General features: G+C 65.8%; 59 protein-coding genes (2 of these 59 running past the window's edge). 29 read left to right on the top strand and 30 right to left on the bottom strand.

What is annotated here, in order from left to right:
• Both J3E61_RS01340 and J3E61_RS01335 read right to left on the bottom strand, forming a co-directional pair.
• On the bottom strand, positions 1-411 hold the start of the coding sequence (locus tag J3E61_RS01340; protein WP_210082331.1) for a DUF1214 domain-containing protein. It extends 693 nt beyond the left edge of the window; 411 of the gene's 1,104 nt are visible here — the first part of the coding sequence; the start codon lies at positions 409-411; its stop codon lies beyond the left edge, outside the window.
• Complete coding sequence (locus J3E61_RS01335) at positions 408-980, bottom strand: TetR/AcrR family transcriptional regulator (protein WP_210082330.1); 573 nt, start codon at positions 978-980, stop codon at positions 408-410. Before J3E61_RS01335 ends, J3E61_RS01340 begins: the two co-directional genes overlap by 4 nt.
• A gap of 109 nt (positions 981-1,089) precedes the next feature.
• Here J3E61_RS01335 and J3E61_RS01330 point away from each other — a divergent pair, with 109 nt between their 5' ends.
• On the top strand, positions 1,090-2,253 hold the full coding sequence (locus tag J3E61_RS01330) for a sulfotransferase (RefSeq protein WP_210085381.1): 1,164 nt from the start codon (positions 1,090-1,092) through the stop codon (positions 2,251-2,253).
• On the opposite strand, the gene J3E61_RS01325 is transcribed toward J3E61_RS01330, so the two are convergent.
• From J3E61_RS01325 to J3E61_RS01315, 3 genes are read right to left on the bottom strand one after another with little or no spacing between them, the layout of a single operon-like run.
• A complete protein-coding gene (locus tag J3E61_RS01325) occupies positions 2,234-3,430 on the bottom strand; it encodes an MFS transporter (RefSeq protein WP_192726749.1) in 1,197 nt (398 codons plus the stop codon). The genes J3E61_RS01330 and J3E61_RS01325 overlap by 20 nt on opposite strands.
• Positions 3,431-3,472: 42 nt before the next feature.
• Entirely contained in the window at positions 3,473-5,116 is a 1,644-nt protein-coding gene (locus J3E61_RS01320; RefSeq protein ID WP_210082329.1) for a cation acetate symporter, read from the bottom strand.
• Positions 5,113-5,496, bottom strand: coding sequence for a DUF485 domain-containing protein (locus J3E61_RS01315; RefSeq protein WP_192726747.1), 384 nt, complete (start codon positions 5,494-5,496; stop codon positions 5,113-5,115). Before J3E61_RS01315 ends, J3E61_RS01320 begins: the two co-directional genes overlap by 4 nt.
• A gap of 82 nt (positions 5,497-5,578) precedes the next feature.
• On the opposite strand from J3E61_RS01315, the gene J3E61_RS01310 reads away from it, so the two are divergent.
• Entirely contained in the window at positions 5,579-6,157 is a 579-nt protein-coding gene (locus J3E61_RS01310; protein ID WP_192726746.1) for a Fe-S cluster assembly protein HesB, read from the top strand.
• Positions 6,158-6,178: 21 nt separating this feature from the next.
• On the opposite strand, the gene J3E61_RS01305 is transcribed toward J3E61_RS01310, so the two are convergent.
• Complete coding sequence (locus J3E61_RS01305) at positions 6,179-6,568, bottom strand: recombinase family protein (protein ID WP_210082328.1); 390 nt, start codon at positions 6,566-6,568, stop codon at positions 6,179-6,181.
• Between the two features lie 113 nt (positions 6,569-6,681).
• On the bottom strand, positions 6,682-7,347 hold the full coding sequence (locus J3E61_RS01300; protein WP_210082327.1) for a nitroreductase family protein: 666 nt from the start codon (positions 7,345-7,347) through the stop codon (positions 6,682-6,684).
• A gap of 35 nt (positions 7,348-7,382) precedes the next feature.
• On the opposite strand from J3E61_RS01300, the gene J3E61_RS01295 reads away from it, so the two are divergent.
• Positions 7,383-7,529 carry a DUF1059 domain-containing protein gene (locus J3E61_RS01295; protein ID WP_192726743.1) on the top strand — a complete coding sequence of 49 codons (147 nt, stop codon included), beginning with the start codon at positions 7,383-7,385 and terminating at the stop codon, positions 7,527-7,529.
• Here the strand turns inward: J3E61_RS01295 and J3E61_RS01290 are convergent.
• A complete protein-coding gene (locus tag J3E61_RS01290) occupies positions 7,526-9,718 on the bottom strand; it encodes a hypothetical protein (RefSeq protein ID WP_210082326.1) in 2,193 nt (730 codons plus the stop codon). The two genes, J3E61_RS01295 and J3E61_RS01290, sit on opposite strands and share 4 nt — an antisense overlap.
• Before the next feature lie 19 nt (positions 9,719-9,737).
• Between J3E61_RS01290 and J3E61_RS01285 the strand changes: the two genes are divergently transcribed.
• Entirely contained in the window at positions 9,738-9,953 is a 216-nt protein-coding gene (locus J3E61_RS01285; RefSeq protein ID WP_210082325.1) for a hypothetical protein, read from the top strand.
• Between the two features lie 336 nt (positions 9,954-10,289).
• On the opposite strand, the gene J3E61_RS01280 is transcribed toward J3E61_RS01285, so the two are convergent.
• Together J3E61_RS01280 and J3E61_RS01275 are read right to left on the bottom strand one after the other, a co-directional pair.
• Complete coding sequence (locus J3E61_RS01280) at positions 10,290-11,219, bottom strand: hypothetical protein (RefSeq protein WP_210082324.1); 930 nt, start codon at positions 11,217-11,219, stop codon at positions 10,290-10,292.
• A gap of 56 nt (positions 11,220-11,275) precedes the next feature.
• On the bottom strand, positions 11,276-11,818 hold the full coding sequence (locus J3E61_RS01275; RefSeq protein WP_210082323.1) for a hypothetical protein: 543 nt from the start codon (positions 11,816-11,818) through the stop codon (positions 11,276-11,278).
• Here J3E61_RS01275 and J3E61_RS01270 point away from each other — a divergent pair.
• The gene (locus J3E61_RS01270) at positions 11,817-13,190 is read left to right on the top strand and encodes a mannosyltransferase (protein WP_210082322.1); all 1,374 of its coding nucleotides are present in this window, start codon (positions 11,817-11,819) and stop codon (positions 13,188-13,190) included. The genes J3E61_RS01275 and J3E61_RS01270 overlap by 2 nt on opposite strands.
• On the opposite strand, the gene J3E61_RS01265 is transcribed toward J3E61_RS01270, so the two are convergent.
• Positions 13,132-13,419 (bottom strand): 4a-hydroxytetrahydrobiopterin dehydratase, encoded by a 288-nt coding sequence (locus tag J3E61_RS01265; protein ID WP_210082321.1) that lies wholly within the window; start codon positions 13,417-13,419, stop codon positions 13,132-13,134. The two genes, J3E61_RS01270 and J3E61_RS01265, sit on opposite strands and share 59 nt — an antisense overlap.
• A 410-nt stretch (positions 13,420-13,829) precedes the next feature.
• Between J3E61_RS01265 and J3E61_RS01260 the strand changes: the two genes are divergently transcribed.
• Positions 13,830-14,237, top strand: a complete 408-nt coding sequence (locus J3E61_RS01260) for an NUDIX domain-containing protein (protein ID WP_192726737.1) — start codon at positions 13,830-13,832, stop codon at positions 14,235-14,237.
• Positions 14,238-14,292: 55 nt separating this feature from the next.
• Positions 14,293-15,354 (top strand): hypothetical protein, encoded by a 1,062-nt coding sequence (locus J3E61_RS01255; protein WP_210082320.1) that lies wholly within the window; start codon positions 14,293-14,295, stop codon positions 15,352-15,354.
• Between the two features lie 4 nt (positions 15,355-15,358).
• Here J3E61_RS01255 and J3E61_RS01250 read toward each other — a convergent pair whose 3' ends face one another.
• Positions 15,359-15,616 (bottom strand): hypothetical protein, encoded by a 258-nt coding sequence (locus tag J3E61_RS01250; protein ID WP_192726735.1) that lies wholly within the window; start codon positions 15,614-15,616, stop codon positions 15,359-15,361.
• Between the two features lie 164 nt (positions 15,617-15,780).
• Between J3E61_RS01250 and typA the strand changes: the two genes are divergently transcribed.
• Both typA and J3E61_RS01240 read left to right on the top strand, forming a co-directional pair.
• A complete protein-coding gene (typA, locus tag J3E61_RS01245; protein WP_210082319.1) occupies positions 15,781-17,670 on the top strand; it encodes a translational GTPase TypA in 1,890 nt (629 codons plus the stop codon).
• A gap of 23 nt (positions 17,671-17,693) precedes the next feature.
• Positions 17,694-19,583, top strand: a complete 1,890-nt coding sequence (locus tag J3E61_RS01240) for an ABC transporter family substrate-binding protein (RefSeq protein ID WP_210082318.1) — start codon at positions 17,694-17,696, stop codon at positions 19,581-19,583.
• Here J3E61_RS01240 and J3E61_RS01235 read toward each other — a convergent pair whose 3' ends face one another.
• From J3E61_RS01235 to J3E61_RS01220, 4 genes are all read right to left on the bottom strand, one after another.
• Positions 19,584-21,161 (bottom strand): LCP family protein, encoded by a 1,578-nt coding sequence (locus J3E61_RS01235; protein ID WP_210082317.1) that lies wholly within the window; start codon positions 21,159-21,161, stop codon positions 19,584-19,586.
• A gap of 115 nt (positions 21,162-21,276) precedes the next feature.
• Positions 21,277-22,566, bottom strand: a complete 1,290-nt coding sequence (locus J3E61_RS01230; protein ID WP_210082316.1) for a hypothetical protein — start codon at positions 22,564-22,566, stop codon at positions 21,277-21,279.
• A gap of 442 nt (positions 22,567-23,008) precedes the next feature.
• A complete protein-coding gene (locus J3E61_RS01225) occupies positions 23,009-24,244 on the bottom strand; it encodes a chloride channel protein (protein ID WP_210082315.1) in 1,236 nt (411 codons plus the stop codon).
• 106 nt (positions 24,245-24,350) lie between these two features.
• Positions 24,351-25,955, bottom strand: coding sequence for a hypothetical protein (locus J3E61_RS01220; protein WP_210082314.1), 1,605 nt, complete (start codon positions 25,953-25,955; stop codon positions 24,351-24,353).
• A gap of 736 nt (positions 25,956-26,691) precedes the next feature.
• On the opposite strand from J3E61_RS01220, the gene mshB reads away from it, so the two are divergent.
• Both mshB and J3E61_RS01210 read left to right on the top strand, forming a co-directional pair.
• Positions 26,692-27,576, top strand: coding sequence for an N-acetyl-1-D-myo-inositol-2-amino-2-deoxy-alpha-D-glucopyranoside deacetylase (gene mshB, locus J3E61_RS01215; RefSeq protein WP_210082313.1), 885 nt, complete (start codon positions 26,692-26,694; stop codon positions 27,574-27,576).
• Positions 27,577-27,739: 163 nt separating this feature from the next.
• A complete protein-coding gene (locus J3E61_RS01210; RefSeq protein WP_210085380.1) occupies positions 27,740-28,105 on the top strand; it encodes a hypothetical protein in 366 nt (121 codons plus the stop codon).
• Positions 28,106-28,108: 3 nt separating this feature from the next.
• On the opposite strand, the gene J3E61_RS01205 is transcribed toward J3E61_RS01210, so the two are convergent.
• Entirely contained in the window at positions 28,109-29,092 is a 984-nt protein-coding gene (locus J3E61_RS01205; protein ID WP_210082312.1) for a hypothetical protein, read from the bottom strand.
• A 208-nt stretch (positions 29,093-29,300) separates the two neighbouring features.
• On the opposite strand from J3E61_RS01205, the gene J3E61_RS01200 reads away from it, so the two are divergent.
• Positions 29,301-31,880: a bifunctional FO biosynthesis protein CofGH gene (locus J3E61_RS01200; protein WP_210082311.1), complete on the top strand. Its 2,580-nt coding sequence runs from the start codon at positions 29,301-29,303 to the stop codon at positions 31,878-31,880.
• 2 nt (positions 31,881-31,882) lie between these two features.
• On the opposite strand, the gene J3E61_RS01195 is transcribed toward J3E61_RS01200, so the two are convergent.
• Positions 31,883-32,278: a hypothetical protein gene (locus tag J3E61_RS01195; RefSeq protein WP_210082310.1), complete on the bottom strand. Its 396-nt coding sequence runs from the start codon at positions 32,276-32,278 to the stop codon at positions 31,883-31,885.
• A 158-nt stretch (positions 32,279-32,436) separates the two neighbouring features.
• Between J3E61_RS01195 and J3E61_RS01190 the strand changes: the two genes are divergently transcribed.
• Positions 32,437-32,898 carry a hypothetical protein gene (locus tag J3E61_RS01190; protein ID WP_210082309.1) on the top strand — a complete coding sequence of 154 codons (462 nt, stop codon included), beginning with the start codon at positions 32,437-32,439 and terminating at the stop codon, positions 32,896-32,898.
• A gap of 22 nt (positions 32,899-32,920) precedes the next feature.
• On the opposite strand, the gene J3E61_RS01185 is transcribed toward J3E61_RS01190, so the two are convergent.
• The 5 genes from J3E61_RS01185 to J3E61_RS01165 form a co-directional block, all read right to left on the bottom strand.
• Entirely contained in the window at positions 32,921-33,484 is a 564-nt protein-coding gene (locus tag J3E61_RS01185) for a YceI family protein (protein WP_210082308.1), read from the bottom strand.
• 102 nt (positions 33,485-33,586) lie between these two features.
• On the bottom strand, positions 33,587-33,988 hold the full coding sequence (locus J3E61_RS01180) for a type II toxin-antitoxin system VapC family toxin (protein ID WP_210082307.1): 402 nt from the start codon (positions 33,986-33,988) through the stop codon (positions 33,587-33,589).
• Between the two features lie 9 nt (positions 33,989-33,997).
• Positions 33,998-36,007, bottom strand: coding sequence for an NADPH-dependent 2,4-dienoyl-CoA reductase (locus tag J3E61_RS01175; RefSeq protein ID WP_210082306.1), 2,010 nt, complete (start codon positions 36,005-36,007; stop codon positions 33,998-34,000).
• Positions 36,004-36,564, bottom strand: a complete 561-nt coding sequence (locus J3E61_RS01170; protein WP_192726719.1) for a helix-turn-helix transcriptional regulator — start codon at positions 36,562-36,564, stop codon at positions 36,004-36,006. Before J3E61_RS01170 ends, J3E61_RS01175 begins: the two co-directional genes overlap by 4 nt.
• Positions 36,565-36,644: 80 nt before the next feature.
• Complete coding sequence (locus tag J3E61_RS01165) at positions 36,645-36,857, bottom strand: hypothetical protein (protein ID WP_210082305.1); 213 nt, start codon at positions 36,855-36,857, stop codon at positions 36,645-36,647.
• A gap of 366 nt (positions 36,858-37,223) precedes the next feature.
• On the opposite strand from J3E61_RS01165, the gene J3E61_RS01160 reads away from it, so the two are divergent.
• Positions 37,224-37,550 carry a 4Fe-4S binding protein gene (locus tag J3E61_RS01160; protein ID WP_192726717.1) on the top strand — a complete coding sequence of 109 codons (327 nt, stop codon included), beginning with the start codon at positions 37,224-37,226 and terminating at the stop codon, positions 37,548-37,550.
• A 38-nt stretch (positions 37,551-37,588) separates the two neighbouring features.
• Positions 37,589-38,665: a succinyldiaminopimelate transaminase gene (locus J3E61_RS01155; RefSeq protein WP_210085379.1), complete on the top strand. Its 1,077-nt coding sequence runs from the start codon at positions 37,589-37,591 to the stop codon at positions 38,663-38,665.
• Between the two features lies 1 nt (position 38,666).
• On the opposite strand, the gene J3E61_RS01150 is transcribed toward J3E61_RS01155, so the two are convergent.
• Positions 38,667-39,134 carry an N-acetyltransferase gene (locus J3E61_RS01150; protein ID WP_192726716.1) on the bottom strand — a complete coding sequence of 156 codons (468 nt, stop codon included), beginning with the start codon at positions 39,132-39,134 and terminating at the stop codon, positions 38,667-38,669.
• A 204-nt stretch (positions 39,135-39,338) separates the two neighbouring features.
• Between J3E61_RS01150 and J3E61_RS01145 the strand changes: the two genes are divergently transcribed.
• Genes J3E61_RS01145 through J3E61_RS01100 form a run of 10 tightly spaced genes read left to right on the top strand, consistent with a single transcriptional unit; the run spans position 39,339 to position 47,405 of the window.
• Complete coding sequence (locus J3E61_RS01145; protein ID WP_210082304.1) at positions 39,339-40,451, top strand: polyprenyl synthetase family protein; 1,113 nt, start codon at positions 39,339-39,341, stop codon at positions 40,449-40,451.
• 5 nt (positions 40,452-40,456) lie between these two features.
• The gene (gene crtI, locus J3E61_RS01140; RefSeq protein WP_210085378.1) at positions 40,457-41,974 is read left to right on the top strand and encodes a phytoene desaturase; all 1,518 of its coding nucleotides are present in this window, start codon (positions 40,457-40,459) and stop codon (positions 41,972-41,974) included.
• A complete protein-coding gene (locus tag J3E61_RS01135) occupies positions 41,971-42,921 on the top strand; it encodes a phytoene/squalene synthase family protein (RefSeq protein WP_210082303.1) in 951 nt (316 codons plus the stop codon). Before crtI ends, J3E61_RS01135 begins: the two co-directional genes overlap by 4 nt.
• Before the next feature lie 2 nt (positions 42,922-42,923).
• Complete coding sequence (locus tag J3E61_RS01130; protein WP_210082302.1) at positions 42,924-43,268, top strand: lycopene cyclase domain-containing protein; 345 nt, start codon at positions 42,924-42,926, stop codon at positions 43,266-43,268.
• On the top strand, positions 43,265-43,594 hold the full coding sequence (locus tag J3E61_RS01125) for a lycopene cyclase domain-containing protein (protein WP_210082301.1): 330 nt from the start codon (positions 43,265-43,267) through the stop codon (positions 43,592-43,594). Before J3E61_RS01130 ends, J3E61_RS01125 begins: the two co-directional genes overlap by 4 nt.
• Positions 43,591-44,301, top strand: coding sequence for a class I SAM-dependent methyltransferase (locus J3E61_RS01120; RefSeq protein ID WP_210082300.1), 711 nt, complete (start codon positions 43,591-43,593; stop codon positions 44,299-44,301). Before J3E61_RS01125 ends, J3E61_RS01120 begins: the two co-directional genes overlap by 4 nt.
• Complete coding sequence (locus J3E61_RS01115; RefSeq protein ID WP_210082299.1) at positions 44,298-45,821, top strand: FAD-dependent oxidoreductase; 1,524 nt, start codon at positions 44,298-44,300, stop codon at positions 45,819-45,821. Before J3E61_RS01120 ends, J3E61_RS01115 begins: the two co-directional genes overlap by 4 nt.
• Positions 45,818-46,822 (top strand): Rieske 2Fe-2S domain-containing protein, encoded by a 1,005-nt coding sequence (locus tag J3E61_RS01110; protein WP_210082298.1) that lies wholly within the window; start codon positions 45,818-45,820, stop codon positions 46,820-46,822. The genes J3E61_RS01115 and J3E61_RS01110 overlap by 4 nt, the downstream gene beginning before the upstream one ends.
• A gap of 37 nt (positions 46,823-46,859) precedes the next feature.
• Positions 46,860-47,072, top strand: coding sequence for a DUF2945 domain-containing protein (locus tag J3E61_RS01105; protein WP_210082297.1), 213 nt, complete (start codon positions 46,860-46,862; stop codon positions 47,070-47,072).
• Positions 47,073-47,405 (top strand): DUF3140 domain-containing protein, encoded by a 333-nt coding sequence (locus J3E61_RS01100; protein WP_210082296.1) that lies wholly within the window; start codon positions 47,073-47,075, stop codon positions 47,403-47,405.
• Here J3E61_RS01100 and idi read toward each other — a convergent pair.
• Together idi and J3E61_RS01090 are read right to left on the bottom strand one after the other, a co-directional pair.
• Positions 47,347-47,937, bottom strand: coding sequence for an isopentenyl-diphosphate Delta-isomerase (gene idi, locus J3E61_RS01095; RefSeq protein ID WP_210082295.1), 591 nt, complete (start codon positions 47,935-47,937; stop codon positions 47,347-47,349). The genes J3E61_RS01100 and idi overlap by 59 nt on opposite strands.
• A 52-nt stretch (positions 47,938-47,989) precedes the next feature.
• Positions 47,990-48,856, bottom strand: a complete 867-nt coding sequence (locus J3E61_RS01090; protein ID WP_210082294.1) for a MerR family transcriptional regulator — start codon at positions 48,854-48,856, stop codon at positions 47,990-47,992.
• 99 nt (positions 48,857-48,955) lie between these two features.
• Between J3E61_RS01090 and J3E61_RS01085 the strand changes: the two genes are divergently transcribed.
• On the top strand, positions 48,956-49,384 hold the full coding sequence (locus J3E61_RS01085) for a hypothetical protein (RefSeq protein WP_210082293.1): 429 nt from the start codon (positions 48,956-48,958) through the stop codon (positions 49,382-49,384).
• A gap of 8 nt (positions 49,385-49,392) precedes the next feature.
• Here J3E61_RS01085 and J3E61_RS01080 read toward each other — a convergent pair whose 3' ends face one another.
• Positions 49,393-50,973, bottom strand: a complete 1,581-nt coding sequence (locus J3E61_RS01080; protein WP_210082292.1) for a helix-turn-helix domain-containing protein — start codon at positions 50,971-50,973, stop codon at positions 49,393-49,395.
• A gap of 92 nt (positions 50,974-51,065) precedes the next feature.
• Here J3E61_RS01080 and pruA point away from each other — a divergent pair, with 92 nt between their 5' ends.
• Both pruA and J3E61_RS01070 read left to right on the top strand, forming a co-directional pair.
• Positions 51,066-52,706: an L-glutamate gamma-semialdehyde dehydrogenase gene (pruA, locus tag J3E61_RS01075; protein WP_210082291.1), complete on the top strand. Its 1,641-nt coding sequence runs from the start codon at positions 51,066-51,068 to the stop codon at positions 52,704-52,706.
• A complete protein-coding gene (locus J3E61_RS01070) occupies positions 52,706-53,665 on the top strand; it encodes a proline dehydrogenase family protein (RefSeq protein WP_210085377.1) in 960 nt (319 codons plus the stop codon). The genes pruA and J3E61_RS01070 overlap by 1 nt, the downstream gene beginning before the upstream one ends.
• Here the strand turns inward: J3E61_RS01070 and J3E61_RS01065 are convergent.
• The 3 genes from J3E61_RS01065 to J3E61_RS01055 all read right to left on the bottom strand — a co-directional run bounded on the left by J3E61_RS01065 (position 53,662) and on the right by J3E61_RS01055 (position 55,679).
• Positions 53,662-54,057 carry an SgcJ/EcaC family oxidoreductase gene (locus J3E61_RS01065; protein WP_192726702.1) on the bottom strand — a complete coding sequence of 132 codons (396 nt, stop codon included), beginning with the start codon at positions 54,055-54,057 and terminating at the stop codon, positions 53,662-53,664. The genes J3E61_RS01070 and J3E61_RS01065 overlap by 4 nt on opposite strands.
• A gap of 173 nt (positions 54,058-54,230) precedes the next feature.
• Positions 54,231-54,773 carry a pyridoxamine 5'-phosphate oxidase family protein gene (locus J3E61_RS01060; protein ID WP_192726701.1) on the bottom strand — a complete coding sequence of 181 codons (543 nt, stop codon included), beginning with the start codon at positions 54,771-54,773 and terminating at the stop codon, positions 54,231-54,233.
• A 27-nt stretch (positions 54,774-54,800) separates the two neighbouring features.
• Positions 54,801-55,679: a helix-turn-helix domain-containing protein gene (locus J3E61_RS01055; RefSeq protein WP_210082290.1), complete on the bottom strand. Its 879-nt coding sequence runs from the start codon at positions 55,677-55,679 to the stop codon at positions 54,801-54,803.
• Positions 55,680-55,807: 128 nt separating this feature from the next.
• Here J3E61_RS01055 and J3E61_RS01050 point away from each other — a divergent pair, with 128 nt between their 5' ends.
• Positions 55,808-55,990: the beginning of a zinc-dependent alcohol dehydrogenase family protein gene (locus J3E61_RS01050; protein ID WP_210082289.1), read on the top strand. Its footprint extends 843 nt past the window's final position; the window shows 183 of its 1,026 coding nt (coding positions 1-183); it begins with the start codon at positions 55,808-55,810; the stop codon falls past the right edge of the window.

The raw sequence follows: 55,990 nt of genomic DNA, 5'->3' as shown, positions 1-55,990 counted from the left end.
GATGTCGAGGTCGTCGTCGCGCATGAGCGCCACGATCCGGTCAGACCACGCACCCGGCGACGGTTCGTTGTACGCCGTCACCGAAAAGTACACGCTGTCACCCTTGTTGCCGCTGATGCGATAGCGGCGCTTCGGGTCGACCGGGCACATGTGGTAGTAGGCGTCGGTGTTGTCGCCGCCCCACCGACGGTCGCGGCGAAATGGTGTGTTCACCTCCACGAACTGAGGTCGGCTCGGCTCGGAGAACAGATAGGTATCGAGCGCGACGCCCAATGTCGTCGCCAGCATCCGGTAACCGTCGGCGATGTGCCGGTCGTCGGTGACCGCGCGATCACCTTCGAGGAACGAGCGATCAAGCCCGCCAAGGGTTTCCAATAGCTCATGCCACGCGGCAGTGGACTCGTGCGTCATGCAGAGATTCCTCTCAAAATCAGGTTGGCGGTTCGCTCGACCCAGGTGTCGTCGAGCGCACCGCGCGTGAGCAGCGCCAGGAAGGTGATGCCCGCGAGGGCTTCGGTGACTTCTGCCGCGGTGACATCGGGCCGAATCTCGTTGCGTGCCATGGCGTTATCCAGTCGCGCGGTCATGTCACGAGACAGGATGCCGCCGAACCGCTCGAGAAGCGCCGCGTGCAACGTCAAGTCCGCGGCCATCTCGCCGACCAGTCCCGGCAGCGCGGCGCGTGCCGCGGGCGTGGTCAACACCGCGACCGTGCGGCGCACCATTTCGCGCACATCGTCGGCCAGCGAGCCCGTGTCGGGCAGCTCGGTTCCACTGTTGATCGGGAACACCGCCTCGTGCACGAGGTGCGCCTTGCTGGCCCAACGCCGGTAGATCGCGGGCTTGCTGGTGCCGGCACGGCGCGCGATCGCATCCACGGACAGCGCGGCGTATCCGGTCTCGCCGAGCAGTTCGACCGTCGACTCCAGCACCGCGCTGTCGATGCGCGGATCGCGGGGCCGGCCAAGGTCTGTTGTCATTACGAAACTCAGAGTAACATAAGTAGGCGTGACCCACGCCACACCCCTGGTCCACCTTGATGACCTCGCCGAGCCGCGGTTCAGCCCCGAGGCCAAGCAGATCTTCGACATGATGGCCGCGTTGGCGCCCGAGTGCCCGCTGGATGCGGATGCGTTGCACGCCAGGGCGAGCGCGGACACCGGCCTCGACGACTTCGGGCCCGACGACTACCGGGAGCGCCTCGCCGTCTACCTCGCCGCGCTGCACGAAATCGATGGCATGCATGGCCCGGGCATCGTGAACTTCTTCGGCCAATTGTCACAGTGGCTCAAGAACCGCCTGCTGCTGACGGACCTGCTCACGCGTCACCCCGAGATCCACGACATCGAACTGCTGCCACCGGTGGTCATCGCCGGACTGCCGCGCACCGGCACCACGCATCTGCACAATCTGTTGGCTGCGGGACCGACGTTCCGCACGCTGCCCTACTGGGAGAGCTTCGAGCCCTTCCCGCTACCCGCCGAGGAAGGCATCGAGCCCGACCCTCGTGCGGCGCGCATGGACCTCGCCGTCACGGTGATGAACACCCTGATGCCGCACTTCGCGCTGATGCACGAGATGACCACCGAACATGTGCACGAGGAAATCCAGTTGCTCGCAAACGATTTCTCGACGATGTTCATGGAAACGCTGGCGCACGTGCCGCGGTGGGCCGACTACTACCTGGCCCACGACCAGACGTCGACCTACGAGTACCTGGCCACCCAACTCAAGGCGCTGCAATTCCTTCGGGGCGGTAGGCGCTGGCTGCTGAAGTCACCCCAGCACCTCGAGCAGCTTGTAGTGCTGGACAAGGTCTTTCCCGGCGTTGCCGTCGTGTGCACGCATCGGGACCCTGTGCCCGTGGCGATTTCGATGGTCGCGATGCTCACGTACTCCGCACGCATGCACCGGTCGCCGGTGCCGGTGGAGGAGATCGCGGCCGGCTGGATCGACCGATTGGAGTTGATGCTCAATGCGCTGATCCGCGACCGCGATGTCATTGCGCCGCAACGCTCTATCGATGTGACCTTCGACGACTTCATGGCCGACGAACTCGGCGTGGCAGAACGGGTCTACGGCCTTGTCGGTGAACCGGTGACCGACGAGGCGCGCGGTGCGCTGGCAGAGTATCTGGCCGGCCACCAACGCGGCAGGCTTGGCAAGGTCGTCACGTCGTGCGAGATGTTCGGACTCGACGAGGACGAGTTGCGCAGGCGCTTCGCGCCCTACGTCAGCCGATTCCTGTCGTAACGAGGCTGCGGGACTGGCGCGCCTCGAGCACGAGAATGCCGACCAGGCAGATGGCTGACAGGGCTGCCACGGCAATCGCGAAAGTGACACCGGCCGTTTGCAATCCCCAATGCTGGGCCGCCACACCTTCGCCAACAACCGGCAGCGAGATCGCCACATAGGCGACGACGAAATACGTCGAGCTGACTTCCGCGCGGCGGTCGGCAGGTGTGCGCTCCGCGACCGCGGCCAGACCGCGGCTGAAGCTGATGCCCTGCCCGACACCTGCCACCACCGCGGCGGCGACAAGTCCGATGAGCGACGAAAGCTGAAGTGCTACAGCTAGAATCACCATGCCGGCGACCAGGATTCCACAGCCGATGGCTACGGCGCGTTGTGAATTGAGGTTGCGGGCGGCGATCTGCGCTGCCGCTGACGCGAAGAAGATCGAGCTGGCAATGAGTCCGGCGATCGCGTGGTTGTCGATGCCGACGACGCCCGAGACGAACGACGGCGCCACCGCGGCGAACAGCCCCGTCACCGCGAAACCTGCAAACGCCGCCAACGAGGCCACGACGAACACGGCGCGCACCTCGGCTGGCACCGAAAGGCGCTGCACACCGATCTTGCCGGTGCGCGCGGAAGTTTCCGGCACGATCAGCACCGCCGCGCCGGCCAGCGCCGCCAGCACAATGTGCACGATGAAGCTGAGCTGCAGTGGCGCAGGTGCGTATTGGACAAGCACACCGGCCAACAGCGGCCCGATGCCCAGCCCGCCCATGTTGGCGACCGTCGCCACCGCCGCGGCCCTGGTGCGCCAGTGTTCCGGGGCAGCCTCGATGACCGCTGCGGTCGCCGTGCCGGTGAAGATGCCGGCCGAAAGCCCCGACAAGACACGTCCGACCAACAACAGCGAAACCGAGTCTGCGACCAGGAAGACGGCGGCGCTGGCCAGCGCGGCCACCACACCTGCCAGCAGCACCGGCCGCCTGCCGATCGCGTCGGACCATCGCCCGAATACCAGCAGCGCGAAAAGCACGCCGGCTGCGTAGGTCGCGTAGATCACGGTGGTGGTCAGCACCGCAAAGTGCATCTGCTGGCCGTACAGCGCATACATCGGTGTTGGCAACGTGGTGCCGACCATGATGGCCGCGAAGGCGTACGCCAGCAGTCCGAAGGCGAATCGTCGAGCGGTCACGCGTGAAGATAACCCATGCGGCCGCCCGAGTAATCCCGCGAGCTAGTGGCCGACCGCCTTTTCCGCGCCGACGCCGGTCAGCGTCCGCACCTCGAATTCGGCGTTGAGCTCGGCGTCACCGCGATCAGGTGACGTGAGGGTGCCGACGATGCCGAGGATGAACGCCAGCGGAATCGACACGATGCCGGGATTGGCCAACGGGAACCAGGCGAAGTCGACGCTTGGCAGCATCGCGGTCTTCGCACCTGACACCGCGGGGGAGAAGATGATCAACACGATCGTCGAGATCAGGCCCCCGTACATGCTCCACAGCGCGCCGCGGGTATTGAACCGCGACCAGTACAGCGAGTACAGGATCGTCGGTAGGTTGGCCGCCGCGGCCACCGCGAAGGCGAGCGCGACGAGGAACGCGATGTTCTGACCGTTGGCGAGAATGCCGAGGCCGATCGCGATGATGCCGATCACCACGACCGTGATGCGGGACACGCGCACCTGTTCTGCCTCGGTCACCGGTGCTTTTCCATGGCCGCTTCGCAACACGCTCGCATAGATGTCGTGCGCGAATGACGTTGCCGCCGTGATGGTCAGGCCCGCGACCACCGCGAGGATCGTCGCGAACGCGACTGCCGAGATGACACCGAGCAGCACGACGCCGCCGAGTTTGAACGCCAGCAACGGCGCGGCCGAATTCTGCGCGCCGGGCGCCGCGAGGATGGCGTCGGGCCCGACCAAGGCCGCGGCGCCGTAACCCAGCGCCAACGTGAACAGGTAGAAGGCGCCGATCAGCCAGATCGCCCACACGACCGAGCGGCGGGCCTCCTTCGCGGTCGGCACGGTGTAGAAGCGCATCAGGACGTGCGGCAGGCCGGCAGTGCCGAGCACCAGGGCCAGCGCCAGCGAGATGAAGTTGATCTGCGATGTCAGCGAGGTGCCGTACTGCGCGCCGGGCGCCAGCACGTCACGGGCGGCGACCGCCTTGCTCGACGAACCCGACACCGCGGACTGTGCCCCGCCGAGCATCTCGGAGAAGTTCAGGCCGAACTTCGCAAGCACCCACACGGTCATCAATGCGGCGCCACCGATCAGCAAGACGGCCTTGATGATCTGCACCCAGGTGGTGCCCTTCATTCCGCCGATGAGCACGTAGAGGATCATCAGCAGCCCGACGACAGCGATGACGAGGGCCTGACCGAGATCGCTCTTGACGTTGAGCAACAGCGCGACCAGACCGCCGGCGCCTGCCATCTGAGCCAGCAGGTAGAACAGACAGACGGCGAGGGTGGTGGTCGCGGCGGCGAGTCGCACGGGGCGTTGCCTCAGCCGAAAGCTCAGAACGTCGGCCATCGTGAATTTGCCTGCGTTGCGCAGTAATTCGGCAACAAGCAGCAGAGCAACGAGCCATGCGACGAGGAAGCCTATCGAATACAGGAAGCCGTCGTAGCCGTACACCGCGATGGCACCCGCGATGCCGAGGAAGCTGGCGGCCGACAGGTAGTCACCGGAGATCGCGATGCCGTTCTGCGGGCCGGTGAATGCGCGTCCGGCAGTGAAGAACTCGGCGGCCGTTGTGTTCTTCTTGCTGGCGCGAATCACGATGTAGAGCGTGATCGCGACGAACAACGCGAAGATCCCGATGTTCGCGGCGGGATTGCCGACGGTGGCGGCGGCAAGCACGTTGACGGTCATGCCGCACCGCCTTCGAGTTCGGCGCGGATGGCTTCGGCCCGCGGGTCGAGTTCACGGTTGGCGAACCGGACGTAGATGGCCGTGATCGCGAATGTCGACACGAACTGGCCGAGGCCGATGAGCAGGCCGACGTTGATGTTGCCCCACACTTTGATCGCCATGAAGTCGTGCGCGAACGCGCCAAGCAGCACGTAGGCGAAGTACCACACCAGGAACAGCGCGCTCATCGGAAAAACGAAGCGGCGCAGCCTATTTCGTAACTCTTGAAACTCCGGGCTGGCCTGAACGGCCAAATACTTCTCACCGCTGACGGCGGTTTCGTGGGGCGGATGTTGGGTCTCGGGCACGGTGACTCCTGACCTCCATGTGTAGTTGCGCATGCGACAGCCTCGTGAGACCTGCGTCACAATAAGCTAGTTCCCAGGGAACTCCAAGGTGAAACACGCGTTCTAGACTGGCCGCGTGGCGAAACTGCAGCTAGTTCAAGATCCGGCGGCCGACGCGCTGCTGGAGTCCAATCCCTTCGCGCTGCTGGTGGGGATGCTGCTGGATCAGCAGTACCCCATGGAAGCCGCGTTCGCAGGACCGAAGAAGATCGCCGATCGCATCGGCGGAGTGGACGCCCGCGAAATCGCCGACTACAACCCCGAGGAATTCGCGGCTCTGTGTTCGAAAACGCCTGCGATTCACCGCTTTCCGGGATCGATGGCCAAGCGGATCCAGGCACTGGCGCAAATCGTCGTCGACCAGTACGGCGGCGAGGCGTCGGCGCTGTGGACGGCAGGTGATCCGGACGGAGCCGAGGTGCTGCGTCGGATCAAGTCATTGCCCGGATTCGGCGAACAGAAGGCGAAGATCTTCCTGGCGCTGCTCGGCAAGCAGTACGGCGTGACGCCGAAGGGCTGGCGTGAGGCAGCAGGGGACTACGGCAAGGCCGGGTCGTTCATGTCGATCGCCGACGTCAAGGATGCGGGTTCGCTCGAGAAGGTGCGGTCGTACAAGAAGCAGGCGAAGGCAGCAGCGAAGGCGGCGAAGGCCTGAGCCGTTCAACCCGGCGAAGGCCTAGCTCGCGCGGTGCTGCTCGTGCTCGACATCGAGGTGCGCCAGCGACGTCAGGATGTGGGCGACTACGCGTCCGGTCGCGGTACCTGTGTCGAGTCCCTCTTTCAGTGTGCGCAGCCGGATTCCGCGGTCGGTGAGGTCGGCGATGGTCCGCGTCACCTCGGCGGCGGACCGGCCGAGCCGGTCGATTGCCACGACGATGACCGTGTCACCGGAACGCGCGTAGCTCAGCATCGCGTGCAGGCCGGCGCGCACGCGCTCGGCGGAGTCGGACAACTTGTCGGTGAACACGCGCCTAGGGTCGACGCCTGCAGCGTTCAGTTCCGCGAGCTGTCCCTCAAGGTTGTGCTCGACGGTGCTGGCTGTTGCGTAGCCCAGCGTGCAGGTCACGAACCCAAGGTCTCATGAGACCGCGGTCAGCGGAAGAGAGAACGCCGCTTCGAGTCTGGTTCGAGTCTGCTTTGAGTCTGGCTAACTGCCGAACTGTTATCGCGCTGCGACTCCTAGGCGCCAAACGGCTCGCCGTCGAAACGCTCGCGGGTCGCGAGTTCGTTGACCGGCTTACGGGTGAGCTTGCTGACCTGCTTGACCGGCTTGCCGATCGGAAGGATGGCCGCGATCGCATAGTCGTCCGGGATGCCGAGCAAATCCTTGACAGCAGGCTCCTCAGCGACGGCCATCGTGGTCAGCACGCCGCCGTATCCTTCATTTCGCGCGGACAGCAGGATGCTCCAGACGAACGGATAGACCGACGCGCCTGCGATGAGGCCGATGCGGTCGAGGTTCTGGTCGAACGCCGCACAGACATTGAGATCGACCGTGACGACGAGCACGGCGCCTGCGCCAAGGACCGGCGCGCCTAGGTAGGGCGGCACTTCGGTGGCAGCCACCTCTTCGGGCGAAACCTTCATGGGGTGCACGGGATTCCACGGCCCCTCACCGTTTTTGGTTTGCGCGATATACCGTCGCGCACCCGTGACGCTCAGCTCGACGATCGCCTCACGGGTCGCGCGGTCCCGGACGACGATCACACGCACGCCTTGACGGTTGCCACCGCTCGGCGCGAATCGGGCATTGTCGAGGATGCGCTCGAGCACCTCGTCGGGCAGCGGGTCGTCGGCGAACCGGCGGGTGGCGCCCGTTGTGCGGATGACGTCGGAGAAGTCCATGACCGCCATCTTGGCCGATATGCGATTGTGAACACATGAAGACTCATTTGAACTGCCCCTGCGGTGAGGCGATCACCGGCAAGGACGAGGACGATCTCGTCGAAAAGGCCCAGGCTCACTTGACCGAGGCGCATCCCGGCCGCGAGTACGACCGGGACGCGATCCTCTTCATGGCGTACTAGCAAGCATCCGGTTCGCAGACCGATTGGCCGGGGCCGGCGGTGACGTCCCATCCCGAGTACGGGTCGCCGGTACCGTACGAGCCTGCGGACGCGAAGCTGTCGACGCCCGTGGCGGTGGCGTTGTTGTCGTCGGCATCTACGCTGGCCGTCCCCGCCCTCGCAAATCCGCCGTCGCTGGCGGTGGCTACATTGCCGTCGCTGCTGGATGACCCGTATGCGGCCTCAGCCGCACTGCCGTTGGTCGCGGTGCCGACGTTGCCGGTGTTGCCTTCGCCTGGCAGGAAACTCCCGAAGCTGGCCACCTGCGCGCCGCTGTCGGTTTCGGCAGTGGCGGTGTTGTTGAGGTTGTTGCTGCCCCAGATGCCCGCGCTCGCATAGCTGTTGTCGGTGGACTTGGCGTAATTGTTGACGTTGAAATCGCCCACCTCCGCGGCGTACGCCTCGCTGCCGTTCACCGCTTCGGCGTGGTTGTTGGTGTTGGAGTCTCCTTGGATTCCCGCGGTGGCGAAGCTGATGCCGTCCGCCCCGCCTTCTGCGGAGGCGTAGTTGTCGACGTTGGAGTTACCGCCCTCGCCGGCCGACGCCATGCTGCCGTCGAAGGCGTAGGCCTGATTGGTGTCGTTGCCGTTGCCGTAGGAGCCCGCGGTCGCCTGGCTGGAGAAGGTGCCGTCGGCGGAGGTGCCGGTGGCGATGGCCCAGTTGCTGTTGTTGCCGTTGCCGTTGGAGCCCGCCGTTGCCGTGCCGCCATCGGTGGCGATGGCGAAGTTGCCGTCGTTTCCGGCATTCCCCGTGGTGTCATCGAAGCCGCCGTTGTATCCGGCATAGGCGGTTCCGCCGGTGCTTGCCCCGGCGTTGTTGCCGTCGTTGTAACTTCCGGCGGCGCCCGCATAGGCCGTGCCCCCGCTGTCGGTGTACGCGTGGTTGTCGGTGTTGTGATCACCCGGCGCCGCGGAGCTACCGAGCAGATCCCCGCCGCCTGCGACCGCCAAGCCCGTGTTGGCCTCCGCAGTGTTCAGGTTGTTGTCACTGCCGAATGCACCGGCGGAAGCAAAGCCGCCATCGGTGGCCACCGCATCGTTGTCGTGGTTGTCGTTGCCTAGCGTGCCGGCGAGCGCCACGCCATTGGTGGTCTCGGCTTTGTTGTTTTGGTTGCCGGTGCCATCCGAACCCGCTACAGCCATGCCGTCCGTGGCGACGGCCGTGTTGTTGTCGTTGGACGTGGACTCACCGGAGAACGATCCGAAGGACCCGGCGCTGGCCATGGCTTCCGAGCCGTCAACGACGGTGTCTGTAGCGATCGCTTTGTTGTCGTCATTGCCGCTGCCGAACGAGCCGGCAAAGGCCTGCGTCACGGTGAACGTCTCGTCGTCGGGATTGCCGGACGCCGTTGCGACGTTTCCCGTGTTTTCGGATCCCTGAGCCCCGGCGAGAGCCACGGCACCGTTGGAGGCTGTCGCCTTGTTGCTGTAGTTGTTGCTTCCGTCGGTGCCTGCGTCGGCGGCGCCGCCAGTGCTGGCGGTGGCGTGGTTGTCGTAGTTTCCGTCGCCGGAAGCACCAGCGCCTGCGATGCCGCCGTTCGTGGCGTCGGCGGTGTTGAGGTAGTTGTTGTTTCCGGTGGAGAAGTCGTGAGCCAGAACTGCACCGCCGCCGGCCACAGCGTTGCTGCCGTCACTGGCGGTCGCCGTGTTGCTGAGGTTGCCGTCGCCGAGAGAACCGGCGGAGGCCGTGCTTCCGTTGGTGGCCTCCGCGATGTTGCCGACGTTGTTGCTACCAGCGACCACAACGATCCCAGGATCGTTGGGGTCTTCCGGCAGTTGCACGCCACTGCCTGCATAGGCCGTGCTGCCGCCCGTGGCGTTGGCGGTGTTGCCAACGTTGCCGCCACCGAACGAGCCGGCGTAAGCGGTACTGCCGTCCGTCGCGGTTGCGGTGTTTCCAATGTTGTTGCTGCCGTTGGCTCCTGCCAAAGCGGTGCTGCCCGCGCCGGTGGCGGTGGCATTGTTACCGCTTCCGGGATTGGCGGGATCGCTGCCGGCGGTGCTCGCCGTCGCGTTAGTGCCTGTGGCGGTGGCCGAACAGCCGATGCAGTTGCTCGCATCTGCAATCGTGTTGGCGCCCTTGGCAACTGCCGTCGAGCCCTGCCCGTAAGTTGTGGTCGCCTGAGCGTCACCGTGGTCGACTCGCTGCACCCCGTCGACGGAAATACTGATGTTGCCCTTGACGCCCTTCGTGGAGCCTGGGGTGGACGGCTTCTTTGTCGTCGGCGACGTGTTCGTCGTCGATGCCGAGGACGGCGATGAGGTGGACGATGCCGAGTCCGATGACTTGTCTGACGGCGGTTTCGCCGACGCCACCCACGGCGCCGCGGCCATCCCGACGCCGATGCCCAGCGCTACCGCTAATCCCCCGATTCGACCGACATAACGTCCGTACCCCATGATTGACCTCCCCCGAGTAGTCCCGCGGACGCGGGAATGCTGTCGAAAGGGAGATTAAGTTCGGCCCGGGTGAACGAGTCGAGTATTCGAGTACTCGAAAATTCGGGCGGCGCCGCCTAGGTTACGCATTTCCTATTTCAAATATCAGGGGTGCTGACCTGGCTGTATGTCCGCTAACGAAGGTATGTGTTTACTTCCGAATTCAATGAGGCAGCACGGAATAATTACCACTTCCGTCAAAAATAGCGCCGGTCCCGCGAAACAGAATTCCCGGTCGTTAATCGCGACGGATAACGACCGGGAATTCTATTTCGACGCGGGGCTAAGGGACGACCGTCGAGCCGATGGTCGGCATGAATTGACACTGCTTCTCGACGGTGGTGACCTGTCCGAAAATCGTCGAGATGATGCTGCCCGAGCCGGTGTCCACGATTGCCGACAGCGTCGTCGGGCCATTCGGGTTGATGTCCGGCCGGGGCTTCAGTGTCGCGCTGCCCGACTTGCCCGTCGTCAGATTGACCCAGGTGACGTTCAGCGGCAGTTTCTGCTCGGCAGCCGGCGCCGGCGTCCCGATCGCGGTGAACACGTATGCCGTCTGACCCGCTGCGGGCCCAGGTGCGGGGATCTTGGCCGGGCCCGCAACCGAGATCGCGGTCGCGAACACATTGCTGCCGTCGGCCAGGCACCCGTTACTGATCGACGGGTACATGAAGTCCTGCGTCGGCGGAGCGTCGGGACCGAACGCGGGCGCAGCGGCCGGAGCCGCCGCATCGGGCGCAGGAAGCGGGGCAGGAGCGGGCGCCGGGACAGGGGCCGGTGCCGGTGCGACGTCGGGAATCGGCGCGGCGACCGGGGCGGCCTGCGGCGCGGGGCCGACGGCATGCGCAGGGTCGACACCCGCAGGCAGATGCGCCTCGGTACCCGGGACGGCGCCGGGCGCGGGGACGTGGGCGACGAACTGATTCACCGCCGTCGCCACGTTCCGCGAATCCGAAGGCAACGCCGAATTGCCCGCGAATGCCGCCGCGGCAGCCATCAACTCCGAAGCCGCATTAGTCGGATCTGCAGCGGCGCGCTGGATCACCGGACCGATGCCCTGCACCGCCGAAAGACCCGGCGCCTGCACCGCATCGATCGGCAGCGGCGGCACCGGGTCGGCGTTGGCCACCGGTGTCATTCCACCCAGCAGTAGTGCTACCGAAGAGCCGACAGCGGCGCTGATGCCGGCGAACGTCGTCCTGATCGATGACATGGTTTCCCCGATTCCTGGTTGCCTGGTTTGTATTCAGTGACGCGAGTCGACCGCCGTCACGGCAGTGCCGACAACGGCATCAGCAGCGGCGCGATGGCTTGGCTCGCCGGCGCCGCTGGTGCGGCGGCCACCGGAGCGGCGGCGGCTGCGGGCGCGGCCGCGGCGGGCGCCGTCGGTGCGGACGGCAGGAGACCGGCAAACGGTGTGCCTGCCGGCATCAACGACGCCAAGGCACCCGGCACCGACGTCAGCAGGTTCTGCGGCGCGGCCAGCGGTGCCGCGGGGGCGGGAGCCGCCGCCGGAGCCTGAGGAAGCGTGAGCGACGCGGTTGCAGTTGACGGCCCCGCGGCGGGTGCCGCGGCAGGTGCGGCGGCGGTTTGCGCGGTGCCGAGGAACGACGTGAGGCCCTGCATGAGGGTCGTTGCCGTCGCCGGGTTGGTGGCGAGCTGCTGGAGGAACGGCAGGCCCGGCACGCCGGGAGTCGGGGCGGGGGCCGCCGCGGGATCAGCTGCAGCCGTTGCGCTGAGCCCCAGCGCAAGCCCGGCTGCGCTCGCAGCGGTGATCATGCTGGTGGCAAGCATTTTCCTGGTGAATTTCATGGTTCTCCCAATCGTTGAAGGCACGCCTGGGCCCGACAGTCGTCCAGTTACTGGTGTTACTCAAGTGACACGTGTGGCGGTTATTCAACCGTTACGGATACGAAGGGCTTCGGTGACCGTGGATAGAGTCGGGCGGATAAACACCACCTCGACAGCCGCCGCCCCGCGCCTGCCCGCCCGCCTGGCCGCCGCGGCGCCAGTGCTGTTGGTGCTGAGCATCGCCGCGCGCCTGGCATGGACCTACCTGGTGCCCAACGGCGCCAACTTCGTCGACCTGCACGTGTACGTCGGCGGTGCCGGCGCGCTCGACCATCGCGGCACGCTGTACGACTACGTCTACGCCGACCAGACGCCCGACTTCCCGCTGCCGTTCACCTACCCGCCGTTCGCGGCCGTCGTGTTCTATCCGTTGCATCTGATTCCGTTCGGAATCCTCGCGTTCGCTTGGCAACTCGGCACCATCGCGGCGCTCTACGGAGTCGTGCGTGTCAGCCAGCGACTGCTGCCCGGGCCCGCCGGCGACCGGCGCATCGCGATGTTGTGGACCGCGGTCGGCATCTGGCTCGAACCGCTGCGAAGCAATTTCGACTACGGGCAGATCAACGTGCTGCTGGTGCTCGCCGTGCTGTACGCGGTCTACAGCACACGATGGTGGCTGTCGGGGCTGCTCGTCGGGCTGGCCGCGGGAGTGAAACTGACGCCTGCGGTATCGGGCCTCTACTTCGTCGGCGCCCGACGTTGGGGCGCTGCGCTGTTCTCGGCGGTGGTGTTCTTCGGCACGATCGCCGTCTCGGCCATCGTCGTCGGCGACCAAACCCGTTACTACTTCACGGAATTGCTTGGCGACGCGTCCCGGGTGGGCCCGATCGGAACGTCGTTCAACCAGTCGTGGCGCGGCGGCATCTCGCGGATTCTCGGGCACGACGCCGGTTATGGGCCACTGGTGCTGGCAGGGATCGCGATCACCACCGTGCTCGCCGTGTTGGCGTGGCGCGCGGTCGGCGGCGCATCCGACCGGCTGGGCGCGATCGTCGTCGTGCAACTGTTCGGCCTACTGCTGTCGCCGATCTCGTGGACGCATCACTGGGTGTGGCTGATTCCGCTGATGATCTGGCTGCTGCACGGCCCGCTCCGTGAGCGGACGGGCGCGCGGGTGCTGGGCTGGGGCTGGTTGATCCTGACCGTCGTCGGGGTGCCGTGGCTGCTGAGCTTCGCGCAGCCGACGATCTGGGTCATCCCCCGCCCGTGGTACCTGGCCTGGGCGGGGCTGATCTACATCGTCGCGACGGTGGCGACGCTGGCGTGGGTCGCGACTACGGGTTCCCGACGATCGCGTTTATCTCCCGAGCCATCTGCAGATCGTTCTCGGTGATACCGCCGGCGGAGTGCGTCACCAAGACGAAAGTGACTGTCCGCCAACGGATATCGATATCGGGGTGATGGTCTTTTTCCTCCGCCTTCTCGCCGACTCGACGCACGGCGTCGATGCCGTCGAGGAAGGCGGGAAATTTGATCGAGCGGCGCAGCGCGCCGTCGGTGCGCTCCCAGCCGGGAAGGTCGGGCAGTGCGGCGTCTACTTGGTCATCCGTTAACACAGCCATCTCTTCAACGTAGCGCGCTCGTGGGTGTACTGACAGGTGCCTGACAGAGTTGTGCAGAACAATCGAGCAGTGCAACGGCGGTCCGGATACGTGGTTGCCGGGGGCGGTCTCGTACTCCTTCTCGGCATGCTCGTCGCTTCTGTCATCTGGATGTCGGACAGTTCGAAACGACCTGTGGTCCAACCCAATTCAGCTCCATCGACCTCCAGCCCGGTGGCCGCCGAGCCGCAGCCGCTTCCGGCGACTACGACTGAGCTGCCGCCGCCCACCACGCCACCGGCCGTAGCGATATCGCCCTCGCAGTTGACGGCCGAGACGATGGCGCCCGCTCCGCCGCGCCACCGACGACTGCACGAGTTGTTCCCAAACCTGTTCCCGAACTGATTGGCGGGCGTATACCGTCGCGGGCAGTGTCTGCTCATGCGTCGAACCAGATCGTCGTTGCCGGTGCGCTGATATCGGATTCCCTGCTGCTGGTGGCGCAACGGGCCCGGCCGCCGGAACTCGCCGGCCTTTGGGAACTTCCCGGCGGCAAGGTCGTGGCGGGGGAGAGCGACGCTGCCGCGTTGGCCCGCGAACTTCACGAGGAACTCGGCGTCGCCGTCACCGTCGGCCCACGCATCGGCGCCGATGTCGCGCTCACCGACACCATGACGTTGCGCGCCTACCGCGTCACCCAGACCGGTGGCGCATTGCACCCCAACGATCACCGCGCGCTGCGCTGGGTCGGCGCCGACGAACTCGACGACCTGCCGTGGGTACCCGCCGACCGCGCCTGGGTAAGCGAGCTGGCCCTTCTTCTGCGCGACGCCGGCTAGGCCGACGCCTTTTGTTCGCCCCGCCAGCCGCTGGCGCACACTATTCTCCCCACCCATGCGCGTGCTCCGGTTCATCTGGCGGGGTGTGCTGGCGTTCGACCGCGTCGGTAGCCGCATTCCACAGCTGATTCAGATTTGGCTTGTCGAACTGTTCTTCGTCATGCCACTGGCGTTCTTCATCGGCAAAGTGATCGACATCCACGGTGCCCTTGGGGTTCCGGGCACCGGCGGGTCGATCCCCGCCGTTTTCTGGGGAGCCTTGGTGCTGGCCCTCGTTACCGGCTTCCTCTTCGTGCGCGGGCTGCTTCGGCCCCGCGTCGTCGAGGGCTCCTGGGCGCCGATGGTCCACGTTCCCACCGGTACCGACGTCGAGGTCCTTGTCGCCAACCGCCGAGCCAGGGTCGATTACGAATACCTGACCAGCCATCCGTCCTACGCATTGCTCTCGTTACTGACAGTGCCCATCCCGCTGTCGATGTGGTACTTCAGCCGCAACGAGGGCGACAGCACCTTCTATTGGCGCATCACCGGCATCGTCGGCCTGATCGTGATTGCCGCAATGGCTTTCGCACGCGTATTGGCTTGGTACGTCTTCCGGTTCGGCAGAAGCCGACTGGAACGTGTGACGGCGCGGACCGCATGGGAGGTCGCGTGGAAGCCCGTGCTGATGCTGACCGTGATGTGCTACGCGATCGTGTGCATCCCGCTGGCGGTGATGTTCTGGCAAGACGACCGGCGCGTGGCCGCACTGCCCGTGATCACTGCCGCGGATGCGAACGGCCATGGGGGACAGATGTTTCGGGTGGAAGGTCGACTCGCATCAACGCCGGTGTACTGGGCGCCCAACGGCACCGGGCGCGGCGGAAACAACTACGCGGGCGCAGGCGTTCTCGTCGACCTGACGTCTGGCGGTCAGGCGCTGCTGCTGGCCGAATCAATGGTGGTGAGCGATTTCATCGTCGCGATACGCGAAGCCGACGGCAATCTGATCAAGACGCAGGGCGAGGTGATCGACGAGATCACCGACAACCAGCGCAGGTACTACGGCTTCAACGAAACCGATTTCCCGCCGCGTCCGGACGGCGGTCGCGTTCTGGTGCGCCTGACGACGCCGTAGTCGCTCAGTAGTGCAGTCGGTCGTTGACCACCACACCGGCGTGGCGCAGCGAGTGGATCGGATGCATCAAACCCGGATGCCTGCAGTGCGGGCAGGACTCTCGCGACTGGTTCGCCGACGAGAACGTCAGATGCCTGCAGGCCGCGCACCGCACCACATAGAACGCGCCGATCCAATTGAGCAGCCCGAGGTAGATCGCCGCGGTCGCGGCGGTCGCCAGCACGGCAATGACTGCGATGGTGAATACCTCTTCAGCAGGCATTTTCGTCAACCTCCTACCGACTATTGACGGGCGAATTCGACGCTACGCCCGGACGCTGTGAGTGCGGTGTGTGATGACATTGCCGCTCACAGGTGCGCCGTACGGCACGTGACCGGCGTCTCTCGTTTTCGTGTTTGGCCGACCACACTGGGAGAATCACCAGCGTGGATTTTCGGAACGTCGCGATCGTGGCACACGTCGACCATGGGAAGACGACCCTCGTCGACGCCATGCTGCGCCAATCGGGTGCCCTGCACCATCGCGGCGACGACGCCGTCGAACGCTTGATGGACTCCGGTGACCTGGAGAAGGAAAAGGGCATCACGATCCTGGCGAAGAACACCGCGGTGCACCGCAAGCACGCCGATGGCTCCATGACGGTGATCAACGTGATCGACACCCCCGGCCACGCGGACTTCGGCGGCGAGGTCGAGCGCGGCCTTTCGATGGTCGACGGCGTGCTGTTACTGGTCGACGCATCGGAAGGGCCGCTCCCGCAGACCCGATTCGTGCTGCGCAAGGCGCTCGCGGCGCACCTGCCCGTGATCGTCGTCGTCAACAAGACCGACCGGCCCGACGCCCGGATCGCCGAGGTCGTCTCCGAAAGTCACGACCTGTTGCTCGACGTCGCCTCCGACCTCGACGAGGAGGCGCAGAAGGCCGCCGAGAACGCGCTTGGACTGCCGACGCTGTACGCCTCGGGGCGCGCAGGGATCGCCAGCACCACCGAGCCGGCCAACGGTGAGAATCCCGAGGGGACCAACCTCGACCCGCTGTTCGACGTGCTGCTCGAGCACATCCCGCCACCGCAGGGTGATCCCGAGGCGCCGTTGCAGGCGTTGGTGACCAACCTCGACGCCTCGGCCTTCCTCGGCCGCCTCGCACTGATCCGCATCTACAAGGGGCGCATCCGCAAGGGCCAGCAGGTCGCCTGGATGCGCGAGGTCGACGGCCATCCGGTCATCACGAACGCCAAGATCACCGAACTCCTGGTCACCGAGGGCGTCGAGCGGACCGCTACCGACGAGGCCATCGCAGGCGACATCGTCGCCGTCGCAGGCATCCCCGAGATCATGATCGGCGACACGCTGGCCGATCCGGACCACGCGCACGCGCTGCCGCGGATCACCGTCGACGAGCCCGCCATCTCGGTCACCATCGGCACCAACACCTCGCCGCTGGCTGGCAAGGTGTCCGGCCACAAGCTGACCGCCAGGATGGTGAAGTCGCGGCTCGACCAGGAGCTGGTCGGCAACGTGTCGATCAAGGTCGTCGATATCGACCGGCCCGACGCCTGGGAGGTGCAGGGCCGCGGCGAGCTGGCGCTGGCCGTGCTGGTCGAGCAGATGCGGCGGGAGGGCTTCGAGCTGACGGTCGGCAAGCCACAGGTGGTCACGCAGACGATCGACGGCAAGCTGCACGAACCGTTTGAGGCGATGACGATCGACTGCCCCGAGGAGTTCGTCGGCGCGATCACGCAGCTGATGGCAGGCCGCAAGGGCCGCATGGAGGAGATGACCAACCACGCAGCGGGCTGGGTGCGGATGGACTTCATCGTGCCCAGCCGCGGGCTGATCGGCTTCCGGACCGACTTCCTGACGCTGACGCGCGGCACCGGCATCGCCAACGCGGTGTTCGACGGCTACCGGCCGTGGGCGGGCGAGATCCGCTCGCGGCACACCGGCTCGCTGGTGTCGGACCGCTCGGGGACGATCACGCCGTTCGCGATGATCCAACTCTCCGACCGCGGCCAGTTCTTCGTCGAGCCCGGCCAGGACACCTACGAGGGTCAGGTCGTCGGCATCAACCCGCGCGCCGAGGACCTCGACGTCAACGTGACCCGCGAGAAGAAGCTGACGAACATGCGCAGCTCGACCGCCGACGTCATGGAGACGCTGGCCCGGCCGCTGGAGCTGGACCTCGAGCAGGCCATGGAGTTCTGCGCGGAGGACGAGTGCGTCGAGGTGACGCCGGAGGTGGTCCGGGTGCGCAAGGTGGAGCTGACGGCCAGCCTGCGCGCGCGGGCAAAGGCTCGAGCCAAGGCGCGCTCTTAATCGCTCCCGATAACCTGTGTGACGTGCCGGGCCCGCTACGCGTCATCGTTGCGCTATCTGCGCTGGTGACGTTGGTCGGGGGCTGCACGGTCAGCCCGCCGCCCGCGCCGCAGAGCACCGACACCAGTGAGTCGACGCCGCCTCCTCCGATGAAGGCCACGCAGATCATCATGGCCATCGATTCCATCGGCCCGGGCTTCAATGCGCACCTGCTGTCCGACCAGTCGCCGGTGAACGCGGCGATCAGCTCGCTGGTACTGCCCAGTTCGTTTCGGCCTGTGCCGGATCCCAACTCGCCCACCGGGTCTCGTTGGGAGCTCGACACCACGCTCCTGCAGTCGGCCGAGGTCACCAATCAGAACCCGTTCACCGTCACGTACAAGATCCGTCCCGAGGCGTCGTGGACGGACAACGCGCCGATCGCCGCCGACGACTACTGGTACCTGTGGCGTCAGATGGTCAGCCAGCCGGGAGTCGTGGACCCCGCGGGCTATGACCTGATCACCGGCGTGCAATCGGTCGAGGGCGGCAAGACCGCGGTGGTGACGTTCTCGCAGCCCTATCCCGCGTGGCGCGAGCTGTTCAACAACATCCTGCCCGCCCACATCGTCAAGGATGTGCCTGGCGGATTCGCGGCAGGCCTGGCGCGTGCGCTGCCGGTCACCGGTGGCCAGTTCCGCGTGGAAAGCATTGACCCACAGCGCGATGAGATCCTGCTCGCCCGCAACGACCGCTATTGGAGTGCGCCTGCGAAGCCGGACCAGGTGCTGTTCCGTCGCGGCGGTTCGTCGGCGGCGCTGGCCGACTCGATCCGCAACGGCGACACCCAGGTCGCACAGGTGCACGGCGGGGCGGCGGCGTTCGCACAACTGTCGGCGATTCCCGACGTTCGGACCGCCCGCATCGTCACCCCGCGGGTCATGCAGCTGACCCTACGGGCACAGCAACCCGCGCTCACGGATTCCCAAGTGCGCAAAGCGATTCTGGGTCTGCTCGACGTCGACCTGCTGGCGTCGGTCGGAGCCGGCGACGACAACACCGTCACACTGGCGCAGGCTCAAGTGCGATCCCCGTCCGACCCGGGTTATGTCCCGACGGCGCCCCCCGCGATGACAAAGGAGGCAGCGCTCGCGCTGCTGGCCAACGCGGGCTATCAGGTTGAGCCGATCGAGACGACGCCGCCTGCGACGCCGGGCACACCGGTGCCCGAGAACAACCGCGGGCGCATCACCAAAGACGGTGTGCCCCTGACGCTTGTCCTCGGCGTCTCCGCCAACGATCCGACGGCTGTCGCGGTGGCCAACACCGCCGCAGACCAACTGCGCAACGTCGGCATCGCGGCATCGGTGTCGGCGCTGGATCCCGTGGCGCTCTACGGCGACGCGCTGATCAACAACCGGGTCGACGCGGTCGTGGGCTGGCATCAGGCCGGCGGCGATCTCGCGACGTCGCTGGCGTCGCGATACGGTTGCCCGGCGCTGGAGGCAACCGCGGTTTCGACGACCACCGTCGGAACCACGCCGTCGACTCCGTCCACCACCAATTCGACTGCGCCGACGGGTAATTCGCCGCCACCGCCGCCACCGCCGCGGCCGACCACGACGCCGACGCAGACCACCGCGAGCCCGGCGCCGGAAGCCGGCCAGCTCGTCCAGGCGCCCAGCAATATCACCGGCATCTGCGACCACAGCATCCAGCCGAAAATCGACGCGGCACTCGACGGCACCGAGGACATCGGCGAGGTGATCAACGCGGTCGAACCCCGGCTGTGGAACATGTCGACCGTGCTGCCGATCCTTCAGGACACCACGATCGTCGCGGCCGGCCCGAGCGTGCAGAACGTCAGCCTGTCCGGCGCGGTACCGGTGGGCATCGTCGGCGACGCCGGAATGTGGGTCAAACCGCGGCAGTGATCACTTCACACACGGAGTGTTCTTCCCTGCCATCTCGGTGAGGTCAGTCGGCGCAGGTGCTTGCGCACCGGCGGCTGTCGCGTCGACGGTGGTAACCGGCGTCGCAGCAGTGGTGGTCGGGTTGTCGGTCAAGTACTGATCGGCGGGGAAGTCGGCGCCGACGGTCAACAGCACGGTGTCCGGGGCGACGGTGTCGGAGGCGGTCGCGGCGAGCTGAAGGCGGTCAGCCAACGTGCGCGCGGCGTCGGCGGCGCCGACCCCGTAGGAAATCGTGCTGGTTTCGGCTAGACGATCGGCGGTCGTCACCGTGCCGACGATCATTCCGTCGTCGCCGAACGAATGCTCGATCGCCGAGCCGAGGCCGGCGTGATCGGTGGCATTGATGACATCGAGTGTCGTTGGGGCAGAGGGCTTCTGAGTGGACGTGGGAGTTGCAGGGGTGGACCCGTCGGTGAAGAGGTTGTGCACGATGGACCGAATCCCTTGGACGTCGACGATGTTGACGTCCTCACCCGCGGTGTTCTGGCCGAACTCTTTGATCGGCAGCGTGTAGAGGGTCAGCGCACTGTCGGTCAACGCGGCGGCGTGGTCGACGAAATCGGCGAGGTCGAAGCCGTCGTCGACAGCGATGTTCTGCTGGGCGACGCTCAACAGGTTTCGCAGGTCAGCAGCGTTGGACAACGCGCCGCCGTGGCGCAACGCGGTCACCAGCGACACGATGAACGCCTGCTGGCGGCGCGTGCGGTCCATGTCGGTGAACATCTGGTCGTTCTCATCGCGGCGTTGCCGGACGAACGCCATCGCCTGCGAGGCATTGATCTGTTGGGTGCCGCGGTGAAAGTCCGCACCGGAATAGCTGTCTGAGGTGTCATCGTTCAGGCACACCGTGATCGGCTGGACCACCTGTGCGATCTGAAAGAACGCCCCGAGCGTGACTTCGATGAAGTGATCGATCGGCACGCCCAACAGCCTTCGCACAGTGGCGATCTCGGCCTTGCGGCCGGCCTCACGCGCCGTTTGTTCGCGTGCGGACGCAGCGATGCTATCGCTCAACGAGTCCAGCTGCTGCTGGTATGCCAAACCGTAGGCCTGCTTCACCTTGCCCTTGCACACCCCGCTGGGACAGCCCGGCATGTCGACGTAGTCGTCACGCGGCACCGAAACGGCGCTGACCGGACCGTTGCCGCCCGGCAGGTGCAGAAGGATAAGGACATTGGAGTTGTAGCCGCCGACCGTTTCGTCGCCGGCATGCAGCGCGTCGTAGATGTCCTGGGGGAGCGGCTGGCCATGCTGGTCCAACCGGCTGTCCAAACCCATGATGAGGATGTTCTGCGAACCGCCGACTGATTCGGGGCCACCGGCCAACGCTTGGGACGTGGTGATGCCACCGGACAGATTGCGGTAGCCACTCCACCCGGCGGCCGTGGCGGCCAGCACCGCGACGGCAACGAGCGCGCCGATAGCGCGGCCGGCGGCGAGGATGCGGTTTCGATTGCGGCGGCGGGGCAGCCGATGTCGCGGACCGTTCGCCCGCGGTAACGGCTGCGTGTCCAACTCCGAAACGGCCCGTCGACTCATGACAGCCGGATTATCCCGACACGGCCTGAGAACGCCTTGGCGAGTTTCTCAGGATCGGAGGAACAGGTGTCGGCCCCCTCCAAGAGCGGAGGGGGCCGAGCGCTTTCCTGGTTGCCTACTCGCTGCCTGCCTTGGCCGAGTTGGTGTCCTTCTTGCCGTCGGCGTCCTTCTTGCCGTCGGTTTTCTTGTCGCCGCTGTCTGCCTTGGTGGCCGAGGTGTCGCTCTTCGACGTGGTGTCTTTTGAGCTCGCATCACCCTTGTCCGCGCTGCTGCCGGCTTCGGTTTTGGCGTCGCCACTGCTTGCCGCGGTGTCCTTCGGCGCGGACGCGTCGGCCTTGCCGCCTGTGGCGTCGGCCTTGCCGCCTGTGGCGTCGGCCTCCGCACCGGCGGGGTCCGCCGGCGTCGTCGATGCGTCTTTGCCCGTGGTGCTGTCGGCGGTGCCGGAACTCGTCGCGCCGTTGTTGGCGTCGGCCCCCGGAGGTGTTGTCGCCTCCGCCGACTTCTTCGGGGCGGTCGTGGCCGGGGTAGTGGACAGGGTCACCGTGGTTGCCGCCGACGTGGTGGTGGAGTTCGCCGCAGCGAGGCTCGTCGAAGTCGTCACGGTCACAGGCTTGAGCGCATTCGCGATGACGTCACGGATCTGCAGCAGTGCTCCAGCCAAGCCAAGCCCGGGGCTCAGGACACCGCCGTCGAACCCGAATCCGTTGAGAAGGCCGTTCGCAACGATGGCCGGAACCGCAACGATCGCGCTGACCGCGCCGACGGGATCCAACCCCTTGGCGGCATCGACGATGTTCTGAATGGCCTGCGCCGTGGCGTTTACGGTGCTCACCAGCGGCTCCAGAAGACCGATGCCACCCAACGCCGCGATCGTCGTGAACTGCTGCGTCACGGCCAGCAGGTTGGCGACGGGCTGCTCGAGGAACGTCTGGATCGCGGGCAGCAGGGTGAGGGCGGGAAAGAGCACCGGTTGCGTGATGATGTTCACCACGTTCTGTCCGACGCCGACGATGTTGCCTGCCGCCAAGTTGGCGAGCGCCTCCTGAAGCTGCTGCGGAACGATCGTGCTGACGTTGTCCAGCAACTGACCGCCCGCTTGTTGCAGCGCCGACAGCAGCTCACCTGCACTCGAGAACTGGTTGGTGAGGATCTGCCGCAGGATCGGTGCAGGGTCTTGGAGGATCGTCTGCCCCACGCTGGACAGGTTCTTGACGGTGTTGTTGACGAGGTCGAGGTAGGCCTGGATCGGGTTGACCGCCGCGGCAAGCTCAACGGGAATCGACACTTCAACCGGCGGCAGGGGCATGTCCCGGGGAACTACCGGTGAGACGGGCGAGAGCACGATCGCGCTGGCTCCCACGGTCGCGATCCCGGCGGCGAGATATGACCTAACAGCGACTTGCATAGAAACCCCTTTTAACGTGGTTGTGATCTGGACGCCGGGGAATTTACTCGCAAGTAAGGTGCAGCGCCAGGAATTTTGGGAACAATTGTTATCGCAGCTAGAACGGCCTTTCGATCATGAACTGCTGAATATTGTCAACGCACTAATAGCTGACCTAAAGGTGCGAATTACCGAGTGGCAAACAGCGATATCCGAAGCCTCTTGGCATGGTTGTCCTCGACAAAGTAAATGCACTTATTGCCGTCGTTAATTAGCTGCACTCGGCACGGAACTGACAATCTCGTCAATATCCATGGCGAGCCGACGCCCGCGGGATTTGCCTCCACCGAATCGGGAGCTAGCTGCGGATTCGGTATGCCGACAGGGCGGGCGAGTCAGGTGGCAACGGCCGTTGTCGGTCACGATCGGAACGGTCGCGTTTGCCGCCGCAGCGACGGTCAAATCAGTTGGCGCGTTGGGCCTGCCGTCGCTCGCGGAGCACACGCAGGCCATGCGAGGCGAAAGCAGCGACCGCGAACACGGCAAGGAGCCAGTAGGGCGGGCGGGCGAGTTCCCAGACGAACAGTGCCGCGAAGAGCGGCGCCCGCTGCGTGATCGCCAGCACGCCTGCGGCACATGTCAACGACACGGCGGACACGTGAATGCCGGTGCCGGCCAAGTGGTTCAAGGCCAGCGCGGCCAGTGATCCCGCCGCGGCGCCGGTGGCCATGGCGGGTGTGAGCAATCCGCCGACGGCGCCGGCGCGCAGGAACAGTGCCGTCAGTAGCGGTTTCAACAACAGGATGATCGTGGCCGCACCGAGGGTCAGTCCGCTGTTGAGGCTCACGGCCAGGATGCTCCTGCCGTTACCGGGTAACTCCGGCCACCAGATCGAGCAGATTCCGGTCAGCAGTCCCGCGGCGGCGACCGACGGGATCAGCACCCACGACTTGAACTGCACCTTGGGTTTTGCGATCGCCATCACCCGGTTGAACGCGAGGCCGATCGCCGCCGCCAAAGGTGCGATGGCCAGGGCGAGAAAACCGAACAGGTAGGAGAGTTTCGTGTCCGGCCACGTCAACGCGTGCTCGAGATGCGTGACGGGAGACGCCACCGCAACGGCCAGGCTCGACGTGATCAGCGCGGCGCCGAGCACCCTTGGATGCCAGGTACCCATGACGATGCGTGCGGCGAACAACGCGCCGCCGAGTGGGACGCTGTAAACCGCCCCAAGGCCCGCCCCCGCCGCGCATGCCAGCAGGATTTCGCGGTCGCGGGGCGTCAGCGCCAACCGCGTGGTGCCGAAATCGCCTAGCGCCGCGGCGAGTTGGCGCGGCGCGCCTTCGCGGCCAAGCGAGGCGCCGGATCCGACGATCAGTACCTGCAACCCGGCGTCGATCGACAACGGCCATCGGGGCACCGACCGATGGCTTTTGATGGTCTCGGTCAGGCCGGGAATCTCGGTGCGCCGTCGCAGAATCCACCACCCCCAACCGGCCAGCGCGGCACCGATCATCGGACCGACCGCTCGCCGGACCGGGCTGCTGCCGCCGACGCCGGCCAGCAGGGAGCCGAATGTGTAGTGATAGGTGAGGTGTTCGATCCCGTGCAGCAACAGCGTCGTTGCCGCGCCGGCGACACCCGCCAGCAGGCCGATGATGACGATCGCGCAGCCGAACTCAACGGTGCGCCGCGTCACCAGCTGAATCTATACGGGCCCGACCCGAATCGGCCCCCCTTACGAGGGGGGCCGACCCGGGCGGGGCGTTGCGGGGCGACGCGTACTGGGCGCCGCCGTCACATGGTCATCCGCCGAGCGCGCTCTTCACTGCGCCGGCGAAGCTCTTCGCCACAGAGCTGATCGCGGCACCGACCGGATTCGAGCCGTTGCCCTTGTTGGTGCCGGCTTCGTGGGCCGTCTTCTCGGGAATGAACTTCGCGCCGTCGGTCGTATCGAGGCTGTCGGTGTCGCTGCGCGGCCCCGCGGGCGGGGTGTGCGCCGTGTCGGGCTTGGCAACCTCGGATACGGTCTTGCCGAGGTCGGGTCCCGGCTTGGTGTTCTCGATGGTCGACGTGATCGCTTCGGCCTTCTTCGGGAGTTCCACATCAGCCGGCACGTTTGCCGTCAGATCAGCATTGGGTGCCGCCTGCTTTCCGCCGAGAACTGGCGCCACGTCGAGTGTGACGAGCTTTTTATCCGACGTATCGACACTGTTGATGCTCAGCGTCTGTGCCGGCGCGGCGGTCTTCAGAGGCGTCAAAGCTGAGGCCCCTGGCAGCAACCCGAGGATCTGGGTCACCAGCCCCTGCAGCGTGGGGAAGGTGCCGGGCAGTTTCCACGGGGGGAGGCTCAACAACGGAAGCTTTCCCTCGTTGATGAGTCCGCCCGCCCGGAATGGGTACGGCAAGGGCACCGGGCTGACGAGCGGTCCCAAGTCAGGTCCATACCCTCCGTTGATGAAGCCGTCGATGACGGTGGCCGGGGCGCCGATCAGGGAGCTGAGCACGCCCGCGATGTCGCCGGAGCCCAGCGAGTCCACGACGTCTTGGGTGGCGGCACCGATCGCTCCTGGGCCGCTGATCAAGGGACCGAAAAGGCCCAGCGCGGCAAGGGGCAGCAACGCCGCCTGTTCCTCACCGAGTACTGGCGCCAGCACCTGCCCCAACAGCCCGGCAATGGTGACGATGGGGCTCGCAACGAGGTTGTAGAGCAGCGCATTGACGGCACCCTCGATTTGTCCCTCAGTCTGCACCGGCGCAGCCAATGGCGTTGCAGCCGCGGCCAGCATGCCGCCGCCTCCCAGCGCGCCCAACAGTTCTGTGATCAGCGTCTGCACGGTGGGTATAGCGCCGGGAAGGGTGATTCCACCCAGACCGAGGCCGCCCGGATTGATCAGCCCCCCGACCAGAACAGTCACGATCGCCGGGATACCCAGCAGGGGACCCACGTTGGGGCCGAAGTCTCCGTTGACAACTCCGTCGATGAGTGTCGCCGGCGCACCGATCAGCGCATTGATGAGGGCAGCGAGATCACCTGAGCCGAGTTGGTCAACAACCTGTTGGACTGCGGCGCCGCCCGCGCCTAAGCCACCGATCAGTGGACCGGACAATCCTAAAGCGCCGCCGGCGAGCAGGGCTTCTGCCACGGCTGGCTGCACGCCCAGAATTTGTGCCACCACAGGGGCCGGCAACTTTGCCAGCGAAACCAGTACCTGAGCACCGACGTATGCCAGTTGGTTGACTGCGTCCTCGATCTCGTTGGCGGTGAGTTGAACCGCTCGATCAACCGCCGTCACCGGGTTCGCTATATGTATGTCGGTCGGTGTCGGCACGATCGGAGCGACAGCGATGACGCTGGCTCCGACGATTGCTATTCCGGTTGTGACGTATGGGCGTAGCGCGAGTTGCATGAGTTCCTCCAAAACCTGAGCCGTAGTTAGCCGCACACAGGAACCTATGCGACAAATTCCGTTAAATTTCCAGCTTCAGATGGTTGACGATCGAGCCGGTTGCAAACACAAACGGTGCGCTGCAGGGATAAAAATAGCTGGTTATTGCCGCTCAGGGCGGAGTCTGGCAAACGCCGAATAGCGCGGCTAATAAGCCCTCGTCCCACCCTCTTGGCGACCACGACGGGCCGAGGTTCAGTTAGCTGATATTTAATTGCTGTGCTAGTTAATTACCTGCGCCAAGGCCCCTGGCGGCGTTTGCTGGCTAACACCCGTATCGGGGGCGTGGCGGGTCCCTGGAGTTCGCGTTCTGGCTAGGCACCCCAGGACCGGAATTGAACCACCTGCCCCACGTGCATCAGCCTGGCAACGGCGCTACGAGGGTCACGGATGCTTGCTGAAAGTTAACTGACGTGTACGACAAATTCCTTGGCCCGCCGCAGTTACGTCGAAGACTTTGTTACGCAACACGCGGCGCTGGCAACTTTCGTAAGCGGTTGCAGCTACTTTGGTTAGGTTAAAGACGTGTGGTGTCAGCGCGGCCGCCGCCGAACCGGCAAGACCGAGCACGGCCACCGCCGCCGACTTGGGTCACCTCTCAACACGACAGCCGCTACCCACTGACACTCGCTGTCGGACACGGCCCGACCGAAACTCGTGGTGGCCATCCGGAAGGCCGACGGTAGCGTGGCAGTCGATGCAGTCACAGGAAACGCCGCGTCTGTTGTTCGTGCACGCGCATCCCGACGATGAAACGCTGACAACCGGTGGCACAATTGCGCATTACATCGCGCGTGGTGCCGACGTCCATGTCGTTACCTGCACACTCGGCGAAGAGGGTGAGGTCATCGGTGACCGATACCGTCGGCTGGCTGTCGATGCCGCGGACCAGTTGGGGGGCTACCGCATCGGCGAGTTGTCGGCGGCCTTGCGTGCGCTCGGTGTCGACCGACCGATCTTTCTCGGCGGAGTTGGCCGGTGGCGTGATTCGGGCATGGCCGGCACCCCGCCGCGGCATTGGCAGCGGTTCATCGACGCCGACGAGCGTGAGGCGGTCGGCGAACTCGTCGCGCTGATCCGGCAACTCCGCCCGCACGTCGTCGTCACCTACGACGAGAAGGGCGGCTACGGCCACCCCGACCACATTCACGCCCACGAAGTGACGATGGCGGCCGTTGCCGCGGCCGATGGCAATGACTACCCCGGCGAACCTTGGACGGTGCCGAAGGTGTACTGGACCGTGATCTCGACGTCGGCGATGGCCGAGGCGCTTGACGCGATCGATGACCTGCCGCCGGAATGGATCCGAGTATCGATCTCCGACGTGCCCTTCGGCTATCCCGACGACGCGATCGACGCGGTGATCGAAGTTGCCGACGAACTGTCGGCGAAGGTCGCAGCGCTGCGTGCGCATGCCACGCAGGTGACCGTCGCCGCCGACGGCCGAGCCTGCGCGCTGTCGAACAACATCGCGCTGCCGATCGGGTCTGTCGAGCACTACATCCTCGCCGCGGGCACACCGGGCGAACGAGATGCCCGCGGTTGGGAAACTGACCTGCTGGCTGGCCTTAACCTGGAATAGCGTGGCGGGCTCGCGGTAAGCTGCCCGTCAATCGGCCGCGTGTGAAAGGGATGGCAATGGACCCGGACATGGATCCCAACCTGCAGCACTGGCAGGACCGCGGAGATAACTTCCAGTGGGTGCTGGGGTCGCTCGTCGCACTGCTCGACAGCATTCCGACCTGATCCAGCCGCGTCCCGTCGTTCTGACACTCCTGGCGATCGACGGTGTGCTCTCAGCCGTGGCCGGCGCGTTCTTTCTGCCGGTTCGAATCGGATCGGTGCCGTTTCCGATCAGCGCATTGATCAGTGGTCTGGTCAACGCCGCGCTGGTGTGGGCCGCATTGCAATGGACGTCCTCGCCGCGACTGGCTGCGCTACCGCTGTGGTGCTGGCTGCTGACCGTCGCGGGTATGACGTTCGGCGGGCCAGGTGACGACATCGTGTTCGGCGGCGTCGGACCCATGGAGTACGCACCGCTGTTGCTGATCGTGCTGGGTGCGCTGCCGCCGGCATTGGTGCTGTGGCGGCGGGTGCGCGCCGACGCCTGACGGCTATTCCTTGTCGGCCTTCTTCTTGCCGTTGTCGTCGCTCTTCTTGTCGTCGTTCTTGGCGCCCTTGGCAGTCGGCCCCATGTCGGCTTTCTTGTCGTCCTTCGAGACCTTCGTCGAACCCGTCGCGTCAGCAGCCGACACGGCACGGATCTCGCCCGAAACCGCAACCGCGGTCGTCGACTTCGGCTCTTTGGGTTTCTCGACCGCTGCTGCCTGTCCCGCCTCGGTTGTCTTCACGGCCGCGATGGTAGGCGCCTCGGAGTCAACCGCCTCGTCCACGGCTTTGAGGTCCTTCTTCTTGAGTTTCGGCGTGTCCGCCAAAGGGTCCTCGGAAACGGCCGCGGTCGCCGTCAGTTCGGCCGTCTGGGTTGCTGCCGTACCCGGGAAAATCGGTGGGAGCGGCGGCAGTGGCCACAGCCAGAAGTTCCATTGGTCGATGCCGAGTTGAATGAACGCATTGACCGTGTCGACACCGACATTCGCCAAGCCCTGACCGAAGCTGATGTTCCCGTCTAGCCAATACGCGATGTTGTAGGTGATGCTGCGCGCGATCCGTTCGCCGAAGTTGTAGAAGATCGTGATCTGCGGCGCCAGCCAGCCGACATAGGGAACCCAGCCGACCGCGTAGGCGGCCAGATCGGCGGCATACCGCGCCCAGGGTTCGACCGCGTTGTAGACCCAAATGATGCTGCTGCCGATCGACGTCGGCGCGACCACCGGCGGGAACTGGGGCGTCGGGAAAGGCTGGCCTGCGCTCGGCGGGACCACGTAGTGCTCGATGAACCCGAGGATGTCTGTCACCGAAGCCGCGGCCAGCGGTTGCACCCCCGCAGTCAGCGTGATCGCCGGCGAAGCGACGTGCACGCTCTGTGGCGGAGCCGGTCTGGGTGGCGCCGTCGGCTCGATGGACGGAGCGAGTGCGACGGCCGCCGCGGTGATGGTCGCGACCCCGGTGGTCAGGCATGAGCGAAGCGAAATATCCACGTGAATTCCCCCTCCAGCTATGGCAGCTACTGGATGCTTTCGAACTTACGCTCGTGTTAATCGGATCGCGTCGCATTGAGCAACGTGTCTGGGACGGGGCGCACAACAGCGTGTGCGGCTGCGACTACTGTGGCCCGTATGTTCGGCGCAGTGGTTTCAGAATGTGAGACACGCGGATGATTCGCGACGACCGTGGGGTTACACGGGAGTGGCTCTGAACTCCCAGCGCGGCGCCGACCTGCCCAGCCCGGTGGTCCCCCCGAAGTTTGACGAGCCGAGCCCTGCCGCGCTGCGGCGGGTGTTGCGGCGGGCGCGGGACGGTGTGGCTCTCAATGTCGACGAGGCCGCGATCGCGATGACGGCTCGCGGGGACGATCTGGCGGATCTGTGCGCGAGTGCGGCGCGGGTGCGCGATGCGGGGCTTCAGGCCGCGGGCCGGCGCGGCCCCAACGGGCGGTTGCCGGTGAGCTATTCGCGCAAGGTGTTCATCCCTGTCACGCATCTGTGCCGCGACACCTGCCATTACTGCACGTTCGTGACGGTGCCCGGCAAGCTGCGCGCCGAGGGTATGGGCATGTTCATGGAGCCCGACGAGATTCTCGACGTGGCCCGTCGGGGTGCCGAATTGGGTTGCAAGGAGGCGTTGTTCACCCTCGGCGACCGTCCGGAGGCGCGGTGGGACGAGGCGCGGCAATGGCTCGACGAGCGCGGTTACGACTCCACGCTGGATTATGTGCGCGCGATGGCGATTCGCGTGCTGGAGGAGACCGGGCTGCTGCCGCATCTGAATCCCGGGGTGATGTCGTGGTCGGAGCTGTCGCGGCTCAAGCCGGTCGCGCCGTCGATGGGCATGATGCTGGAGACCACGTCGCGCCGGCTGTTCGAGACCAAGGGGCTTGCGCACTACGGCAGCCCTGACAAGGACCCCGCGGTGCGGCTGCGCACGCTGGCCGACGCCGGTCGGTTGTCCATTCCGTTCACCACCGGGCTGCTGGTCGGGATCGGGGAGACGCTTGTCGAGCGCGCCGAAACCATTCATGCGATTCGCTCCTCCCACAAGGAGTTTGGGCACGTTCAGGAAGTGATCGTGCAGAACTTCCGGGCCAAGGACCACACCGCGATGGCCGCGGTGCCCGACACCGGCTTCGAGGACTTCGTCGCGACGGTGGCGGTCACCCGGTTGGTGATGGGCCCCAAGATGCGTATCCAGGCGCCGCCGAATCTGGTGTCACGCGCCGAATGCCTGGCGTTGATCGGCGCCGGTGTCGACGACTGGGGCGGGGTGTCGCCGCTGACGCCGGATCACGTCAACCCGGAGCGACCGTGGCCGGCGCTGGATGAGCTCGAGGCGGTCACCGCCGAGGCCGGCTATGACCTGGTGCAGCGGCTGACCGCGCAACCGCAGTACGTGCAGGCCGGAGCGGCGTGGATCGACCCGCGGGTGCGCGGGCACGTCGACGCGTTGGCCGATCCGGACACCGGGCTGGCTGCCGACGTCAATCCGGTCGGGCGGCCGTGGCAGGAGCCCGATGAGGCCAGTGAATCTTTGGGCCGCATCGATTTGGCGACGGCCATCGATTCCGAGGGTCGTCTGACTGAGACGCGCAGCGATCTGGGTAGCGCTTTCGGCGACTGGGAATCGATCCGCGAGAAGGTGCACGAGTTGGCGGCGCGCGCGCCCGAGCGCATCGATACCGATGTGTTGGCCGCGCTGCGTTCGGCCGAGCGTGATCCCGCCGGGTGCAGTGACGACGAATATCTGGCGCTGGCCACTGCTGATGGTCCTGCACTGGATGCCGTGGCCGCGCTGGCTGATTCGCTGCGCCGCGAGGTGGTTGGCGATGACGTGACGTTTGTGGTCAACCGCAACATCAACTTCACCAACATCTGCTACACCGGCTGCCGCTTTTGTGCGTTTGCTCAACGTAAGGGCGACGCCGACGCGTTTTCGTTGTCGACGGCCGAGGTGGCCGACCGGGCGTGGGAGGCGCACGTCGCGGGTGCCACCGAGGTGTGCATGCAGGGCGGCATCGATCCCGAATTGCCGGTGACGGGCTACGCCGATCTGGTGCGCGCGGTCAAGGCGCGGGTCCCCTCAATGCATGTGCACGCGTTTTCCCCGATGGAGATCGCCAACGGCGTGACCAAGAGCGGGTTGAGCATTCGGGAGTGGTTGACCAGCCTGCACGAGGCGGGCCTAGGCAGCATTCCGGGAACCGCCGCAGAGATCCTCGATGACGAGGTGCGCTGGGTGCTGACCAAAGGCAAGCTGCCGACGTCGATGTGGATCGAGGTCGTCACCACCGCCCATGAAGTCGGGTTGAAGTCGTCCTCGACGATGATGTACGGCCACGTCGATGCGCCCCACCACTGGGTCGGACACCTCAACGTGTTGCGCGGCATCCAGGACCAGACCGGTGGCTTCACCGAGTTCGTGCCGTTGCCGTTCGTGCATCAGAGCAGCCCGTTGTATCTGGCAGGCGGAGCGCGTCCTGGGCCCACGCACCGCGACAACCGAGCGGTGCACGCACTGGCCCGAATCATGTTGCACGGCAGGATTTCCAACATCCAGACCAGCTGGGTCAAGCTCGGTGTAGAACGCACACAGGTGATGCTCAACGGCGGCGCCAACGATCTGGGCGGCACGCTGATGGAAGAGACCATCTCGCGGATGGCCGGCTCGGAGTTCGGATCGGCCAAGAGCGTCGACGAACTGGTCGAGATCGCGGCGGGCATCGGCAGACCGGCCCGCCAACGATCCACGACGTACGCGCCGCTTGCGGCTTAGCCCTAACCAACAGGAGCTACGGCAACTACCGACGGGTCATGCGACGGCGTGAGTTCCGGTGCGTCGCCCGGTATGACCCGAAGCGGGACGCGTCGCGGCCCCATGCTCGCAGGCTTACCTGCGGGTGCGAAGCAACGGTCGCGGTCACCCGTCGCTGGGTTACCCGGGATTCCGCCTGCCTGGAGGCAGCATTCGACGGCGTTCCTGACCGTCTTGTTCATGCAGGCTTCGTAAGCCTCCATGTCGAGGACGTCCGATCCGGTGCCGCGGTCGTCCCCTTCGGCGTACGCGAGGGCGGCATCGCCGAGGCCGCCCAGCCCGAACGCAAAAGTCGCCGCGAGCAGGCCCGCACTCGTAGCGAGTTGCAAGCTTGCGGTGATCTTGTTCGTAGGTGTCATTGTGGTGCTCCTTGTTGATGGCGCACTCGCCTTGTCGAGTGCATTCATCAGCTAGGTGCGACCAGAGGTGTCGAAGGTGACACTTTTGTTCGAGCAAGCTCGTGAACTAGCCGCCAGCCTCGCCACGTATAACTGACGGAGCGACGCGAAGGAGATGCATGACCACCATTTCGGGGCTACCGGCCCACGCCCTGCTCGTGCACGCAATCGTCGTGCTCGCGCCGCTGGTCGCGCTGCTCGAGATCCTGTGCGCGTTTTGGCCCGCAGCGCGTCGGCGGCTGGTATGGCTGGTCCTGGCACTCGGGGTGGTGAACCTTGTGCTGACCCCAATCACCACCGAGGCCGGCGAATGGCTCTACGACCAGAAGCGCAGGCACACACCGATAATGCAAGAACACGTCGAACGCGGGCAGTGGATGATCTACATCTCGCTCGCGTTGCTGATCGTCGCGATCGCGCTGGCGGTAATGCACTGGCTTGAAGGCAGATCGGATAAGCGCCGCACTATCGCTACGGCGCTCGTTGCGGTCGTCGCGGTGGCAGTGGGTGTTTCGTCGATCATCGGCGTTTACCGAATAGGAGACGCTGGCGCGCAGTCGGTGTGGGGCGGGGGCAGTTGACGCGGCCCCCGGCCCTGCAACATCAGGCCTGCTTGAGCGCCTCGATCTCCAATGTGATGGTGACCTTGTCGCCGACGACCGTGCCGCCGGTCTCCAACGGCATGTCGATGTCGATGCCGAAGTCCTTGCGGTTCAACACCACTGACGCCTCGAAGCCGGCCACCTCGCCATGGCCCATGCCGGGGTTGACGCCGTTGAACTCGAGATCCAGGCTCACCGGCTTGGTGACACCCTTGAGGGTGAACTCACCGTCGAGCACATAATTGTCGCCGTTGGACCGCACATTGGTCGACCGGAACGTCGCGGTGGGGTACTTCTCGGCATCGAAGAAATCGGCCGCCTTGACGTGGGCGTCGCGCTGCTCGTTGTTGGTGTTGATGGAGTCGACGGCGATCTCGGCCGTCACCGAAGGGGTGCCGTCCTCGGCGACGACGATCTCGCCACTGAAGGTCTGGAAGGTGCCACGTACCTTGCTCACCATCAGATGGCGTACCGAAAAGCCGATCGACGAGTGAACCGGGTCGATGGCCCAGGTGGTGCCCGCGGGGAGCTGGGTGGTTCCGGTCGCTTCAGAGGTCGCAGTCATGTGTATCTCTCTCACCTAAGGGCGCCGGCCTGCCCGACGCCTTCACCCGAAGTAAACGGACCGCAGTCCGAATACATTCCCGGTGGATGGAAGCGGATGGAATCAGCCTTTTAAGAGCCGGTTGAGCGGCGCCACCGGCACGATTCCGGTCGCCATCGAGCTCAGCTCTGGATCAATGGTGACCAGTTCGTCTGCCTGGAGCTTGGCGATGGCGATGTATTCCGCGTCGTAGATCGTGTTCCAGCCGTGTTCACGCGCGAGGTTCCATGCGGTGCGACGGGAAGACCGATCGCCCAGTAGGCGGATCTTGAGCTCAGTGATGCGCTCGTGTTGCTCGAGGGCTTCGCCGTCGGTGAGTTCGCCACGCTGCACACTCTGCAGCATCAGCGTGAGCGCGTGCGATCGGATCAGGTTCGGGGCGACGAGTTGGTGTGCCGGGTCGGGACGGAGCCCCGAGGTCACCAGGTGCAACAGCGTCGGGGCATCGATCGCCAGGTGGGCCATGCCGAGAGCCTAGAGCTTGGCGGCCAGCTCGGTGCCTTCCCGGATCGCGCGTTTGGCATCGAGCTCGGCCGCCAGCGCGGCGCCGCCGATGATGTGCGGCTCAATTCCGTTGCGGCGCAAACCGTCTTCGAGATCGCGCACCGAGTTCTGGCCCGCGCAGATCACCACGTTGTCGACCGCGAGCAGCCGTGGGTCGGAGCGGTTGGGCCCGAAGCTGATGTGCAGCCCGCCGTCATCGATGCGTTCGTAGTTCACGCCGGACAGCTGCTGTACGCCCTTGGCCTTCAATGAAGCCCGGTGCACCCACCCCGACGTCTTGCCGAGCCGTTTACCCTGCGGGCCTTTCGTCCGCTGCAGCAGATACACCTCGCGAGCAGGCGGCGCGGGTAGCGGAGTCGTCAACGCGCCGCGCGTCTCCTGCGGATCGGCCACACCCCACTCCGCCTTCCACTCCTTGAGGTTCAGCGTTGGTGATTCGTCCGTGACGAGGAACTCGCTCACGTCGAAACCGACGCCGCCCGCACCGACCACCGCGACCGTCTTGCCGACCGGCTTGCCCGTGATGGCCTCCGCGTAGGTGAGCACCATCGGATGGTCGATGCCGGGAATGTCGGGCATTCGCGGCGAAACGCCTGTCGCCAGTACCACTTCGTCGAAGCCGGCGAGTTCGGCCGCCGTCGCGCGGGTCCGAAGCCGAGTCTCGACGCCGTGCTTGGTCAGCATCGTCGTGTAGTAGCGGATGGTCTCGCTGAACTCTTCCTTGCCGGGAATCCTTCGCGCCAAGTCGAATTGGCCGCCGATCGCATCGCCGGCCTCGAACAGTGTCACGTGATGGCCGCGCTGTGCGGCGGTGACCGCGGTGGCCAGGCCGGCGGGTCCCGCACCCACGACAGCCACGCGCTTGGTGCGTCGCGTCGGCGCGAGCACCAACGTCGTCTCATGTCCGGCCCGCGGATTCAACAGGCACGACACTGTTTTGTGCACGAACACGTGGTCGAGGCAGGCCTGGTTGCAGGAGATGCAGGTGTTGATTTCGTCGGCCGCGTCGGCTTGCGCCTTGCGGACCCAGTCGGGGTCGGACAGCAGTGGCCGCGCCATCGAGATCAGCGCGACGTTGCCGTCAGCGAGGATCTGCTCGGCCGCTTGCGGCATGTTGATTCGGTTGGACGCCACCACCGGGATCTGCACGTGCTCTGCCACCGCGTTGCTGATGTCGACGAACGCACTGTTGGGCACCGAGGTGACAATGGTCGGCACCCGAGCCTCATGCCAGCCGATACCGGTGTTGATGATCGTCGCGCCCGCGGCCTCGACTTCGGTTGCCAGCGCGACGATTTCGTCCCAGCTCTGGCCGTCTTCGACGTAGTCGGCCATCGACATCCGGTAGCAGATGATGAAGTCGTCGCCGACTGCTGCGCGGGTACGCCGCACGATCTCGACCGGCATCCGTCGACGCTTTTCCGGGGTGCCACCCCAAGCGTCGGTGCGCTTGTTGGTGCGGGGGGCCAGGAACTGGTTGAGCAGATAACCCTCGCTGCCCATGATCTCGACACCGTCGTAGCCGGCTTCCCGGGCCAGCACCGCACAGCGGGCGAAGTCGTCGATCGTGCCGTCGACATCGCGCAGCGCCCGCGGACGGAATGGGTTGATGGGCGCCTTGATGGACGACGCGCTCACTGAAAACGGGTGGTACGCATAGCGTCCGGCGTGCAGGATCTGCAGCAGAATTTTGCCGCCTGCGTCGTGCACGGGCTGCGTGATGCGGCGGTGCCGCCTGGCGTCGGAGCGCGAGGTCATCTGCGCGGCGAACGGCAGCAGCCAACCGGTTCGATTCGGGGCGTACCCGCCGGTGATGATCAGGCCGACGCCGCCGCGGGCGCGTTCGGCGAAATACGCGGCGAGCCGGTCGGTGTCGCGAGCGCGGTCCTCGAGGCCAGTGTGCATCGAGCCCATCACCACCCGGTTGCGCAGTGTGGTGAACCCAAGATCCAACGGCGACAACAACTTCGGATACGTCACAGGATGTCCCCCTTCAACGCTGCTGCCACTTCGTCCAGCCAGTCGATGGCGCTCTCTTCGGCACGGATGCCGCCCCGCAGCACCAGGTATTGGTGCAGCGCGGCGCCGGTCAGCCCGCGCGGGTGGGGGAATTGCCGCTTCTCGAACCCGCGGTAGGTGTCGAGCAACTCGGCGCGTTCGGCGCGCAGGGCCGCCACCTGTGCGCGCACCGCGTCGACGTCGCCGTAGTCGGCGCCGCGGACCTTGACCGCGATGTCGCGGGTGCGGTTGTCGGCAACGGAACTGCCGCGCCCGGACAGGGGTTCGGCGATCCAGCGCGCGAGTTCGCCACGGCCTGCGTCCGACACCGTGTAGACCTTCTTGTCCGGCCTGCCCTGTTGCACGACGGGGCTGACGCTCACCCAGCCGTCCTGCTCCATCTGTTTCAGCGTCCGATAGATCTGCTGATGGGTAGCGGCCCAGAAGTAGCCGATGGACCGATCGAAGCGACGAGCCAGCTCATAACCGGACCCGGACTGCTCGCACAGCGACACCAGGATCGCGTGGGGAAGGGCCACGCGGGCAGCCTAGAGCGAATCCGCGGCGCTATGCAACTAGTTGCACTGCAACCAAGCGCATAGGCCGCGGGCTCGTCACGTCAGCACCAGTTCACGTTGACGTCGGTGCCGCCGGAGTTGACGTGGACCGAGCAGTCGACGGGGCGAACGGTCGGCGAGTCCGAATGCGTCGAGTAGACCGCGTCGTGCGTGGGTGTGACATAGTCGGGCGCTGCCATCGCCGGACCGGCCAACCCGAGGGTGACCGCGGCGAACGCACCTCCACTGACGAGACCGAGGGTGAACTTCTTCATCTCTGACTCCTTCGTCTGGCTTAGCTGAGCTAAGTACCTGATGTCGAGAGGAACGCGTTACGGATAACGGCTGTTCCGTCACGCGGTGTGCCTGGCGGACGATCACAGGCGCGCGGCGGATGTGGCGGGCATCACATGCCTGACGAGCAGCGAGAAGGCCCATCTGGATGGGAGTGTCCCTAGGCGGGCTGTATGTGCAACGTCTAGTATCAGTAACCACGCGGCACCCCTAACCGGGAGTCACGGAAGTTAGGGCACACTGAGGCGAATGTCCAAGTACCGGCAACGGATACTTGGCAGCGACTTTTCGGCGGGCCCGAGCTAAAAGAGCGGCAGCCCCACTGACAGGAGATCGAGGAGACCTCAGTGACGTACACGATTGCCGAACCCTGCGTCGACATCAAAGACAAGGCATGTATCGAGGAATGCCCTGTCGATTGCATCTACGAGGGCGCACGCATGCTGTACATCCACCCGGACGAATGCGTCGACTGCGGCGCATGCGAACCGGTCTGCCCTGTCGAGGCCATCTATTACGAAGATGACGTGCCCGATCAGTGGAGCGGATACACCCAGATCAACGCCGACTTCTTCACCGAACTCGGATCGCCTGGCGGCGCCTCCAAGGTCGGCCTGACGGAGAACGACCCGCAGTCGGTGAAGGATCTCCCGCCGCAAGGTGAGGACTCCTAACGGCCCGCCCTGGCCTTCGTAAGCGCGTCTCTTCGTCACTGCCGGAGTTTCCGTGGGACACGCTGGCTGACGTCACCGCGCTGGCGCGCGCGCATCCAGACGGCATCGTCGATCTGTCGGTGGGCACACCGGTCGATCCCGTCGCGCCGCTGATTCGCGACGCACTCGCCGCGGCCAGTTCCGCTCCCGGGTATCCGACGACGGCGGGCACGCCCGCGTTACGCGCGTCGGCGGTCGCGGCGCTGAGTCGCCGATACGGCATCACGGGAGTGGCCGATGACGCGGTGCTTCCGGCAATCGGGACCAAGGAACTGATCGCGTGGCTTCCTACGCTGCTGGGTCTTGGCCCCGACGACGTGGTCGTGGTGCCCGAATTGGCCTATCCCACTTATGAAGTCGGCGCGCAGCTGGCAGGCGCTCAGGTGGTGCGGGCCGACTCGCTCACCCAACTCGGCCCGCAGTCGCCGGCTCTCGTCTACCTGAATTCGCCTGGCAACCCCACCGGCAAGGTGTTGGGCGTTGACCACTTGCGCAAGGTGGTCGGGTGGGCACGCGAGCGCGGCGTGCTGGTCGCGTCCGACGAGTGCTACCTCGGACTGGGCTGGGACGCTCAGCCGTACTCGGTGCTGCATCCCGACGTCTGCGACGGCGACCACACCGGGTTGCTGGCCGTGCACTCGCTGTCGAAGACGTCGTCGTTGGCCGGCTACCGCGCAGGGTTCGTCGCCGGTGACCCGGCGGTGATCGCCGAACTGCTGGCGGTGCGCAAGCACGCGGGCATGATGGTGCCGACGCCGATACAAGCCGCCATGGTCGCAGCGCTCGACGACGATCCGCACGAAGTTCTGCAGCGCGAGCGGTATCAGCAGCGGCGGGCCATGCTGTTACCCGCCCTGCAAGCGGCGGGACTGACGGTCGACGACTCCGAGGCCGGGCTGTATCTATGGGCTACTCGCGGCGAGCCCTGCCGCGACACGCTCGCCTGGCTGGCGAAGCTCGGCATTCTGGTGGCGCCCGGTGAGTTCTATGGCCCGCGAGGGTCACAGCATGTGCGGGTGGCATTGACCGCGACCGACGAGCGGATCGAGGCTGCTGCGGCCAGGTTGCGTGGTTGATTCACCCTCCCGCGTAATCGATCTCGTTGAACGGCCAGGACTCTGCCAGCCAGTCCCGGACCGCCTTGCGCAACGGAACGTCGAGCTCGGCCACATCGGCACGCACCCATGACCGGACACTCGCGTTGCCTTCGCTGTCGCCGGGGTCGATGTACACGCAGCCGATGACGTCCTCGGAGTCGGGATCGAGCACCGAGTAGGCGAACGCGACGCGCCTTTCGAACTCGTCGGCGTGCTCCTGTAGATCGGCCAGGTTCCGCTCTGCCGAGTAACCCTCGTCGGGCGGCCAGCCTCGATCCTCGAAGCCCGGCGTCCTCTGCAGGTGAACGATGCTCGACATCCACGCCGCGTGATCTCCGGCGTTGTGCTGAGGTCCGAGCGGTTCGAGCCGGAAGCGCGGGCACCGAAGGTGCGTGGGGACGGCGAAGTGCTCTGGTACCAGCGGGGTGGTTCTCGGCTGTTGCTGCATGCTCCACCTTCGCACGCTGTCGCCAGGTCAGCAGACCGAGCGACATCGCGGTCGTCACAATCGATGCATAATCGATGCAAAATGGGGTACAACTGACTACAACATCGGGGACCATCGCGATTTGGCTTTCCAACCGCGGGGTACACCACGCCATCGATGCAGGGAGAGGGGTGCCGCTTGACGGCGATCGACGGACGAGCCCGCATGCCCGCATCGACCATGCAGCGGAGCACCGCGGGCTCGCGTACCCGTCACGAGCTGCGTGGCGACGGTTGGCGCAGAACCATGCGAGGCGCCGTGCAGGAGATTGTCGAGGACTTCGTCACCATGCGGTGTGCACCCGAGCTGCACACCGCGGGCATCGGCATCGCCTCTGAAGTGCTTCGCGACTTCGTCGCGGGCGGCAAGTGCGTGCGGTCGACGTTCATGTACCTCGGTTGGTTGTGCGGTGCCGACGAGGACGAGGCGGCGCTGCGGGCCGCCGCCGGCCTCGAACTGCTGCACGCTTTTGCGCTGCTGCAGGACGACGTGATGGACGGTTCCGTACTGCGCCGTGGTCGCCCGTCAGGTCAGGTCGCCTTCGCCCAATGGCACCGCCGCCTTGGGCTCTCGGGTTCGCCGGGCCGGTTCGGTGATTCGGCCGCCGTACTCCTCGGCGATATGTGCTTGGTCTGGGCGGCGCAGATGATGCGGGAAAGCGGGGTCCCCGCGGCTGCACTGGAGCGCGTCTGGCCGCGATACGACGCGATGCGCACGGAGCTGGCGGTCGGGCAGTTCGCCGACCTGATCAACGATGCCCGCGTCTTCCCGACCCTGGACAAGGTGCTCGACGTGGCGCGCCGCAAGTCCGGCAACTACACCGTCAAGCGGCCGCTTGAAATGGGCGCCGCGATGGCCGGCTGCGGCGAACAGGTGATGAGAATGCTCGCCGAATACGGCGACGCGATCGGCGAGGCGTTCCAGATGCGAGACGACGTGCTTGGCATCTTCGGATCGCCTGCCATAACCGGCAAGCCCACCGGCAGCGACCTTGCCGAACGCAAGGCCACCACCGTGGTCGCGGCCGCCTACCATCTGGCCAACCCGAGCCTGCGTAGGCAGCTGCGCGAGATGATGAGCGCCGACGACCTCGACGACAACGACGTCCGCCGATGGGCGGAGTTGATCCAAGCCACCGGGGCCGTCGATTGGATTGAACGGCTGATCGATTCGCGGCTCACCCGCGCCTTGAATTCGGTCAGTGACTGTGACGTCCGCCCAGCCGTCCAAGCCGCCCTTGCGGATATGGCGGCTGCGTGCGCCGAGCGGACGGCGTGACGGATATGCGGATCATCGGGAAGAACGCGAACCGCGTCGTCGTGGTTGGCGCTGGACTGTCCGGACTGTCCGCGGCGCTGCACCTCGCCGGTCGCGGCAGGGACGTCACTGTCGTCGAACGGGCACCGCATCCAGGCGGCCGCGTCGGCCGGCTCGACATCGATGGCTACTTCATCGACACGGGCCCGACTGTGCTGACGATGCCCGACATCATCGACGACGCCTTCGCCGCCGTCGGCGAAACGCTTTCCGACCGGCTCGATTTGATGCGCGTCGATCCTGCTTATCGCGCTTCGTTCGCCGACGGCAGCGCGTTGAACGTGCACAGTGGCCGCGACGCGATGGCCACAGAGATCGAGCGATTCGCCGGCCGTAAACAGGCAGACGGCTATCTGCAGCTGAGGGATTGGCTGACCCAGCTGTATGAGGTCGAGTTCGAGGGGTTCATCGCCGCGAATTTCGACTCGCCGCTATCGCTGCTCACCCCGCAGCTCGCTCGACTCGCCGCGATGGGTGGTTTCCGGCGCTGGGATCGGGTGGTCCGCCAATTCATCAGCGATGAGCGATTGCAGCGGGTGTTCACCTTCCAGGCTCTCTACGCGGGGGTTCCACCGGAGCGGGCCTTGGCCGTCTACGCGGTCATCGCCTACATGGACACCATTTCCGGGGTGTACTTCCCACGCGGCGGCATGCGCGCGCTTCCCGACGCGCTCGCCGCGGCCGCCACCCACGCAGGCGTCGAATTCCGCTATGGCGCAGCCGTTTCCAGACTGGAGCGCAGTGCAGCGCAGATCACGGCTGTGCACACCGACGGCGGGGACCGGATTCCGGCCGACGCAGTGGTATTGACAACCGAGCTGCCCGACACCTATCGACTGCTGGGCCGAACACCGCGCAGACTGCTGCCGCTGCGTCCGGCGCCGTCTGCCGTTGTCGCACACGTGGGCTGCCGCGCGGTGGGTGACGACATCGGCCACCACAACATCGTGTTCGGTGAGGCGTGGCAGCAGACGTTTCGCGACATCATCGACGACGGGCAGTTGATGGCCGATCCCTCGCTGCTGGTCACCCGGCCAACGGCCGGTGACCCCCGGTTGGCTCCAGCGGGCCGTGACCTGCTCTACGTGTTGGCCCCGGCACCGAATATCGCTGTCGGCAAGGTCGATTGGGCCAGTAGGGGAACGGGCTACGCCGAGCAGATGCTGCAGGCTGTGCACGACCGGCTGCCTGCACTCGGCGTCGACGCTGAGGTGTTGCACGTCGACGATCCTGCCGCGTGGGCGCGGCAGGGAATGGTGGCAGGCACACCATTCGCGTTGGCGCACACCTTCGCCCAGACCGGCCCGTTCCGGCCGGCCAACACGGTGCGCGGTATCGACAACGTGGTCCTCGCCGGATCGTCGACCGTGCCGGGAGTCGGGGTGCCCACGGCCCTGCTTTCGGGTCGCTTGGCCGCCGACCGAATTACCGGCGCCGTCTCACGGCAGCGTCGTCAACGCCGTCCCCGGGTGGTGCAAACATGATCAGTTCAGAACTCCATGCGGCCGGTGTCCGAGATCCCGCGCTGCGCAACGCCTATCGGCGTTGCCGAACGCTCAACTCGGAGCACGGGCGCACCTTCTTTCTGGCCACCCGGCTGCTCGCTCCCGAGCAGCGCCCTGCCGTGCACGCCCTGTACGGCTTCGCCAGACGCGCGGACGACATCCTCGATGACTTCGATCCGGCGCTGCAGACCGCCGATCGCGAACACGAGCTGCAATGCCTGGCGACACAGCTTTTCAATCGGATGGTGGGCGGCGCCGCCGACGGCGGCGATCCCGCTCTGGCCGCGGTGGTCGACACCGCACACAAGTACGGGATCCGCTGGGAGTTGTTCGACGACTTCCTCGCCTCGATGCGGATGGACCTGACCACCACCGACTACGCCGACCGCGCGGCACTGAACCGCTACATGTACGGCTCGGCAGAAGTGATCGGCTTGCAGATGCTGCCCGTCCTCGGCACGGTGTGTGAGCGCGAGGAAGCCGCCCCGTACGCCGCGGCATTGGGAAAAGCCTTCCAGCTCACCAACTTTCTTCGCGACATAGGTGAAGACCTCGAGCGCGGCCGCATTTACCTGCCCGCCGATGAGCTCGCTGTACATCAGGTGAACCGTGACGTCTTGATGTGGTGTCACGCCCATCAGCGCACCGACGCCCGGGTCCGCAGAGCGTTGATAGAGCAGCACGCCGAAACCCGGCGCATCTACGACTATGCGCGCCGCGGCATTCTACTGCTGCACCCGCGGTCGAGGCCGTGCATCGCCGCCGCGTTCACCTTGTATTCGGAGATACTGGACCGCATCGAAGCACTCGACTTCGCGGTGTTCAATCAGCGCGCCACCGTCGGCATGGGCAGGCGCCTTCAGGTCGCCGGCGCCGGACTGGCCAAAGCGTGGGTTGCCAGGGCGCGGGGTGCAAAAGGGGCGTGACCATGGGCCACTGGCAGTATCTGTTCGTTCTCGCAGCATGTTTGGCGATCACGCTGCCGCTGGAACTACTCGGTCCCGGCGTATACCGGCAGCCGTGGCGCACTATATGCGCGATAATCCCGGTCGCCGCGGTCTTCGTGATCTGGGATGCGGTCGCTATCGCGGCGGGTGTGTGGACCTACAACCCGCTCTATGTCACCGGTGTCGAGCTATTGGGTCGGATACCGATCGAGGAGTTGTTGTTCTTCGTCGTGATCCCGCTGTGCGGGCTGCTGACGTACAACGCCGTCGAGGCGCTTCTGAAGCGATTGCGGCGTAACCGATCCGAAGCGGCGCGGGTGTCGTGATCGGCCTCGGGTACACCGTGCCGGCCGTGGTTGCGGTCGCCGCGGTGTGCGTGCTGGAGTTCGCCGTGTTGCACACCGGGCTGTTTCGCCGTGCGGCGTACTGGATCTCGATGGTGATCGTGCTGGGCTTCCAGATTCCGGTCGACGGCTGGCTCACCAAACTCAACGCCCCGATCGTCATCTACAACGAGCGTCACACCGCAGGCGTGCGGTTTCCGTTCGACATCCCCGTCGAAGACTTCCTGTTTGGCTGGGCGATGGTGACCGCCGTGCTGCTGCTGTGGGAACGTCTGCGGCAACGCGACCGCGAAAGGGCGGTTTCATGATCCTGTCGTACGGCGATATCCCTGAGGCGTTCGATGCCGGCGCGCCGGCCTACGACAAACTCGTCGGCGCCAATCCCGGATACCACGGCCATCTGAGGCTGTCGGCGCAGAGGATGCGATTGCCAGGGGACGGCGCGGGGCTGCGTCTGCTCGACGCCGGTTGCGGCACAGGCGCATCCACGGCCGCACTGGTCGCGGTGGCCCCGCAGGCCGAAATCGTCGCCGTCGACGCATCGAGTGGCATGTTGGCGCAGGCGACCGCCAAACGCTGGCCGACCTCGGTGCGGTTCGTTGAAAGCCGCATAGAAGACCTGGCCGAGGCAGGGGTGCGCGGCCCGTTCGACGGCATTCTGGCCGCCTATCTCATGCGTAATGTCGAAGACAAGGACGGCCAGCTGCAGAGGTTTCGAGAGTTGTTGCGGCCGGGTGGAACGCTCGCCGTTCACGAGTACTCGGTGCGCGATTCCCGGCTCGCAACGATCGTGTGGAACGCGGTATGCGCGACGATCATCATTCCCAGCGGCCGCGTGCGCAGCGGTGACGCCGCGTTGTACCGGTACCTCAGGCGGAGCGTCAACCGGTTCGACGGCGCAGCCGCGTTTCGAGACAGGATGCGCGCCAACGGCTTCACCTCGGTGCGCAGCGAAACGGTGCCCGGCTGGCAGCGCAATGTTGTCCACACCTTCTTGGGGCAGGCGCCACGATGACTGATCCGCGACGCGTGACGATCGCCGCACCCCAAGGCGTTCCCGATGCAGGGGCGCTGCCCAGCAGGCCGCATGTCGTGGTCGTCGGCGGAGGGATCGCCGGGCTGGCGGCCGCGGCGGGACTGGCAGAGCGCGGCGTCACGGTCGACGTTGTCGAGCAGCGTCCTTACCTCGGCGGCCGGGTCGGTGGCTGGACAGAGACCTTGCCTGATGGCACCGATGTGGCGATGAACCGCGGGTTTCACGCGTTTTTCCGCCAGTACTACAACCTGCGGAACCTGTTGCGTCGGGTGGACTCAGGGTTGTCGATGTTGGCGCCCGTCGATGACTATCCACTGATCGACGGAGTCGGCCGGCTGGACACGTTTCGCGGGCTGCCGCTGAGGCCACCTTTCAACGCGTTGGCATTTGCGCTGCGCAGTCCGACCTTTCGGGTGCGGGATCTGGTGCGGCTGAATGTGCGCGCAGCCGGCCCGCTGGCCGCGGTGTCGGTGCCCGACGTGTATCACCGGCTCGACCATGTCGACGCCGATTCGTTTCTTCGCGACATCAACTTCCCAGAAGCGGCGCGGCATCTGGCGTTCGAGGTGTTCTCGCGCAGCTTCTTCGCCGAACCGGCCGATCTGTCGGCCGCAGAACTTGCGGCGATGTTCCATATCTACTTCCTTGGCTCCAGTGAGGGCCTGCTCTTCGATGTCGCAGACGCCAATTTCGATGTCGCCCTGTGGAATCCGTTGCGCCACTATCTGGAGTCGCTCGGCGTTCAGTTCCTGACCGGAACGTCCGTGCAGGAAGTACGTGTCGATGGTCCTATCGCGGTGCACTGCGATCCTTCGACTCGGCTGGATGCCGACGGCGTGGTGCTGGCGACGGATGTCGCAGGCCTTCAGCGCATCGTGGAGAACTCACCCACTCTCGGGGACGACGATTGGCGCAAGAGTGTGTCGAAGCTGGGCATTGCGCCGCCGTTTGTCGTGCTGCGGTTGTGGCTTGACCGCAAAGTGAACCCCGACCGGGCACCGTTCGTCGGCACCGGCGGACGCGCTCCGCTGGACAATGTCAGCGTGCTGGATCGCTACGAACGCGAAGCGAAAGCATGGTCTGAGCGCACCGGCGGCTCCGTCGTCGAACTGCACTCATACGCGGTGACGACCCATGCGAACGTGCGTGAGGAATTGTTGGACCAGCTACATGAGCTGTACCCGGAAACCAGAGACGCCAGAATTGTCGGTGAAAAAGTGTTGTGCCACAACGACTGTCCGCGGTTCGCGCCGGGCGACTTCGAGGGGCGTCCCGGCGTGGCCACACCGAACCCCGCGGTGATGCTGGCCGGTGACGGCATCCGCATCGACCTACCCGTCGCGTTGATGGAACGCGCCGCCACGACCGGTTGGGCGGCCGCCAACGGGCAACTGCAGCGATTCGGGATCCGAGGTCACCCGCTGCACACCGTCCCGAACTCTGGCCGGATGGGACTTCTGAGCCGGCTTGCCAGCCGCGAAAGGCGGTCACAACGATGAGCAGGTTCGCCGACCTCACGTCACGCCTGTCGAAAACGACGCCCTTTCAAGTGCTTCCGGCCCTGCGCTGGTCGCAACAACGTCCGACCTATCGCGATGCCGCACCTGCCATCATCAACGCCGCGTTACGCCGCTCCCAGCGCCGCCCAAGCGGCAACTGGTATGCGATTGCCGCCAGTGATGCCATCCGTAAGCGACCGCTTGCTGTTTCGGTTGCCGGGGTCGAACTGGTCGCGTGGCGAGGCGAAGGCGGCGCTGTGCATATCGGGCCGGAGGCATGCCCACACCTCGGTGCCGACCTCACGACGGGGACCGTCGACTGCGGCGCGCTGGTATGCCCGTGGCACGGGTTACGCCTGCACGGTGGGCGCGAATTCGGTTGGCGGCCTTATCCGTCGTACGACGACGGCGTGCTGACCTGGGTGCGCCTGGACGGCATCGGCGGTGAGCCGCCCACGGAGCGCCCGGTGCTTTCCGAGCGGCCGCGCGGCGCGCAGATCGACGCAGTGACACGGCTGGTCGGTACGTGCGAGCCGCAAGACGTCATCGCCAACCGGATGGACCCCTGGCATGGCTCATGGTTTCACCCGTATTCGTTTACTCGGCTCGACGTCCTCACCGCCCCGCCTGCGGACGACGATGTTCCAGAGGAGCAGGATCGTTTCCTGGTCGCGGTGACGTTTCGGATCGGCAGGGTAGGGGTGCCCGTCGTCGCCGAGTTCACGAGTCCGGAACCGCGGACGATCGTGATGCGCATCGTCGACGGTGAGGGAACGGGCAGCGTCGTCGAAACGCACGCCACGCCATTAGGACCCGGAGCCGACGGGTTGCCTCGCACCGCTGTCCTCGAAGCGGTCGTCGCGCACTCCGACCGGCCGGGCTTCGGCCACGCGTTGCGCGCCGCACCCTTGATCAGGCCGGCGATGCGACGCGCTGCCACCCGGCTGTGGCGCGACGACCTCGCCTATGCCGAGCGGATCTATCGCCTGCGCACTCGGTGAGTCGTTTGTGCATCGATTTGCCGGGTATCCGAATGGCATGAGCAAAGAGTTTCGCAAGGGTGACAAGGTCACCTGGAAAAGTCACGGCAGCACGGTCACGGGCGTCGTCGAGGAAAAGATCACCGCCGACACGACAACGGCTGGGCGCACGGTCCGCGCATCCAAGGCTGAACCGCAGTACCGCGTGCGCAGTGACAAGAGCGGGCGTGACGCTGTGCACAAGCCGGAATCTTTGCATCGGGCGAACTGAATGACGATCGACGACCCAAAGGCAGCCTGGCAGGATTTCCGCGACACCGTCAACATGACTGCCGCCGAGCTCGAGAAGTGGCTCGACACAGTCGAATCGAAGAAAGTCGGGCAGAAAGAAGGCACCGGGGAGTCGACTGGTCACGCCAGCGGCCGGTGGATCGTCGATCTGTTGCGTTCCAAGAAATCAGAGCTGACTGGCGGCGATTACGCGCACATGCGCAAGGTCGTCGGGTATGCGCGTCGCCACCTCGCGCAACGACCGTCCGGCGACGTCACCGACTCGGCTTGGCGCTACTCACTGATGAATTGGGGCCACGATCCGTGTAAGTAGCGGCCTCGAGCAGGGGGATCTGTTCGGCCGCCCACGGGCTGATGGCCCAGCGCAGCGCGGCGGCCGTCCGCAATTCGGCCCATGGCACCCAGGCGTGGTCCATGACCTCGTTGGGCACCGGGCGGACGGGCCCTGATGCGATGGTGCAGAACACCGGGCAGAGTTCGTTTTCGACCGTGCCGTCGGCGGCAACCGCGCGGTACCGGTAGTCGGGCAGCACACAGGTCAGTCCATCGATACGCAGGCCGAGTTCCTGGCGGGCCCGTCGGTGCACCGCATCCATGACGGCTTCACCGGGAGCGGGATGGCCGCAGAACGAATTCGTCCACACCCCGGGCGATGTCCGCTTGCCCAGTGCGCGCCTGGTCATCAAGACGCGGCCCTCGGCGTCGAAGACGTAGCAGGAGAAGCCCAGATGCAGAGGTGTTTTCTCGTGATGGACGGAGGCTTTCGCGGCGGTTCCAAGCTCTCGTCCATCGTCGTCGACCAGCACCACCAATTCGTCAGTGCCGGCTAATGCGGTCTCAGGCATCTGCCACGGGTACCCAATCAATCGATGCGGAAACGATGCAGCTCTGGCCAGTCTACTCCACCAGTGCCTGCAGGGCGGTCTGGAGGCTGTCCACCCGGACCGCCTTCTTCGGCAGCCGCGCCGACTGCCATCCGGGGCCGCCGACGAACAGGCGCGCATGAGCGACGACCGCCTTGGTCATCGCGATGTTGGCGGTGTCGGTGGATTGCGCCCACAACACCACGTTCGTGGGCCGGGGGGTGCGTTCAATGGCGTCGACGAGTGCGGCGGGCGGCACGTCGGCGCCAAGCATCAACGAGCCGTGGCCGTGGTCCCCGAGCGCCGCGCGGAGCGCCTCGATGGGCAGCGTGTGGGTCTCGCCTTCGCTGCACGCCAGGATGGTGGAAGCGGATTTGTTGGCGGCCGCGATGGGCACACGCTGCAACGACCGCGAGACCGCCCACGAAAGCGCGTGTTCGACATCGATGCATCCTTCGCCGACGGCCTGTCGCGCTTCGATGGCCGAAAACACCGGCCGTATCAACAGATCCCACGTGTCGACGACCCCGTAGTGGCGCAGGTGGCCTTCCAGCTGTCGGCCAGCGCGGACGATGTCCAGATCGAAGGCGGCGGCGAGCAGGCTTTCGGTATCGGCCCTGGGCGGAACAACGGCATCAAGCGCGGCGCGCGCGGCGCTACGGGGGCTGGCGCCTTCGCCGATCAGGTGGTGCATCCGCTCGACCATCAAGATGTCGTTCTGGCTGTAGAGCCGGTGGCTGCCGGGGTGGTGGTCGGGCGGTCCCACGCCGTATCGCTGATTCCAGCTGCGCAGGGTGGCGATCGGCACACCGATGCGCTCCGCGACCACACCGACGGTGTACTGCGGCAGGTCCGCGTCACGATCCTCGCGACGGCCCATGCGTCTTGACGTCTGGTTCACTGTGCCTCCAACCCGACAGGATAGAGCCAGGTTGCCCCCCAGCGAGCATCATCAATGCACAAACGATGCATTCGGTCCCGAAATGGGTATGTCGGCACTATGACTCAGATGGACACGGGGCAGCGCATCCGCCCCGAGGGGATGGACGATGCGACGGTTGAGGCGGTCGGCGCCGTGTCAGAAGCAATGGAATGCGTAGAACGTGCGCGTGGTGAGCTGTACTCGTTTCACCAACTGATGGGACATGCCGATCTGCTGCTCGGCGATGCATGCGACAAGCTCAGGAAAGCCGGCCACGGCGCGATCGCCGAGCGGCTCGAGGCGGAGGTCGTCGGTCGCAATGTCCTGCACGGCCGGTGGACCTTCCAGATCGTCGAGGATTTCGACGACAACTACTGGTCGGTGTTCCGTGAGCACGAGCGCCAGGTCCGAGACGAACTTCAACAGGGAGTCAGGCACGTCTTCGAAGCAGAGATGAAGGAACGCCGTCGCACCCATGGCAAGCCCGGTCACGAAAGCCGGCCCTGACGGGTTGACTAGCGCTCGGTGGCGCGCAATCCGAGCGCCAGCACCAGCCGGTCGTCAGGATCGTCCAGCGACGTCGACAGCAGCTTTTCGATCCGGCGGACGCGATAGCGCACCGTGTTCGGATGCACGTGGAGTTGTCGTGCGACCGTCGCGATGTCTCCGAACGCATCAAGGTACGCATTCAGCGTGTCGGCCAGCATCGGCTCCTGCTCACGCAATTGCCGCACCCGCGGATCGACCAATCGCGGTTGCCCGGCCACCTGCGAGACGATCTCGTCGAGCAGCACGGTGGTGCGTGCCTCGTCGAGCGAGCTGACCTGTGCGATGGCACCGGGGTGACGCTCGGCGCTGTCGAATACCCGGTCCACTTCGGCGCGCGCCCCCGCGACTGATGCCAACCCCGCCAACGGCGCGGCGATCACTGCACGCAGCGTCAAGTCGAGTTCGCGCCGCAGCGCCGCGACCACACCGCGCACCCACGACGTCACCGACGAAGCGCCGCCGGTGTTGGGCAGCAGCACGTAGACGCGCTCGCCTGTCGACGCGATCTGCGCATCGGCGCGGAAAGCGCTGGCGCTCAACGCGATCACATCGGCAGGCACCGACTTCTCGACACCGACGAAGCCGATCAGCGCAGCACGTCCGTCGAGGCTGATGCCCAGTTCGCGGGCGATCGAGCCGACGTCGGTATCGTCGCCCGCCAGACCGAGCAGTTCCTGCACACGCATGGTATGCGTCGAGGGCGTCGCGGCCAGCCGCGAGATGATCCGCGCCGCGAGCACCGCGCCGCCCCGCAGGATGTCCTCGACATCGTCGGCCAATGGCGCCGAACCCTGTTGCAGCCAAATGGTTCCCGCGTATCCGGGCCTTCTGCGTGAGTCGGTCGGGGGCAGATGGATGCCGACCGCCAGGCGCGGTCGCAGCCCCAGCTCCGGACGTTCGGCCACTCGAACCACGTCGCCGCTGGCACGCAACGCGTCGAAAATGCCCCACTGTCCAATCCATTCGAGGTGTTCGGGCGGGCCTGCCCGGCCCAGGATCGTCAGCCTTCGCAGTTCGTCGGCTTCGTCGCTGGAAGCCGAATAGGCCAGCATGTGCGAGTCCGCGTCCTCGATGCTGATCATGCCGCGGGTGCGATCGGCGATCGACTGCGCGAGGCCGAACAGGTCGGTGCCGGAGTCATACGCCGGGTCGCCGCGGTCTCCGTGGTGTTCGAAGGCGTGGTTCACAAGCTTGTAGAGCAGTTCCCACCGCGCCTGCGGTTCGACGGCCACGACCGCGATGCCGAGTGCGACGGCACGCTTGATCGCTGCGGCCGACGGCTCTTTGACGAAGATGGCCGCCGGGACGCTTCCGCTCTGCTGGCCGATCCAGCGCACTGCCTCGGCATCCGACACGCCGAGCAGAAAGAACAGGTCGGCTGAGCCCGGCCCGACCGCGAGGCCGAGTCGGACGTCGTCGGCGTCGACGAGCGCCACCGAACCCACCGGCATGTCCAAGCCGCGCGGCGCCTCCACCAGAGTCACCATCGTGCGGTCGAGGGCCAGCAGAAGCTGGCCGAGACCCAGGCCTGGAGAGTCCACAGCCATCCGCACTCCTTTGTCCGATTCGACTATAGATGGTCGACGGCGTTGTTCGATCAGCCATGTGTTGTGCGTCGCATTCCGGGGATCCTTGCTGCATGGACGCCATCACCGACGTGCCCTTTCCGGCCAACGAGCCGGTTCACGAATACGCGCCTGGTTCGGGTGAACGCACCCGCCTGACCGAACAGCTTCGCGACCTCGCCGGGGAGCCGATCGACTTGCCGCACGTCATCGGCGGCAGACACCGCATGGGCGGCGGTCAACGGGTCGACGTGGTCCAGCCGCACCGGCACTCTGACCCTGCTGGCCGCCTTGGCACCTTCACCAACGCCGAGCACGCCGACGCGTCCGCCGCGATCGAGGCGGCGATTGCCGCCAAGGCGGACTGGGAGGCCACCCCGTTCGACGAGCGCGCCGCGATCTTCCTGCGCGCCGCCGACCTGATGGCCGGACCGTGGCGGGAGAAGATCGCCGCGGCCACCATGCTCGGCCAGTCCAAGACCGCCTATCAGGCCGAGATCGACTCGCCGTGCGAGCTTGTCGACTTCTGGCGGTTCAACGTCGCGTTCGCGCGACAGATCCTGGCGCAGCAGCCGATCAGCAGCCGCGGCGTGTGGAACCGCACCGACTACCGGCCGCTGGAGGGCTTCGTCTACGCGATCACGCCGTTCAACTTCACGGCGATCGCGGGCAATCTGCCGACCGCGCCGGCGTTGATGGGCAACACGGTGGTGTGGAAGCCGTCGCCGACGCAGACATTCGCCGCCTATCTGACCATGCAACTGCTGGAGGCGGCCGGGCTGCCGCCCGGGGTGATCAACTTGCTGACTGGCGACGGCATCGCGGTTTCCGATGTGGCCCTTGCAGATCCGCGTCTGGCAGGCATCCACTTCACCGGTTCGACGGGCACGTTCCAGCACCTGTGGCGCGAGGTCGGCAACAACATCGACCGGTACCACACGTACCCGCGGCTGGTCGGCGAGACCGGCGGCAAGGACTTCGTCGTCGCGCACTCGTCGGCGCGCCCGGATGTGCTGCGTACGGCCCTGATCCGCGGTGCGTTCGACTACCAGGGACAGAAGTGCTCAGCGGCGTCGCGCGCGTTCATCGCGCGCTCGGTGTGGCAGCAGATGGGGGACGACTTCCTGTCGGCCACCGAAGCGTTGCGCTACGGCGACGTCACCGACTTGTCCAACTACGGTGGCGCGGTGATCGACGAGAGGGCGTTCGCAAAAAACGTCAAGGCGATCGAACGGGCCAAGAGTGCGGCCAACGTGACGGTCGCCGTTGGCGGCGAATACGACGACAGCGAAGGCTATTTCGTGCGGCCGACGGTGCTGCTCTCCGATGACCCGACCGACGAGTCGTTCTGCACCGAGTACTTCGGCCCGATCCTGTCGGTGCACGTGTATGCCGACGACGAATACGACCGGATTCTCGATGTCGTGGACACGGGTGCGAAGTACGCCTTGACCGGTGCGGTGATCGCCGACGACCGCGCCGCGGTGCTGACGGCCGAGAAGCGGCTGCGTCACACCGCGGGCAACTTCTACGTCAACGACAAGCCGACCGGAGCCGTCGTCGGGCAGCAGCCGTTCGGCGGGTCGCGAGCGTCGGGCACCAACGACAAGGCCGGTTCGGCGCTGAACCTGCTGCGCTGGACGTCGGCGCGGTCGATCAAGGAGACCTTCGTGCCGCCGACCGACCACACCTACCCGCACATGGAGAGCGAATGATGACTGAGCTTTTCCACCGGGTCGCGCGCCCGGCGATCCTGGCCGCCAGCCGGCGCGAAGGCTTGCGCCGCACCGCCGAGCGGTTGCCTGTCACCCGCGATGTGGTGCATCGTTTCGTGCCGGGCGAGACCGTTGCCGATGCGATGAACTCCGTTGAGCAACTGCGACATTCGGGACGGTTGGTCAGCATCGACTACCTCGGCGAAGACGTCACCGACGTCGAGACGGCGAACGCGACCGTCGACGCCTACCTGGGACTGCTCGACGCACTGGGGAGCCGCAGCGAGTCCGCGGGGGGAGTGCGACCCCTTGAGGTTTCGCTGAAACTGTCGGCGCTCGGGCAGGCGCTGCCGCGGGACGGCGAGAAGATCGCGCTGGAGAATGCGCACACGATCTGTGAGCGTGCGCAGAAGGTGGGCGCCTGGGTCACGGTGGACGCCGAAGACCACACCACCACGGACTCGACGCTGTCGATCGTGCGCGACTTGCGGACCGAGTTCGGTTGGCTGGGAACCGTTTTGCAGGCGTACCTGAAGCGCACCGAGGGCGATTGCCGTGAGTTCGCGGGCGCGCGGATCCGGCTGTGCAAGGGCGCCTACGACGAACCCGCGTCGGTGGCCTTCCGGTCCGGCGATGACGTCACCGGCTCATACCTGCGGTGCCTCGAGGTGCTGATGGCGGGGTCCGGCTATCCGATGGTGGCGTCTCACGATCCGCAGATCATCGAGGCGGTGCCCGCACTGGCTCGCGAGAACGGGCGCGGCGTAGACGATTTCGAATACCAGATGCTGTATGGCATCCGCGACGCTGAGCAGCGGCGGTTGGCCGAGGAGGGCAACCACGTCCGCGTGTACGTCCCGTTCGGCACACAGTGGTACGGGTACTTTGTCCGCCGGCTGGCCGAGCGGCCCGCCAACCTGACGTTCTTCCTGCGGGCGCTGGCGGAGCGCAGGCACTAGCCGGCCAGCGGGAATGATCCGTGTTCGTGGGTGACCACCCAGCGGCCGTCGCGCTTGCGCAGGCCGAAGGTCATCCGCAGGCGATTGTCGGGGTTCTTCTCGAAGTCCTCCGGTTTACCGCAGCGCGCCAGCGCGTACGCGAACGCCACGTCGGCCCCGGCCGTCACGTCGAGTTCGGTGATTTCGAAGACGGCGCCCTGGCGCTGCCACTCGAAGAAATCCGGCCAGGAGTCCCGGTAGGCGTCGATGCCGCGAAGACCGTCGTACGGCGGCGGCACGTCGAACATGACGATGTCCGGATCACGGTCGGCCACAACGGTTTCGAGGTCACCAGTGTGAACGGCGTCGGCCCAGCGGAGGATCAGTTCGCGGATGGCGTCCTGGTCAGTCATCGGCTTTGCAGCCCTTTCTCTCGGCGGTACCGCCGGAGGACACGAGGACGTAGCCTGCACTGGCGAACAGGACTGGCACCATCGCCATCATTCCGTACATCGCGGTCATTCGTGTCACCCCTTTCGTCCGCTCGTTCTCTTTCCACGGTGTAGACAGCCACGCGGTTCAAAACTCATCGCGTGAGGTGGAATCGGGTGGCGCCGAAGGGTTCGGCGGTGCCGAACGCGAACACGGTCGCCGGCGTGATCTTGTAGACGTGCCACGGTGGCGGCCCGGCTGACGGTGCGCTGTACTCGGCCGTGAATGCATCACCCTCGACCTTTGCGGGCCAACCGTCGTCTTTGTTGTATTCCTCGGCGACGGAACGGAGTTCGCTCGCATCGGTGACGCGCGTGGCCGTTCCCTCGATTACGAGATCGAAAGGCTGCGTCGCGACGCTGACGACGCAGCGCGGGTCAGCGTCGATGTTGCGGGATTTGCGAGTGGCTGGCCCGGAGGTGAAATACCAGACCCCGTCGACGTGGACGATGCCCACCGGTGTCACGTGCGGTGAGCCGTCAGGGTTGATAGTCGTCAACCAGACGGTGTGCCGGTTCGGACCGCCGGTGTCGGGTGCTTGGGTGATCTCGGAGGTCAGCACGTCGCGCACCCGCCCCCAGTCGATCGGAGGTGTTCCGTAGCCGTCGAGATTCTTCGCTTCGATGTTCATGCCCATATAGACCGCGCGCGCCGCGAGAACTCATCAGGTGGATTGGGTTTCCTCTGCCATCTGACTGGCCGTCCACGAGGCAAGCAGGTCGAGAGCATGCGCGGTCGCGGATGCCGGTTCCGCGACGTAGAAGGTGAGTGAGAGTCCAGGTTCGGACACCATGTCGACGCTTTCGTAGGCCAGTTCGAGGTTGCCGACAACCTGATGGTGAAAGTGTTTGAGGCCGGCGCCGTGCGCGTGGACGTCGTGTGCGCTCCACCGGCGCCGGAAATCCTCACTGCGGGTGGATAATTCGCCGACGAGATCGTGCATCAAGGTGTCGAACGGATCGCGGCCGGCCTCTGTGCGCAGAATCGATACGCAGATATCTGCGGCTCCGTCCCAGTCGGGATAGAAGCGACGGGAGTCCTCGTCGAGAAATGTATAGCGGGCGAAATTCGGATATTCGGTCGTGCAGTTGTCGTACATCGAGGAGTGCATGCCGCGACCGAGATGGTTGACCGCCAGCAGGTCCATGCGGCCGTTGCGCACGATGGCCGGGCCCGTGTATTTGTCGAGCACCCACTGCAGGCTTGGACGGGGTGTCCACCGTTTCGCGGGCCGTCGCCGCGGACGCATTCCTGCGCTGGTGCCGTCGGCGGCGTGGGCGAGGTGAAAGAGGTGTGCCCGCTCGGCGTCGTCGAGTTGAAGCGCGCGGGCGATCGCGTCGAGCACCGACGACGACACACCGGCCAGCGCGCCGCGTTCCAGCTTGCTGTAGTACTCGATGCTGACCCCGGCCAGCGCTGCGACCTCGCCGCGGCGCAGACCCGGCACCCGGCGGATACCGATGACTGGCAACCCCGCCTGCTGCGGGGTGACTTTGGCACGTCGCGAGACCAGGAACTCGCGGACCTCGGCGCGATTGTCCACGTCAACCACCGTACGGCTGCTTGGGGACAGGTGGGATGCCTTCTCAGTACACCTCTCATCAGGCACTCCCACATCGACTGTGAACGGAGTTCTCTGGTCATCGTCAGTTCGATTGGTAGGAGGTCTTGATGCGTGGTGTCGTGATGTATGCCCCCGGCGATGTAAGGGTCGAGGACGTCGAGGAACCCCAGCTTCTGAAGCCGACCGACGCGATCATCCGGCTTTCGGCCACCTGCATCTGCGGGTCGGACCTCTGGCCGTACCGCGGCGCCGACGACGTCACCGAGCCGTTCCATATGGGCCATGAGTAC

The organism is Mycobacterium sp. OAE908 (assembly GCF_017872775.1).
In the GTDB taxonomy this organism is placed as follows: domain Bacteria; phylum Actinomycetota; class Actinomycetes; order Mycobacteriales; family Mycobacteriaceae; genus Mycobacterium.
Note: the sequence above shows the minus strand (reverse complement) of the source record. Positions and strands in the feature narration are given on the sequence as shown.

Bases quoted from the DNA above. Each gene is read 5' to 3' on its own strand.
- J3E61_RS01275 (WP_210082323.1), bottom strand. From the start codon at position 11,818: ATGAAATTCACCAGGAAAATGCTTGCCACCAGCATGATCACCGCTGCG.
- J3E61_RS01235 (WP_210082317.1), bottom strand. From the start codon at position 21,161: ATGAGTCGACGGGCCGTTTCGGAGTTGGACACGCAGCCGTTACCGCGG.
- J3E61_RS01080 (WP_210082292.1), bottom strand. From the start codon at position 50,973: ATGGCTGTGGACTCTCCAGGCCTGGGTCTCGGCCAGCTTCTGCTGGCC.
- mshB (WP_210082313.1), top strand. From the start codon at position 26,692: ATGCAGTCACAGGAAACGCCGCGTCTGTTGTTCGTGCACGCGCATCCC.
- J3E61_RS01250 (WP_192726735.1), bottom strand. From the start codon at position 15,616: ATGCCTGCTGAAGAGGTATTCACCATCGCAGTCATTGCCGTGCTGGCG.
- J3E61_RS01295 (WP_192726743.1), top strand. From the start codon at position 7,383: ATGAAGACTCATTTGAACTGCCCCTGCGGTGAGGCGATCACCGGCAAG.
- J3E61_RS01150 (WP_192726716.1), bottom strand. From the start codon at position 39,134: ATGCAGCAACAGCCGAGAACCACCCCGCTGGTACCAGAGCACTTCGCC.
- J3E61_RS01085 (WP_210082293.1), top strand. From the start codon at position 48,956: ATGACTCAGATGGACACGGGGCAGCGCATCCGCCCCGAGGGGATGGAC.
- pruA (WP_210082291.1), top strand. From the start codon at position 51,066: ATGGACGCCATCACCGACGTGCCCTTTCCGGCCAACGAGCCGGTTCAC.
- J3E61_RS01105 (WP_210082297.1), top strand. From the start codon at position 46,860: ATGAGCAAAGAGTTTCGCAAGGGTGACAAGGTCACCTGGAAAAGTCAC.
- J3E61_RS01145 (WP_210082304.1), top strand. From the start codon at position 39,339: ATGCCCGCATCGACCATGCAGCGGAGCACCGCGGGCTCGCGTACCCGT.
- J3E61_RS01100 (WP_210082296.1), top strand. From the start codon at position 47,073: ATGACGATCGACGACCCAAAGGCAGCCTGGCAGGATTTCCGCGACACC.
- J3E61_RS01065 (WP_192726702.1), bottom strand. From the start codon at position 54,057: ATGACTGACCAGGACGCCATCCGCGAACTGATCCTCCGCTGGGCCGAC.
- J3E61_RS01135 (WP_210082303.1), top strand. From the start codon at position 41,971: ATGATCAGTTCAGAACTCCATGCGGCCGGTGTCCGAGATCCCGCGCTG.
- J3E61_RS01335 (WP_210082330.1), bottom strand. From the start codon at position 980: ATGACAACAGACCTTGGCCGGCCCCGCGATCCGCGCATCGACAGCGCG.
- J3E61_RS01300 (WP_210082327.1), bottom strand. From the start codon at position 7,347: ATGGACTTCTCCGACGTCATCCGCACAACGGGCGCCACCCGCCGGTTC.
- J3E61_RS01280 (WP_210082324.1), bottom strand. From the start codon at position 11,219: ATGTCATCGATCAGGACGACGTTCGCCGGCATCAGCGCCGCTGTCGGC.
- J3E61_RS01255 (WP_210082320.1), top strand. From the start codon at position 14,293: ATGCGCGTGCTCCGGTTCATCTGGCGGGGTGTGCTGGCGTTCGACCGC.
- J3E61_RS01190 (WP_210082309.1), top strand. From the start codon at position 32,437: ATGACCACCATTTCGGGGCTACCGGCCCACGCCCTGCTCGTGCACGCA.
- J3E61_RS01265 (WP_210082321.1), bottom strand. From the start codon at position 13,419: ATGGCTGTGTTAACGGATGACCAAGTAGACGCCGCACTGCCCGACCTT.
- J3E61_RS01195 (WP_210082310.1), bottom strand. From the start codon at position 32,278: ATGACACCTACGAACAAGATCACCGCAAGCTTGCAACTCGCTACGAGT.
- J3E61_RS01285 (WP_210082325.1), top strand. From the start codon at position 9,738: ATGTTGCCCTTGACGCCCTTCGTGGAGCCTGGGGTGGACGGCTTCTTT.
- idi (WP_210082295.1), bottom strand. From the start codon at position 47,937: ATGCCTGAGACCGCATTAGCCGGCACTGACGAATTGGTGGTGCTGGTC.
- J3E61_RS01060 (WP_192726701.1), bottom strand. From the start codon at position 54,773: ATGGGCATGAACATCGAAGCGAAGAATCTCGACGGCTACGGAACACCT.
- J3E61_RS01220 (WP_210082314.1), bottom strand. From the start codon at position 25,955: ATGCAACTCGCGCTACGCCCATACGTCACAACCGGAATAGCAATCGTC.
- J3E61_RS01320 (WP_210082329.1), bottom strand. From the start codon at position 5,116: ATGACCGTCAACGTGCTTGCCGCCGCCACCGTCGGCAATCCCGCCGCG.
- J3E61_RS01315 (WP_192726747.1), bottom strand. From the start codon at position 5,496: ATGCGCAACTACACATGGAGGTCAGGAGTCACCGTGCCCGAGACCCAA.
- crtI (WP_210085378.1), top strand. From the start codon at position 40,457: ATGCGGATCATCGGGAAGAACGCGAACCGCGTCGTCGTGGTTGGCGCT.
- J3E61_RS01330 (WP_210085381.1), top strand. From the start codon at position 1,090: ATGATGGCCGCGTTGGCGCCCGAGTGCCCGCTGGATGCGGATGCGTTG.
- J3E61_RS01270 (WP_210082322.1), top strand. From the start codon at position 11,817: ATGGTTCTCCCAATCGTTGAAGGCACGCCTGGGCCCGACAGTCGTCCA.
- J3E61_RS01130 (WP_210082302.1), top strand. From the start codon at position 42,924: ATGGGCCACTGGCAGTATCTGTTCGTTCTCGCAGCATGTTTGGCGATC.
- J3E61_RS01180 (WP_210082307.1), bottom strand. From the start codon at position 33,988: ATGGCCCACCTGGCGATCGATGCCCCGACGCTGTTGCACCTGGTGACC.
- J3E61_RS01070 (WP_210085377.1), top strand. From the start codon at position 52,706: ATGACTGAGCTTTTCCACCGGGTCGCGCGCCCGGCGATCCTGGCCGCC.
- J3E61_RS01165 (WP_210082305.1), bottom strand. From the start codon at position 36,857: ATGAAGAAGTTCACCCTCGGTCTCGTCAGTGGAGGTGCGTTCGCCGCG.
- J3E61_RS01120 (WP_210082300.1), top strand. From the start codon at position 43,591: ATGATCCTGTCGTACGGCGATATCCCTGAGGCGTTCGATGCCGGCGCG.
- J3E61_RS01110 (WP_210082298.1), top strand. From the start codon at position 45,818: ATGAGCAGGTTCGCCGACCTCACGTCACGCCTGTCGAAAACGACGCCC.
- J3E61_RS01230 (WP_210082316.1), bottom strand. From the start codon at position 22,566: ATGCAAGTCGCTGTTAGGTCATATCTCGCCGCCGGGATCGCGACCGTG.
- J3E61_RS01115 (WP_210082299.1), top strand. From the start codon at position 44,298: ATGACTGATCCGCGACGCGTGACGATCGCCGCACCCCAAGGCGTTCCC.
- J3E61_RS01185 (WP_210082308.1), bottom strand. From the start codon at position 33,484: ATGACTGCGACCTCTGAAGCGACCGGAACCACCCAGCTCCCCGCGGGC.